The organism is Pedobacter psychrodurus, from assembly GCF_004331735.1.
Lineage (GTDB): Bacteria > Bacteroidota > Bacteroidia > Sphingobacteriales > Sphingobacteriaceae > Pedobacter > Pedobacter psychrodurus.
Window position 1 is genome coordinate 115,344 of the sequence record NZ_SJSO01000008.1, and the last position, 57,671, is coordinate 173,014.

Genomic DNA, 57,671 nt, shown 5'->3' on the forward strand with positions numbered 1-57,671 from the left:
AATGGAGTAATGTACTTTGGCAACGCCGAAGGATTATTAACTTTCGATGGCCGCTACTGGCAGAAATACCAGATGCCAAACCGGCAGATTGTGAGATCGGTAGCTACAGACAATAAGGGAAGAATTTACACCGGCAGCTTTGGCGAGTTTGGCTTTTGGTCGATTAAGAACAACAAACTAAGCTACAGTTCACTTACCAATCTATTACCAGAAGGCATCAAAATCAATGATGAAGTTTGGAAAATTTACGTAGACCAAAACCGGGTAATCTTCCAATCTTTTTCGAAGATCTTTATCTACAAAAACAACAAAATCGAGGTAGTAAAATCACCATCTTCATTTCTTTTCCTTCATAAGGCAAATAACAGATATTTTATCGAAGTGCTTGAAAAAGGCTTATTCGAGCTTGTTGGCGACAAATTAGTCTATATCCCAAACAGCGAAAAGCTAGGCAAAGAGGGGATATTATCTATTCTTGCTTATAAAACCAATGGCCTCATTATCGGTACAAGCAAAAATGGATTGTTTACCTATGACGGGAAAGATTTTACGCCTTTAAATACAACCGCTAACAGTTATCTTAAAACCTACCAGCTTAACAATGGAGTGAGTTTATTGGGTAAATATTTTGCTTACGGCACTATCCTTAATGGCTTGATTATTATTGATGAAAATGGAAAAGTTGTTCAACGCATCAATAAATCTAGTGGCTTACAAAATAATACCGTTTTAAGTTTATATGCCGATAATGAGCAAAATCTTTGGACGGGACTGGATAACGGAATCGACCGGATAGAACTCAATTCACCTTTATATTTCTATTTTGATAAAACAGGTCAATTTGGAACCGTTTATTCCAGTATCATCTTCAATAATAAAATTTATCTGGGCACCAATCAAGGGTTGTTTTATAGCCAATGGTCGCCGGATAACCTCCTACCTTTTAATTTTCAGTTAATCCCAAACTCACAAGGCCAGGTATGGGATCTTGCCATTATCGATAATGAGTTAATATGTGGTCATAACAGCGGTACCTTTAAGGTAAATGGTGATAAAATTGACTGGCTATCGAGATCTTCAGGTGGTTGGACCATCAAAAAACTAAATTCAAATCCAAATTACCTTATTCAGGGCACCTATACCGGGCTTTCTCTTTTTACAGAATCACCGTCTTCGGGATTAAAGTTTGCTATCAAAATTGCAGGCTTTGATGCCCCATCCAGATATGTAGAACAAGATAATAAGGGAGATATCTGGGTAGCACATGCCTATAAAGGTCTTTTTAAATTGAACTTAAGCGCTAATTACACTAGTGTGATCAGCACCAAGTATTTCGATGAGAAGAACGGGCTTCCGGGCAATTACAACATCAATATATTCAACTTAGAAAACAAAATTGTTTTTTCTTCTGATGCAGGTTTTTACACCTATGATGAATTGAGCAATAAATTTACCAAGTACGAAGCGCTTAATAAAGAACTCGGTTCTTTCGAGTCCTCCAATAAAATTATCAGTGCGGGTGACAAGAAATATTGGTTTATTAATCACGGTAAAACAGCCCTGGTTAACTTTAGCGAACCGGGTAAGGTAGAAATAGATTCGAATCAATTCAGCATTTTAGACGGCAGGATGGTGCAATATTATGAAAATATAAGCCGCATCAGCAATTCTATTTACCTGATTAGTGTGGATGATGGCTTTGTGATCTATAACCCAACGGCCAAGCTCAACTCGCAGAAGCAAAAACTTCCAGCAGTATTGATCAGACGAGTAGAGGATATTACTGATAAGTTTTCGCTCATCAGTGAAGCTGGTAATGGTGAGGATCCTACGGAGATCCAAAACAGCCGTAACAACATCCGCATTTCCTATGCACTGCCCTATTACCGGCAAGCTAAGGTTAAATACCAGTTTTATTTAGAAGGCTATTCAAGGGCATGGTCTGATTGGACTTATGCTACACAAAAAGATTTCACTAATTTAAGTGCAGGTAACTATGTTTTTAAAGTTAGGGCGAAAACTGATGACCGCTCTGTAAGTGAGGAAGCTGTTTACACATTTACCATTTTACGTCCTTGGTATTTAAGCAACTGGGCCATTTTGTGCTATACTATTTTATTTGTAGTGGTATTGATTCTGGGCAAGAAAATTTACGAAAGAAAACTCCGCAGGGATAGTCAAAAAATCAGCGACCGTTTACAGGCTGAGCAGGAAGAGATATTAAGACAGGAAACTGAGACCAACGAAAAGCACATCATCAAACTCCAAACTGAGAAATTACAAGCCGAATTAGCCTCGAAAAACAGGGAATTGGCCAATTCAGCCATGACCCTTGTTTATAAAAACGAACTACTCCAAAAACTGAGTGATGAGATTACCAAATTAAAAGACGAAAACGGGAAGAAGCTTTCTGATGATCAGACGCGCAAAATCCAGAAAGTAATCAATGACGGTATGAACGATGAACGTGACTGGCATTTATTTGAAAATAGTTTTAACGAGGCGCACGAAAGTTTCTTTAAAAAGTTAAAAGCGCAACATCCAGATCTTGTTCCGAATGATTTAAAACTCTGCGCTTACCTCAGAATGAACATGAGCAGTAAAGAAATGTCGTCACTGTTAAACATCAGTTTAAGGGGTGTAGAAATACGCCGATACCGCCTGCGCAAAAAACTCGAAGTACCTCACGATAAGAACTTAACTGAGTTTTTGATGGAGCTTTAATCTTACCGCTATAATCAAATTCCAGCGATCAAAAATTGCTGAAGCGAGCCTCGGGAACGTTTGCATAAAAATGGTTTTCGAGGTTTTTTCTGCTACCTTGCTAAATCGGCACTACATCATTACCTCTCATAGCTAGTTTCTAAACCCCACAAAACACTTAGTGTTATTAATACACTTGTGTGTATGTTAATATGATGTTAAAATCTAAAAAAAATGCGTTTTTAGGCTAAAATGGCATCTGGTTTATTTAGGTGAGACACCTCAAAGCGCAAGATGATGTATTAATGTAGAGGTAAAAACACTTGCACATCAGCAAAAACAACCTCACATTTAACTAACAATTAAACTAAATTTATAATAAAGCATGAAAAGAATCTTTACAAGAATTTCTGTTCTCGCTGCATTTTGTTTGCTAACAATTAACGTAGCACTAGCGCAAAACATTACTGTAAAAGGTAAGGTTATTGATGGAGGTGATAAAACTCCATTACCAGGCGTAACTATTTTAATTAAAGGCACACAAAATGGTGCACAAACAGATGTCAATGGAAATTACTCCATCAGCGTGCCTGCTAACGCTACATTAGTGTTCAACTTTGTAGGCTATACAGCTCAAGAACAAGCTGTAAACAATCAAACAACTATTAACGTATCAATGGCTTCATCAACACAACAACTAGAGCAGGTTGTGGTTGTGGGTTACGGTACACAAAGAAAAATTGATGTAACAGGATCAGTTGGAACGGTAAAAGGGGAAGACATATCTAAACAAGCATCTGTAAACCCGGTAAGTGCATTACAGGGAAAAGTTGCTGGTGTTTCTATTACAAATAACGGTACGCCAGGTTCCTCTCCTCAAATTACGATCCGTGGTACAAGTACTATCTATGGAAAAACTGGGCCACTGTATGTGGTGGATGGTGTTTGGTATGATGACATTAACTTTTTAAATCCGGCAGATATTGCGAACATCAGCATTTTAAAAGATGCGTCTTCACAATCAATTTATGGTATCCGTGCCGCTAATGGTGTTGTTCTGGTAACCACTGTAAAGGGTAAAAAAGGAACAGCAGTAATTAATTATAATGGGTCTGTTGGTATTCAAACAGTAACTAATCAGGTAGAAATGGCAAATGCAAGTGAATATGCAACTGCGGTAAATGAAGCTTACAGCCTTCAAATCCCACCTGCTGCACCTTTATTTGCTAATACTAATTTAGGTGCCGGAACAGATTGGTACAATCAGGTGCTAAGAAGTGCAGCTGTTACAAATCATCAGTTATCTATAAGCGGAGGAACAGAAAAATCAACCTACAATTTCTCTTTGGGCTATCTTGATCAGGATGGGATTGTTAAAAATAATAATTATAAGCGCTACACTGTAAGGTTGGCTAATGATTTCCAAATTTTTGAACCTTTAAAAATCGGTTATAATGTTGCCGGGACTTATAGTAAATCAAAAGATGCTCCTACAACTATTTTCAGGGCTATGTATGCGGCATCGCCAGTTGTACCTGTATTTAATACAGATGGCAGTTATGGTGATCCAAATGCCTTTAATTTAGGAAATGGAAGCAATATGAATCCTCAAGCTACACTCGATTTCTTTAATCAAAACACCACTAAATATAAAATTAATGGTAATGTGTATGCAGAATTAAAATTCCTTAAAAACTTCACTTTCAAAACCAGTATTGGCGGAGATTTCGGACAGGAAGAAGTAAGAGGTTATGTACCAAAATATAAAGCTACGAACACTCAATTGAGCACTATAAGTAAACTTGATATAGATCGGATAGAAAATAGAAACTGGCTTGTTGAGAATACCTTAACCTTTGATAAACGATGGAGCGATCATAGTTTAACAATCTTAGCAGGTCAAACCGCTCAGCGAAATAAAATGTATACCATCAATGCTGATGCACAAAATGTACCTTACACCTCTGAAGGAGATTTATATTTGGCTTTAGGTGATGCTGCAGCCAGGAGTATTATCGATAAAGGAGAACTCAGTACCTTCTCATCGTATTTTGCAAGGGTTAATTATGGCTATAAAAATAAATATTTATTAAATGCCTCAATAAGAAGGGATGGCGCATCTCAATTCTTTGGTTCTGATAACGTTTGGGGAAATTTCCCATCTATTGGAGCAGGCTGGGTAATCAGCAACGAAGAATTTATGAAAGACCAAAACATCTTTAGTAACTTAAAATTAAGGGGAAGTTGGGGTAAAGTAGGTAACGCGGGGGTTCCTTTTAATCCATCAACACAAACTGTAGATCAGTCTGCAGCCCTAATCGCAATTTTTGGAGGTATTCCTTACACAGGTGCTAGTATTAGAAGCATTGTTCCACCAACTTTATTTTGGGAAAGAAGTGCAGGAACCGACATCGGTTTGGAAATGGGCTTCTTTAAAAACAGATTAAATGTTGAGTTAGACTATTATAACAGAAAAACAGAGCAAGCGATATTTGATATCCCGGTTTTAGGAAGTTTAGGAACTGCAAACAGTTCTCTTATTGCGAATCAGGCAGATATCCAAAATCGTGGTTTTGAATTTTTAGCTACATGGGCAGATAAAACATCTGGTGGATTAACTTATTCAATCAGTGGAAACCTAGGAATAAACGTTAACAAAGTATTAAACGTTACATCAGGCGCCAACCCTATTTACAAAGGTGGTGGGGGGTTAACTAGTGGATATGTTTCTACAAGAACAGTTAACAATAGAGCTATTGGAGAATTCTATGGTTACCAGGTTGCCGGTATATTCCAAACCGACGCAGAGGCCGCGGCATGGCCTGGGTTTAAAAAGGGCGATTTTAAATACGCCGACATCAATGGCGATGGAACTATCGATTTAAGAGACAGAGTTGTTCTTGGGAATCCTAACCCTAAATTCACCTATGGATTAAATACAAACTTCGCTTACAAGAACTTCGATCTAACAGTAGATATACAAGGTGTTGCTGATGTAGATGTATTTAATGCAAACCTGAGCAGTAGATTTGGTAATGAAAACTTCACTAAAGATTTCTTTGATCACCGCTGGACTGGACCCGGAACTTCAAATACCTATCCTTCGGCAGATTTAGCGGGTGGGCTTAACAATGCACCAAATTCTTTCTACGTAGAAAAGGGCGATTATATCAGATTAAGAAATATTCAACTTGGTTACAGCTTGCCTATTGCAATTGTTAATAAATGGAAAATGCAAAGATTGAGAGTATTCTTAAACGCGCAAAATGCAGTTAACATTTTTGGATACAAAGGATTTAGTCCAGAGGTAGGTGGAACACCAACCAACGCAGGTATTGATACCAATGTGTATCCATTGTTTGCTACTTATAACTTTGGAGTTAACGTAACTTTCTAATCGACTTAAAATGAAAAAATATATAAATACACAATCATTTTTTGCTGCAGCTGCATTTAGTGCAGTACTTTTAACTGCATCATGCAAAAAAGATTTTCTAAATGTTCCGCCTCAGGCACAGCAGCCATCAGTAACCTTTTGGAAAACTCCTGAAGATGCTTTAAAAGGTGTAAATGCCATTTATGCCAACTTACGCAGCTGGAACAACGTTGCTTTTAATACAATTGTTATCGAAAGCACTGGTTCTGATGAGGCAGACAAAGGAAGTACACCTACCGATGCTACTTTCTTTAATCTTTACGATCAATTTACTGTAACTGCTACTCATGGGTCGTTGCAGGATTTTTGGACTGGCCAATACCAGAATATAAATCTTTGCAACCAGGTTCTTGATAATATTCCAAATATTACCATGGATGAGACGTTGAGAAACAGATATCTGGCAGAAGCTAAATTTATAAGAGCATATTCTTATTTCAGATTGGTTCGTGCCTATGGCAACGTGGTATTAAGGTTACATGTACCTAAAGACAATAGCGAATACAATCTGCCACAATCAGATAAAGCTGCAGTTTATGCCCAAATAGAAAAAGATCTAAATGAAGCCGCAGCAGCTTTACCTCAATCGTATGGTGCCGCAGATTTAGGCAGAGCAACTAAAGGTGCGGCAATTGGGCTGCATGCTAAAGTAGCTATGTATCAAAACAAATGGAGCGATGTACTTTCATTAACCAATCAGGTAATGACTATGGGATATGATTTATTCCCTGACTTCGAAAAAGGTTTTAGAACTCAGAATGAAAATAACATTGAATCGTTATTTGAGGTACAGGCAGAATTAGTTCCTGGAAATGGAGATGCTTCAAATTCGCAGTACAGCCAGGTTCAAGGTGTAGCTGGGATTATGGGCTGGGGTTTTAACACACCATCAGAGGCATTAGCTAATGCTTTTGAGACAGGAGACCCACGTAAGGATGCTACAATATTATTTAAAGGTGAAACCACTCCACAGGGCGATTTAATTCCTACTACTGTACCAAATGAAAGATACAATCAAAAATCTTATGTGCCTTTTGCATTGCGTGTATCAGGATTTAATGAGGGTGCACAACAAAATTTCAGGGTATTAAGATTTGCAGATGTTCTTTTAATGAATGCAGAAGCTGCTAATGAGCAGGGGAATGCTTCCCAGGCATTAACTTCGCTTAACAGAGTCCGTAAACGCGCAAGAGGTGGGAATAATGCCATTCTTCCGGATGTTACCATTACTGAAAAAACCGCTTTACGCACTGCAATCTGGAAAGAAAGACAAGTAGAACTTGCTATGGAAAACGACCGTTACTTTGATGTGATCCGTCAAGGAAGAGGCGCAGCAGTTTTTGGTGTTAAAGGCTGGAAAGCAAATAAAAATGAAGTTTGGCCAATTCCTCAGAACGAAATTGAACTAAGTGGCAACCTGTTAAAACAAAACCCTGGCTACTAAAATTATATCATTTTGATAAAGGTTGTCAGTTAACTCTGGCAGCCTTCTTTCCTTTATTCTATACTATGCTGAAAACAGACCCAAAGAAAATTACGTATTTACTGATAGCCATTCTCTGCTCCTTTTTGTTTGTTGGTGCTTGCACAAAAAATAAAAATACAGCTTATAGTCCTGATTTATCCATTAAAAAAAACTTATCAGACATAGAACTATTAGATCTGGTTCAAAAACAAACCTTCCAATATTTTTGGGATGGTGCCGAACCAACATCCGGTGCAGGCAGGGAGCGTTTCCATGTGGATAATGTATATCCTGAAAATGATAAGAACACTGTGGCTACAGGAGCTACAGGATTTGGATTAATGGCTATTTTAAGTGGGATTGATAGAGGTTATGTAACGAAAAATGACGGATTAGACAGATTAAATAAAATACTGGATTTTTTAACTAAAGCAGATCGCTTTCATGGGGCTTGGCCGCATTGGATAAATGGTGAAACAGCTAAAGTACGTCCGTTTGGGCAAAAAGATAATGGAGGTGATCTTGTAGAAACTTCTTTTGTTGCGCAGGCTTTAATCTGCATCAACGAATATTATAAAAATGGAACCGAACCAGAAAAAGCATTGGCAAAAAAAGCAGATGAACTTTGGAAGGGTATCGATTTTAATTGGTACCGTAACGGACAAAATGTATTGTACTGGCATTGGTCGCCAGAATACAAATGGGAAATGAACTTTCCTGTAAAAGGTTATAACGAATGTTTAATCATGTACGTAATGGCAGCTTCATCCCCTACACATGGTGTTCCTGCCGAGGTATACCACGAAGGTTGGGCCAGAAATGGTGAAATTAAAACCAATTTCAAATTTTACGGACATTCTTTTTCACTTGATTATCAGGGTCAGAAAAATTCAGTAGGGCCATTATTCTGGGCACACTATTCCTATTTAGGCTTAAACCCGAAAGGCTTAAAAGACCGCTATGCAGATTATTGGGAAAACAATGTAAATCAAACATTGGCCATACACGATTACTGTGTAGCCAACCCAAAGAAATTTAAAGGCTATGGCGAAAATAATTGGGGCTTAACGGCTAGTTATTCGGTAAAAGGTTATGCAGCACATAATCCTCAGGAAGATTTTGGTGTAATCTCTCCTACTGCTGCCATATCATCTATCCCATACACCCCAAAAGAATCGATGAAGGTAATCAGACACCTTTACGAAAACCTAGGCGATAAAGTGTGGGGCAAATATGGCTTTTATGATGCCTTTTCAGAGCAGGACAACTGGTATCCAAAAAGATATCTGGGGATCGACCAGGGACCAATAGTAGTAATGATCGAAAATTACCGTTCAGGGTTACTCTGGGAACTATTTATGAGGAATAAAGATGTTCAGAGCGGGTTAAACAAATTAGGCTTCGATTATCCAGCTTTAAAAAAATAAAATGAGAAGGCTAATTACAATAATATTTTTGGTCTGTACGGTTTCTGCATTGGCACAGAAACAAAAAACCTATTGCAACCCAATTAATGTTGATTATGGATATACACCCTTCGAATCTTTTACCGAATGGGGTAAACACCGCGCAACTGCCGATCCGGTGATTGTAAATTATAAGGGAGATTTCTATCTTTTTAGTACGAACCAGTGGGGTTATTGGCATAGTGCTGATATGCTGAACTGGAAATTCCACGAAAGAAAATTTCTTCGCCCATGGAACAAAACAAAAGATGAATTATGTGCACCAGGCGTAGGCATTGTTGGCGATACCATGGTGGTTTTTGGAAGTACCTATACTAAAAACTTTACGTTGTGGGGAAGTACCGACCCCAAAGGGAACAAATGGTTTCCACTGGTCGATTCCCTAGAAATTGGTGGCTGGGATCCGTCCTTTTTTACCGATGACGATGGCAAATTTTACATGTACAACGGAAGTAGCAATAACTACCCTATGTACGGCGTAGAATTAGATCGTAAAACTTTTCAGCCTAAAGGCACCCGCACACCAATGTATTTGCTTCAAAGCTGGCGATATGGCTGGCAGCGTTTTGGTGAATACATGGACGATACTTTTCTCGATCCTTTTTCCGAAGGCGCATGGATGACCAAACACAATGGCAAATATTACTTTCAATATGGAGCACCGGGAACCGAATTTAGCGGTTACTCTGATGGAGTGGTGGTTGGAACCAAACCTTTATTTTACGATAGTCCGTCTACCCCACAATCTGACCCTTTAAGCTATAAAGGCGGTGGATTTTCGCGGGGTGCAGGGCATGGCGCAACGTTTCAGGATAACAGTAAAAATTACTGGCACATTTCTACCAGCATTATTTGTGTAAAAAATACCTGGGAGCGCAGAATGGGTATCTGGCCAACTGGTTTTGATAAGAACGATGTGATGTGGACGAATACCGCCTTTGGCGATTACCCACTCTATTTACCTTCCGAAAGAAAAGAAGGTGCTCCGGCTGGCCCAGGCTGGATGCTCATCAACTATAAAAAACCAGTAACTGTTTCTTCTACATTAGGAAGCTTTAATGCAAACAATGCCGTTGATGAAAGTATTAAAACCTATTGGAGTGCCAAAACCGCAAATAATGGCGAATGGATCCAGACCGATCTGGGTAGCCTCGCAACAGTGAACGCCATCCAGATTAACTATGCCGATCAGGATGCCGAATTTATAGGTAAACAGACCGGGATTTATCATCAGTACAAAGTTCTATCCTCAACCGATGGAAAAAAGTGGACTAGCCTGGTTGATAAAAGCCAGAACAAAACCGATGTTCCGCATGACTACATCGAACTCCAAAAGCCAGTTAAAACAAGATTCATCAAAATGGTAAACATCCACATGCCTACAGGGAAATTCGCTATTAGCGGCTTACGTGTTTTCGGTAATGGAAACGGAGAAAAACCAACAAAAGTTAAAAACTTGATTGTACTGAGAACAGAAAAAGATAAACGCAGCGCTTACATCAAATGGGAACCCGTTGATAATGCATTTGCCTATAATCTTTACTATGGTACAGCGCCAGATAAGCTATACAACTGCATCATGATCCACGATTTTAACGAGTATTGGTTCAAAGCAATGGACAGCCAAAAAGCATACTATTTTGCTATTGAAGCGATAAATGAGAATGGGGTATCGGTAAAAACCGAAGTGAAGAAAGTTGAATAATAAAAAAAAATAAAACACATATAATGAAGAGAGCGAATATCCTGGTTGTTTTTTTAACCCTGCTTGTACTGAACGGATCAGCACAAACCAAAAAACCTGTTTCGGCAGAAGATGTGAAGATGAATACCTTCATCAGCAAGCTCATGGCGAAAATGACCGTTGATGAAAAAATTGGTCAACTGAATTTGCCAAGTTCTGGCGATATCACCACCGGACAGGCCAATAGCAGCGACATTTCTAAAAAAATTAAAGACGGACAGGTTGGTGGTTTATTTAACATTAAAGGAGTAGATAAGATAAAAGCGGTTCAAAAGATTGCAGTAGAAAACAGTAGAATGAAAATTCCTTTGCTTTTTGGAATGGATGTGATCCACGGATACAACACCGTTTTCCCCATTCCTTTAGGGATGAGTTGTGTATGGGACATGAATACTGTACAAAAATCGGCAAGGGTTGCTGCAATAGAAGCCAGTGCGAGTGGCATTAACTGGACTTTCTCTCCTATGGTTGATATTTCAAGAGATCCGCGTTGGGGCCGCATCTCTGAGGGAAGTGGAGAGGATGCTTATTTAGGTTCGCAGATCGCCGCAGCTATGGTAAAAGGCTATCAAGGTAAACTTCAGGCCAATAACGAAATTTTAGCCTGTGTAAAACACTATGCCCTTTATGGCGCTGCCGAAGCCGGTAGAGACTATAATACTACCGATATGAGCAAAGTGCGCATGTACAACGAATATTTCCCACCATACAAAGCCGCAGTTGATGCTGGTGCAGCCAGCATAATGGCTTCTTTTAACGAGGTTGATGGCATTCCCGCAACTGGAAGTAAATGGTTAATGACTGATGTTTTACGCAAACAGTGGGGCTTTAAAGGTTTTGTGGTAACCGATTACACAGGTATTCCTGAAATGATTGCACACGGTATGGGCGATCTACAAACTGTTTCTGCCCTGGCTTTAAATGCTGGTATCGATATGGATATGGTGGGCGAAGGCTTTTTAGGCACTTTAAAAAAATCATTGGCCGAGAAAAAAGTTGGCATAGCACAGATAGACAGGGCTTGCCGATTAGTACTTCAGGCCAAATACAAACTGGGTTTATTTACTGACCCCTATAAATTCTGTAACGCAGAAAGAGCAGAAAAAGAGGTTTTTAGTCCGGCTAACCGCCAGGTTGCACGCGAAATTGCTGCTGAAAGTTTTGTGCTATTGAAAAACAACAACAATGTACTTCCGTTAAAAAAATCAGGTACAATTGGTTTAATTGGTCCATTGGCCGATAATACGGCCAACATGTACGGCACCTGGAGTGTTGCTGCCCTATTTGATAAATCGGTAACCGTGCTTCAGGGTTTAAAAAATGTACTGGGTGATAAAGCGAAGATTTTAACCGCACGTGGTGCCAATTTTCTCGCTGATTCTACCATGGAACACCGTTATGTAAACATCCACAACCCGACATACAAACGCGACCCACGAACTGAGGCCGAAATGATTAAAGAAGCTTTAGAAGTTGCTAAAAAATCGGATGTTATTGTGGCTACCATCGGCGAGGGGTCTGAGTTTACAGGCGAAAGCAGCAGTGTAACCGATATCCAGATTCCCGAGACACAGAAAAACCTGTTAAAAGCTTTAGCTAAAACTGGCAAGCCAATAGTATTGGTGTTATTTACAGGCCGCCCGTTGGCATTGAATTGGGAACAGGAAAATATCCCCGCCATTTTAAATGTTTGGTTTCCCGGTAGTGAAGCAGGAAATGCAATTGCCGATGTGCTTTTTGGCGATGTTAATCCTTCGGGTAAATTGAGTGCAACTTTCCCACAAAACGTGGGTCAGGTACCATTGTATTATGCACATAAAAATACTGGCCGCCCCTTGGCAGAAGGTAAATGGTTCGAAAAATTCCGTTCCAACTATTTAGACGTAAGCAACGATCCATTATATCCATTTGGTTTTGGCTTAAGCTATACATCATTTAATTATAGTGATGTTAAACTGAGTTCAAATGCATTAACCAAAGGGAAATCGATCACAGCATCGGTTACTTTAAGCAATACAGGCAAATATGAGGGCAAAGAGGTTGTTCAATTATACATTCAAGATCTTGTTGGAAGCATTACCCGCCCGGTTAAAGAGCTAAAAGGCTTTCAAAAAGTGAATTTAAAAGCTGGAGAAAGTAAAACCGTCACTTTTAATATTTCTGAAAACGATCTTAAATTTTACAATGCTGATCTAAAATTCGTAGCAGAACCCGGCGATTTCAAAGTATTTATTGGTACAAATTCACGCGACGTAAAAGAAGCATCTTTTACGCTGAAATAAAGACAATTAGGTTTGGTTATGAACCCTGAGCTATTGTAAAATAGCCAGGGTTTTCTATTTTTGTTAAATGAAGAAGATTATTCTAACTATCTGCATTCTTTTTTCTGTACTCTTTTTAAACGCTCAAGACTTAAAAAAATACGACAGGGGAAGCTTTATAAAAGGAAAGGATTCTATTTACTATAGGATTTTATTTCCTGAGAATTTTAATCCCGACCAAAAATACCCGATCATCTTCTTCCTCCATGGAAGCGGCGAAAGAGGTAATGATAACGCTAGCCAACTGGTGCATGGTGGAAAATTGTTTTTAAAGAATGATTTACGCAAAAATTTCCCTGCTATTGTTGTTTTTCCACAATGCCCATCAAACGATTTTTGGGCGAATGCAAACTTTGAAAAAGATGCCAAAGGCAAAAGGAGAATAAGTTTTGTTGAGGGCGGTAAACCAACCAAAATTATGCACGCCTTGCAGGGAATGGTTAAAAACTTCCTTAATAAACCTTACGTTAATAAAGAACAGGTGTATGTAGGCGGTTTATCTATGGGTGCAATGGGCACTTACGAACTGCTAAGAAGAGAGCGCCGTAAATTTGCCGCAGCTATTGCCATCTGTGGTGGAGACAATACCAACAACATTAAAAAATATCAAAAAATACCCCTTTGGATTTTTCATGGTGCAAAAGATGATGTTGTTGATCCTGTATTTTCGATTGCCATTGCCGAACGTTTGAAAACTGTTGGCGATGAAGTAAAATTTACCCTGTATCCAAATGCAAACCACAATAGCTGGGATAGTGCATTTGCAGAACCAGAATTATTATCGTGGCTGTTTTCGCATAAGAAATAATAGAACGGTCCGTCATACTGAACTTTGTTTCAGTATCTATCTTGCAAGACCCTGAAATAAATCCGATAGCTATCGGATCAGGGTGACGATCAGAGATAAAAGAATTAGAAAAGCAGGATTCGGTATCCTATCCGCTCCGAAAGCCCTGCCGTCCACTTTATCCCGACTTTACGTCGGGATGCTCGCTTTTGTCAGGTTTAACTTACCCGGGTTAACCTATTTATTAACCTAGACCCGACAAAATGGAAAGCCCGCAGGTTGAGGAACGATGCCGAGGACTTGAAGTGATGGCGGGACTGCTGTAACAGAAACGCAGTGGTCTTGCTCTTCAAAAAAACAAAAATTACAAAAAAGGGCTTAAAGAAAAATCTTTAAGCCCTTGTAAATTATTCAATTGCTATTACTCAGCCATATTATGGTAAACCGCCTGCACATCATCATCTTCCTCTAATTTGTCGATCAATTTCAAAACATCAGCAGCCTGCTCTTCAGTAACCTCGTGGTGAGATAAAGCAATGCGCTCTAACTTCGAGCTTTTTAATTCAATGCCTTTTTCTTCCAGTGCTTTCTGTAAAGAACCAAAGTTTTCAAAAGCACCCTGTGCAACGGCTATATCATTTCCTTCTTCATCAGCCTCTACATAAAGTTCCTCTAAACCAGCATCGATTAATTCGAATTCCAATTCTTCAAGATCCAAGCCTTCGGTAGCTGCAAAACGAAAAATTGATTTACGGTTAAAAACAAAGTCTAACGATCCGGTTTTACCCAAAGAACCATCAGTTTTGTTAAAATAACTACGAACGTTTGCTACGGTACGGTTGGTATTATCAGTAGCTGTTTCAATTAAAACGGCAACACCGTGTGGCGCATAACCTTCGTATACAATTTCTTCGTAGTTGGCCATCGATTTATCAGAAGCACGTTTAATTGCTGCCTCTACCCTATCTTTTGGCATATTTACCGCTTTTGCATTTTGCATAGCCGTACGTAAACGCGAGTTAGTTTCTGGATGAGGTCCGGATTCCTTCACTGCCATTACAATATCTTTACCAATACGCGTGAACTGGACCGCCATTTTGGCCCAACGCTTAAATTTTCTCTCTTTTCTAAATTCGAATGCTCTTCCCATTTTTCGAGTATTGAGATATAAGATTTGAGATATGAGAGCTTATGCCTTCAACCTTCAAACCCTCTACCTTTATATTATTTTTTTAAATTATTTAACATATCTGCTGTCAGTTTCGATAAATCGAACTCTGGTTTCCATCCCCAATCTTTTGCAGCATAGTTATCGTCGATAGAACGTGGCCAGCTATTTGCAATTTGCTGACGAGGATCGTTAGCGGCGTAAGTTAATGTAAAATCTGGAATATGTTTTCTGATTTCGGCGGCTAAAACCTCTGGTGTAAAACTTACCCCGCCAAAATTATAACTGCTACGCACCGAAATCTGATCAGCTGGTGCATCCATTAGTTCAATGGTTCCACGGATAGCATCGTCCATATACATCATTGGCAACTCCGTTTCTGCATTTAAGAAACTCTGGTAACTGCCTTTTTTCAACGCATCGTGAAAAATGTGGATCGCATAATCTGTTGTACCACCACCCGGAGCAGCTTTCCAGCTGATTAATCCTGGATAACGGATACTCCGCACATCCAATCCGTATTTTTGGTTATAATATTCGCACCAGCGCTCACCTGCCAGTTTACTAATGCCGTAAACCGTATTCGGATCCATTACACAATATTGTGAGGTATTATCTTTTGGCGAATTTGGACCAAATACAGCGATAGAACTTGGCCAATATACTTTTGCTGTTTTATATTCTAAAGCTAAATCTAAAACATTCAATAAGCCGTTCATATTTAAATCCCAGGCCAATTTTGGATTTTGCTCTCCTGTAGCCGATAATAAAGCCGCTAAAAGGTAAACCTGTGTTGGTTTGTATTTATGGAATATGCCATTGATCATTTCTTTATCCAGCACATTCACAAATTCAAACGGTGCAGAGTTTTTGATATCATAATCTGGCCTGCGGATATCGCATGCAACAACATGATCATCGCCATATATTTTACGTAACATGGTTACCAACTCGGTACCAATTTGCCCGTTAGAGCCTAAAACAACAATTTTTTCTTGCATAATTTTTTTGAGATTGAGCAAAGGTAAAAAAATGAGATAAAAGGCAATAAAATATTTATACTTAGTGTATAACTTCAGTTGTTATTATCAACATAATTATTAAATCATGTTAACTCAAATCTATAATCCTAAAACTTTCAACCTTCAATTTCTCCAGATATAAGCCCTTAATTTTAGCCATTTAAATATGCTGAGTTAAACACTTTAAAAGTGTATAACCAAAAGCTATAATTACTTCAAAAAAAATCTGCTATAGGCCGATTTTCTCCTTAAAAAATGTGCGTTTCGGAATTTATTAGTAAATAATACACTCACCTACACTAAATGTACTTTTTACACCAAGTTAAATCGATACAAAAACCTAATCAGAACAGCAATAGAGCAATAAAAACATACTTATTTAGAATAATTATTCGGAGTAACAATCGCGTTGCGTATCAATAATTTAACTGTAAAAACTTAATCTTTCCGTTATATTTTTTCTAATATTACTAATTCAACACATATATAACCAATATATAAAATCATAAAGACGATGCACAGAAGAGAAGCACTCAAAAACGTTGCATTTTTGCTGGGAGGAGCAATCTCAGCAAGTACAATGGGCGTTTTATTTGAAAGTTTTACGCTCCCCGAAAACGAAAAAAACTTCGTCCTCTATTCGCTAGAAGACGAAAAGATTTTTGCTGAATTTGCTGATATTATTGTACCAACTACCAAATCATCTGCAGGAGCCAAAGCTGCAGGCTTAGGGAAGTTTATCCCGATGATGATGAAAGATTGTTACCCTGCCACCATGCAAACCTCATTTGCGCAGGGATTTAAAGATCTTCAGACTAAATCAATGAAAGATTTTGGAAAAAGTTATGTCACTTTAACACCAGCCGACCGTAAAAAATTAATGATCGATTTAAGGGCCATCGCGCTTGCACAAAAAGAAAGCAAATCGGAAGAAAACAAAGATTTAGCTTACTTTTTTATCACCGCAAGAGATTTAACCTTACTCGGTTATTATTCTTCAGAAATTGGTTGCACTAAAGCACGTGAATATGTGCTTATTCCGGGCCGATATGATGGCAATGCGCCATTAAAACCAGGTCAAAAATCTTGGGCAACCTAATTTCTAACCACAACTACAAAACATCATGAATTTAAATACAAATTTAAAAGCAGAAAATACTTACGATGCTATTGTTATAGGATCGGGGATTAGTGGCGGCTGGGCTGCAAAAGAACTTACCGAGAAGGGTTTACGCGTGTTGATGCTCGAAAGGGGAATGAACATTGAGCACATTACCGGTTACGAAACCGCAATGAAAAATCCTTGGGATTTTAAACATGCCGGAAAACTTACCGAAGAGCAAAAACGTACCCACCCCGTACAAAAAAGAGATTACCCATACCAGGAAGCAAACGAAAAATGGTGGGTAAACGATTTAGAATGTCCATATACCGAAGATAAACGTTTTGATTGGTACCGCGGTTTCCACGTTGGTGGTAAATCTTTAATGTGGGGTCGCCAAAGTTATCGTTTTAGCGATCATAACTTTGAGGATAACAAAAAGGATGGCCATGGAAATGATTGGCCAATTCGGTACGCCGAACTTTCTCCTTGGTATGATTATGCAGAACGATTTGCTGGAATTAGTGGTTCAAAAGAAAATTGGCCAACCTGTCCAGATGGTGAATTTCTACCCCCAATGGATTTAAACATTGTAGAAAAATCGGTAAAGGCCCGCGTTGAAGAGCATTATAAAAAAGAACGTATCATTATGATTGGCCGTGTTGCCAATCTTACTGTTCCACATAAAGGCCGTGGCAATTGCCAGTACAGGAACTTATGTAGCCGCGGTTGTCCTTTTGGCGCTTATTTCAGTACGCAGTCTTCTACCCTACCTGCGGCGATGGCAACAAAAAGATTAACGGTTAGACCATACTCAATCGTAAATCATATCATTTACGATAAAGACACCAAAAAAGCAAAAGGTGTAATGGTAATTGATGCTGAAACCAACAAAACGATGGAATTTTATGCTAAAATCGTTTTTGTAAACGGTTCAACTTTAGGCTCAACTTTCGTTTTATTAAACTCAACTTCTGAGGCTCATCCAAATGGATTGGGTAATGGAAGTGGTCAGCTAGGCCATAACCTAATGGATCATCATTTCCGTTGTGGAGCAAATGGAGAAGCAGAGGGCTTTGAAGATAAATATACTTATGGTCGTCGTGCAAACGGAATTTACGTACCAAGATATCAAAACATCGGCAACGATAAACGCGATTATTTGCGTGGTTTCGGTTATCAGGGCGGCGCAAGCAGAAGCAATTGGCAAAATGATGTTGCCGAGTTATCATTTGGTGCAGATCTGAAACAAAAAATGACTACCCCAGGAAAATGGACCATGGGATTAGGCGGTTTTGGAGAAATGTTACCTTATTATGAAAACAAGGTTTACATAGATAAAACCAAAAAAGATAAATGGGGACAGCCTGTATTGGCAATTGATTGCGAATACAAAGAAAATGAGAAAAAAATGCGTGTGGATATGATGAACGATGCTGCCGAAATGTTAGAAAAAGCAGGCTTGAAAAACATCAAAACATTTGACAATGGCTGTTATCCAGGCATGGCCATCCATGAACAAGGAACGGCAAGAATGGGTAACGATCCAAAAACTTCGGTACTGAACAAATGGAACCAGATGCACGAAGTAAATAACGTTTTCGTAACTGATGGATCTTGTATGCCATCAATTGCTTGCCAAAACCCATCGTTGACGTTTATGGCTTTAACTGCCCGTGCTTGCGATTACGCTGTAAAAGAATTAAAGAAAAAGAACATCTAGACAAGGTAAAAGGTGTAGGGTTTAAGGTATAAGGGAAATCGCCCTAAGCCTTACACCTTACACCTCACGCCTTTTACAAAAATGAAAAGAAAATTAAGAATGGGCATGATAGGCGGTGGAAAAGACGCTTTTATCGGTGCCGTACACCGTTTGGCTGCCAATATGGATGGCCTTATTGAATTATCTGCCGGAGCTTTAAGTGTAAATCCTGAAATTGGCTACGAATCTGGAAAACTCCTTTTTCTTCCAGATAACAGAATTTACACCAATTACGAAGAAATGCTGACCAAGGAAAGTGAATTGCCAGCAGATGAAAGAATCGACTTTGTAACTATCGTTACCCCAAACTTTGCCCACTTTGCTCCTGCAATGATGGCTCTTGATAAAGGTTTTAACGTGGTGATTGAAAAACCAATGACTTTAACTTTAGAAGAAGCAAAACAGCTTAAAGCGAAAGTAGAAGAAACGGGTTTAACACTGTGTTTAACGCACACATACTCTGGTTACCCAATGGTTAAACAGGCCAAGCAAATGGTTAGCGAAGGTGCTTTGGGTGCAATCAGAAAAATTATAGTTGAATATCCTCAAGGCTGGTTAAGCACCCTTTCAGAACGCGAAGGAAATGCACAAGCTGCTTGGCGCACTGACCCATCTAAAACTGGGAAAAGCGGAAGCATGGGTGATATTGGTACACATGCCGCACACTTAGCAGAATATATTTCTGGTTTAAAAATCACTAAAATCTGTGCCGACTTAAGCATTGTTGTTCCAGGTAGAGCTATTGATGATGATGGAAACGTATTGTTAAAATTCGATAATGGTGCCAACGGTGTTCTTGTAGCATCGCAAATTGCAGCCGGAGAAGAAAATGCATTGAAAATTAAAGTTTATGGCGAAAAAGGTGGCATGGAATGGCACCAAATGGAACCTAATACTTTAATTGTAAAATGGTTAAATGCACCTGCTCAGATTTACAGAACAGGCAATAGTTATATGGGTAGTTTCGCTCAGCACAATACCCGTACGCCAGGCGGCCACCCAGAAGGTTACTTAGAAGCATTTGCAAATATTTATAAAAACTTTGCATTAACAGTAGATGCGAAGTTGAATAACGAACAACCTACTGCTGCCATGTTAGACTTTCCAAGTACTGAAGATGGAATTAGAGGAATGGCGTTTATAGAAAACGTAGTGACCTCTAGCCAATCAGATCAAAAGTGGTTAGATTATAAATTATAACAATCAAGCATGACAACGATAAAAGGACCAGCAGTATTTTTAGCACAATTTATAAGCGATGAAGCCCCATTTAACTCTCTTGACAGCATTTGTAAATGGGCAGCGGGATTAGGTTTTAAAGGTATCCAGATGCCAACCTTGGATACAAGATTTATCGATCTTCAAAAGGCTGCTGAAAGCAAAACCTATGCTGATGAACTGAAAGGAAAAATCGCTTCTTATGGTTTAGAAATTACTGAACTTTCTACACACTTACAAGGTCAATTGGTTGCGGTACACCCTGCTTACGACGATCTCTTTGATGCCTTTGCACCAAAAGAAGTACACAAAAACCCAAAAGCAAGAACAGAATGGGCTGTGCAACAAATGAAATATGCTGCTAAAGCCTCTCAAAACTTAGGTTTAAATGCACATGCTACATTTAGTGGTTCATTATTGTGGCAATATTTCCACCCCTGGCCACAACGCCCAGCCGGATTGGTTGAAGAAGGTTTTGCAGAATTGGCAAAACGCTGGACCCCCATCTTAAACGAATTCGACCAATGTGGCGTTGATGTTTGCTACGAAATACACCCAGGCGAAGATTTATTTGATGGCGAAACATACGAAATGTTCCTCGCTGCAGTAAATAATCATCCTCGGGCATGCTTATTGTATGATCCATCACACTTTGTACTGCAACAATTGGATTACATTCAATACATCGATTTTTACCATGAACGCATTAAAGCATTCCACGTTAAAGATGCAGAATTTAACCCTACAGGCAAACAAGGTACTTTTGGTGGATACCAGAGTTGGGCAAACCGTGCTGGTCGTTACCGCTCACCAGGTGATGGACAGGTTGACTTTAAAACCATTTTTAGTAAATTGGCACAATATGATTTTAAAGGTTGGGCCGTTATGGAATGGGAATGCTGTATCAAAAACCAGCAAGATGGTGCCCGTGAAGGTGCAGAATTTATAAAAAAGAATATCATTAATGTAACCGATAAAGCATTCGACGATTTTGCAGCATCGGGTAGTGATAGCGCTTTCAATAAAAGAATATTAGGATTATAACAATAACAACACACACACAACAAATGAAAAAAACATTTTTAATTTTAGGCGCTGTAGTCATTTTTATGGCGTCGTTTTCAAAAGCAGATTTAACGAGAGAGAAAACGGTAGTTGCAACGGCAACAGTTGCCAATCACGCTGCCCTTCAATCAAATCCAGGAGAAAAACTGATCAACAAATCAGACTGCCTAGGTTGTCACAACAAGACCAACAAAATTATTGGCCCTGCATATGTGGAAATTGCAAAAAAATATCCGGCTACCGAGAAAAACATCAACATGTTAGCTGATAAGATTATTAAAGGTGGAACCGGAGTTTGGGGCAATATGCCGATGACCGCTCACGCTACACTTAAAAAAGATGATGCAAAATTAATGGTAAAGTATATATTATCTTTAAAGAAAAAATAATCGAACCCAGTTAGCAAATCGATTTACTATATGAAAACAGAGCAAGAAAATAAAAACACGAGTAACCGCCGTGATTTTATTAAGACCACAGCTATTGCCGCTGCTGCATTTATGATCGTGCCCCGCCACGTTTTAGGTGGACCTGGTTATTTAGCACCAAGCGATAGGTTATTGGTTGCCGGCATTGGTGTTGGCGGAAAAGGCCAAAGCGATTTAAGTATGTTTTACAAAAGCGGAAAAGCAGACATTGCTTTTTTATGCGATGTAGACGATCGCCGTGCAGCAAATAGTGTTAAAGCTTTCCCTAAAGCAAAATACTATAAAGATTGGCGCGAAATGTTAGATAAGGAACATAAAAATTTCGATGCAGTGTCTGTTTCTACTCCTGATCATAACCATGCCATCCAGGCTTTAGCAGCTATGCAATTGGGCAAACACGTTTATGTGCAAAAGCCTTTAACACATGATATTTATGAGGCGCGTATTCTAACCGCAGCAGCAAAAAAATATAAGGTGGTAACCCAAATGGGAAATCAAGGTGCATCTAACGATGGTCCCCGCCAAATGAAAGAATGGTATGAAGCTGGTTTAATTGGCGATGTACATACTGTTTACGCATGGACTGATAGACCAGTTTGGCCGCAAGGCATTCCTCGCCCTACAAAAAAAGCCGAAATCCCGGCAGAATTAGATTGGAACTTATGGTTAGGTACTGCACCTGAAAAAGATTTTATAGATAAATTGGTTCCTTTTAACTGGCGTGGCTGGTGGGATTATGGCACTGGTGCCTTGGGCGATATGGGCTGTCATTTAATCGAAGCTCCATTTAGCGTATTAAATTTAAAATATGCAAAAGAAGTAGAGGCAAGTGTAGGCTCTGTTTATGTAGATGAATTTAAACGCGGTTATTTCCCTGAAAGCTGTCCTCCATCAAGTCATGTTACCTTAAAATTCCCCAAAACAAATAAAACCAAAGGTGATGTTACCTTACACTGGATGGACGGTGGTATTCAACCAGAACGCCCTGAAGAATTAGAAGCAAACGAAACTTTTGGCGATGGTGGTAATGGTACCTTGTTTATAGGAACTAAAGGTAAAATGATGTCTGAAACTTATAGCGCAAACCCGAAATTATTGCCTTTAAGTAAAAACAAGGACATTAAGGTTGCACCAAAATACACTCGCGTACCAGATGGCGCAAATGGGCACTATAAACAATGGGTTGAAGCTGCAATTGCGGGTTATGGCAAGCAAGAAGTAAGTTCGCCTTTCGAAATTGCTGGTCCACTAACAGAAGCTTTACTGATGGCGAATTTGGCAATCAGAAGTTTCGATATCCAAAAAACGGTAAACGGTAAGATTACTTACCCAGGCAGGTACACTAAAATGCTTTGGGATAACGACAATATGAAAGTTACCAATTTTGACGAAGCAAACCAGTTTGTAAAACGCGAGTATCGTAAAGGCTGGAATAATTTAACGCTTTAATTAATAAGTATATTCGTCATTGCGAGGTACGAAGCAATCCTAAAACGGGCAAAAGGTTTAATCTATCTTTTATCTAACATTCAGACTGCTTCGTACCTCGCAGTGACGACAATTAAAAAAACATGAAAAAAATCTTTCTTTCAGCTTGCATCTTGTTAAGCTTAACACAAATATCTAAAGCTCAAAAGGGCTTTAAACCACTCTTTGATGGTAAAACAACAACGGGTTGGCATACTTATAATAAAACTACAGTGGGTAGTGCCTGGCAGGTTCAGGATGGCGCGCTGCATTTAGATTTAGCTACCAAAGGTAAAGATGGTGGCGGCGATTTAGTTACCGATAAAGAATACGGCAATTTCCATTTAAAATATGAGTGGAAAGTGGCTCCTAAAGCAAATAGTGGTTTAATTTTTTATGTTCACGAAGAACCTAAATTCCATGCTACCTATTCTACAGGTTTAGAAATGCAGGTTATTGATAATGATGGCCACCCAGACGGAAAAATCACTAAACACCGTGCCGGCGATTTGTACGATCTGGTAAAAAGTTCATCAGAACCTGTTAAAGCTGTTGGCGAATGGAATAAAGCAGAAATCATTAGCAAAAAGGGCAAATTAACATTAATTTTAAACGGTGCTGAAGTGGTAAAAACTACCCTTTGGGATGATAACTGGAAAAAGATTGTTGCAGGTAGCAAATTTGCAACATGGGAAAACTGGGGATCTTTTAAAACCGGCAAAATTGCCTTACAAGATCACGGAGATGAAGTTTGGTACAAAAACATCTCTATTAAAGAACTATAACTGAGGTTGAAGGCGTAAGGTAGGAGGCTGAAGGTTTCCTTCCTTTCGCTTAACCAGACATTTAAGTTAAAAAGCGGGAAAGCATAAAGTTTATCCGCTTTCGCATTAACCTTACACCCTATACCTCTAACCTTAAACCTTATATAAACCAAATGAATAGCACTACTCGCTTTAAACTCTCTGCCATGATGTTCCTGGAATTTTTTATCTGGGGCGCCTGGTTTGTAACCATGGGTACTTACCTAGGTAAAAATCTATTAGCAAACGATGTACAAATCGGCTCAGCCTATAGTACACAATCATTGGGCGCCATAATTGCGCCATTTATCATCGGATTAATTGCAGATAAATTTTTCTCTGCACAAAAAGTATTAGGTGTATTACATTTAGTTGGAGGGGCACTTTTATGGGTTGCAGGAACGTCTTTAAATTTTGACAGTTTTTTCCCATTCATTTTAGGATATATGATTGCTTACATGCCAACTTTAGCATTAGTGAACTCAATTTCGTTCAAACAAATGAAAGATCCAGGGAAAGAATTTCCTTCAATCAGGGTATTCGGAACAATTGGATGGATTATTGCCGGATTGGTAATTGGATGGTTAAACTGGGAACAGAGCGGCAATTTAATATTTACGTTTAAAATGGCATCCGTTGCTTCAATCATTCTAGGATTGTTAAGTTTCTTTTTACCGGACACTCCTCCAGTTAAAAAAGGTGAAAAAACAACTTTTGGCGAGATCATTGGCTTAGATGCAATAGGCTTGTTAAAAAACAAATCATATCTATTATTCTTCTTAGCATCTGTTGCTATCTGTATTCCACTAGCATTCTATTACAATTTTACCAATCCATTTCTTAATGAAGTTGGAATGAAGGGTGCAGCAGGAGTTCAATCATTAGGGCAAGTCTCTGAAACCCTGTTTATGTTATTAATGCCTTTATTCTTTGCTCGGCTTGGTGTGAAAAAAATGCTTGCAATTGGTATGATTGCATGGGTAGTTCGTTACCTTTTCTTTGCATTTGGAAATGCAGATTCAAACTACTGGATGCTGATTGGTGGAATTGTTCTACATGGCATTTGCTATGACTTTTTCTTTGTTACCGGACAAATTTACACAGACAGATTAGCTGGAGAAAAATTCAAAAGTGCTGCTCAAGGTTTTATTACTTTGGCAACCTACGGTGTTGGTATGTTAATCGGCTCTATCATCTCAGGTATGGTAGTTAATAAATATGTTGTAGAAGGCGGCCATATTTGGCAAAGCATATGGATTATCCCAGCAGGTATAGCAGCATTAGTTGCGCTACTATTCTTATTATTCTTCAGTGATAAAAATAAACCAGTTACTGAAACTAACACTATATAATTATGTCTTCAAAACTGGATAGAAGAAATGCTTTAAAGAACATCATCGCAGGAACTGCTGCGATTGGTGTTTCTTCAGGATTTTCAGCATTAGCAATGGATAAATCAGAATCAGATCAGCCCCTAAGGCTGAAAGGAAATATTAATCATGCCGTTTGCCGTTGGTGCTTTAGCAGCCTCGATGTAGAAACACTTTGTATTGAAGCTAAAAAAATTGGTATTAAAGGCATTGATTTAGTTGGACCAAAAGATTGGCCGACTTTAAAAAAACACGGCTTAGAATCTACCATGTGCAATGGCGCTGAGCTTAATTTAGTGGACGGTTTTAACGACGAAAAATTCCACGATAAGTTAATTCAAAACTACACGGCAATGATTCCGCTTGTTGCAGAAGCTGGATATAAATACTTAATCTGTTTTAGCGGAAACCGTCGCGGTAAAGATGACGAAACCGGTTGGAACAATTGCGTTAAAGGATTGAAACAATTAATGCCATTGGCCGAAAAACACAATGTGGTTCTGGTAATGGAGTTGTTAAACAGTAAGCTCAACCATAAAGATTATCAATGTGACAGAACCTCGTGGGGGGCTGAACTTTGTAAACGTTTAGGATCTGAAAACTTTAAGTTGTTATACGATATCTATCACATGCAGATTGATGAAGGTGATGTGATCAGGAACATTAGGGATTACCACCAGTATATTGCGCATTACCATACAGCGGGTGTTCCAGGTAGAAATGAGATAGACGATACTCAGGAACTATATTACCCTGCAATAATGAAAGCCATTGCCGAAACCGGCTTTAAAGGTTTCGTAGCACAAGAATTTATACCTAAAAACGCAGATAAAATAGCCTCTTTAAAAAAGGCAGTTTCTATTTGCGACATCTAAAAACACACCTATGTTATCAAGAAGAAATTTTATATTAAATACGAGTATGGCTGCAGCGGCAGCACTTTTGGTTCCATCCTTCGCTTGTGTGGCTACCGATAAAAAATTAGTGGGTCTGCAATTATACTCTTTAAGGGATGAACTTCCGAAAGATGTAAAAGGAACATTAGCCAAAATAGCCAAAGCTGGCTTTAAAGAAGTTGAAACTTATGGTTTTTCTATAAAAGATCAATTTTGGGGCTTAACTCCTGTCGAATTTAAAAAATTGCTTGATGACAACGGATTAACTGCACCAAGCGGTCACTACGGCTTAGGTAGCTATTTAACCGATGGGAACACCGAAGAATTAAAAGCCGCAATTGCGGCAGCTAAGGTACTTGGAAGCGAATATGTAACCATTCCCTGGTTAGATGAAAGCATCAGAAAAAGTGCTGAGGACTACAAAAAAATTGCGGTTAAAATTAACGAGGCCGGAAAATTAACGAAAGAAGCTGGAATCAGGTTAGCTTACCACAATCACAATTTCGAATTCGAGAAACAAGGTGATACCACTGGTTACGAAATCCTGTTAAAAGAAACAGATAAAAATCTTGTTGATTTTGAACTTGATTTATATTGGGTTGTACGCTCAGGAAACGATCCGATCAAACTATTTAAAGAAAATCCAGGCCGTTTTACCATGTGGCATGTTAAAGATATGGATAAAGCAGATCCTGCGTTAAACGCAGAAGTAGGAACAGGCTCGATTAATTTCAAACCTATTTTTGCTGATGCAAAACTTTCGGGTATGAAACACTTCTTTGTAGAGCACGAAACCAATTACAAACCAAACCCAATGGAATCTGTTGCAGCAAGCTGTGCATATATTAAAAAAGAAATTATTTAAATTTAAGAGATGAATTCAAGAAGAACATTCTTAAAACAGGCAGGATTAGCTGCCGGAGCCGCATTGTTAATCCCATCATTTGCTTTTGATAAAGTAACAAAAAATGTTGGCTTGCAACTCTATACCTTACGCAATGAATTGCCAAAAGATGTAAAAGGCATCATCGAAAAAGTGGCACAGGCTGGTTATAAAGAGGTAGAAACCTATGGATTTTCTAACGGAAAATTTTGGGGCTTAACACCTAAAGAATTTAAAGCATTATTAAATGCAAACGGTTTAAAAGCGCCAAGTGGCCATTACCATATGGACGACTTTGTAAAAACCGGAAAAACAGATAGATTAAAAGCTGATATCGAATCTTCAGCAGCAATTGGTGGTAAATACTTTACCATTGCTGGTGCACACGTAGATATGAGCAAAGGTGTAGATGGCTTTAAGAAAACCGCTGATGATTTTAATAAGGTTGCCGAAATTGCAAAAGCATCTGGTTTAAAATTCGCCTACCACAACCACGATTTCGAATTTAAGAAATTAGGCGATACCACCGGTTACGATGTTTACTTAAGCGAAACCGATAAAAATCTGGTAAATTTCGAATTGGATTTATACTGGGTGGTACGCTCGGGTAACGATCCGTTAGCTTTGTTTAAAAAATACCCAGGCCGTTTCCCAATGTGGCACGTTAAAGATATGGACAAGGCCAAACCTGAATGGAATACCGAAGTTGGTAAAGGTTCTATTGATTTCAAAACCATTTTTGCTCAGGCAAAGTTATCTGGTATGCAGCATTTCTTTGTAGAGCACGAAACCAATTATCAACCTGATCCGGTTGGTTCGATCAAAACAAGCTGTGATTATATCAAAGCCAATTTGATATAAAACTTATCCAGACCTCGCAGTTTTTAAAACGGCGCAGCCCTCAATGAGGCCGTTAAAAACAACATTAACACCGAATTAAATCTGCGAGGTTTAAAAAAAGAATTTCTAATTGCAAACTGCAAACTGATATGGGCGTTACCCAAGCTACGCAAGGGTCGGGCTTTTCAGGGCTCCGCTTCGCTCCGGTACCAATGAAAAATTGGCACTGAACCCTTACAATCCCTAACGCAGACCTATTGCACTAAAAAGGATTTTTATGTTACAACGGCTGACTTAGGTTACTTAAACCTGCTTTCCAAAACAAAGAACAACAATTTTTAGTGTGTTTTTTTACTGCCCAAAACTTTATACTCCGAGCCGTATTATCTATCGAAAAATTAAGATTTAAAATATTAAAAGCAAATTTAATTGGTAACAATGGGGATATAAGCTTAATTTTTAGCATATTTGGGCTTATATCAAATGTTTAATAATATAATTAAAATTTAAAATGAAAGTAGCAGTAGTAGGTGCCACCGGATTGGTAGGCACTGTCATGTTAAAAGTATTGGAGGAAAGAAATTTCCCTTTAACAGAGTTGATTCCCGTAGCATCAGAAAAGAGTGTTGGTAAGGAAATTACTTTTAAGGGTAAGAAGTTCCCAATTGTTAGCATGGATACTGCAATCAGCATGAAACCAGATATCGCTTTGTTTTCTGCAGGTGGAAACACTTCATTGGAGCATGCTCCACGTTTTAAAGAAGCCGGAACAACCGTTATCGATAACTCTTCTGCATGGAGAATGGATCCTGCAATTAAATTAATTGTACCAGAAGTTAATGCACACGAACTTTCTATCGATAACAAAATCATCGCTAATCCAAACTGTTCTACCATTCAGATGGTGGTGGTTTTAAAACCTTTACACGATAAATATAAAATTAAACGTGTTGTGGTTTCTACTTACCAATCGGTTACCGGTACAGGCGTAAAAGCGGTTGAACAGTTAATGAATGAACGTAAAGGTATTGATGGCCCGAAAGCTTATCCATACGAAATTGACTTGAATGTTCTTCCTCATATTGATGTTTTCATGGAAAACGGATATACCAAAGAAGAAATGAAAATGGTTAAGGAAACGAACAAAATCATGAGCGACGATAGCATTAAAGTTACCGCTACAACTGTTCGTATCCCGGTTATGGGTGGTCACTCAGAATCAGTGAACATCGAGTTCGAAAATGATTTCGATTTAGCTGAAGTGCGCAGTATTTTAGAAAAATCACCTGGCATTATCGTTGTTGATGATGTGGCCAATTTAAAATACCCAATGCCGAAAGATGCACATGAAAAAGATGAGGTTTTTGTAGGCCGTATCCGTAGGGATGAATCGGCTCCTAAAGCTTTAAACCTTTGGATTGTTGCCGATAACTTACGCAAAGGCGCTGCAACCAATGCAGTTCAGATTGCCGAATATCTAATTCAGAAAGAATTAGTTTAATCAATAAATTCAAGAAAGTTCCCCGATGTAAAATCGGGGAACTTTTTTTTATACCCGCTCTCCAGCATGAAACATATTCCAATCGCCTTAATCTATTCCAGGTTACTGATTGGTTTTGGAATAATCCTATTAAGCGTTTTCCACGTCAATCACTATTCTTTTCTTGCAATCACGTTATTATCGATCGGTTTATTAACTGATATTTTCGATGGAATAATCGCCAGAAAACTCAATATCTCTTCTGAAAAACTACGCCGTTTAGATTCCGGCATAGATCAAGTGTTTTTCATTTCAGTCGCTGTTGCCACTTATATTCAATGCCCCGATTTTTTCAAAGCTAACCTGATAAAATTAATTGTTCTTGGCGCTTTTGAGATTTCAACTTATGTACTGAGTTATATAAAATTTAAAAAAGAAATTGCTACGCATTCTATTGGCGCTAAAATCTGGACGTTAATTTTATTCTCAACCTTAGTCGAAATTATGGTTCATTGCGAGTCGGTTGTACTATTTGAGCTTTGTTTTTGGATCGGGCTTGCAACCAGATTAGAAATACTAGCCATTGTTTTCACCCTAAAAAAATGGACGAATGATGTACCAACTATCTATCATGCTGTAAAGCTGAGGCAAGGGAAAGAAATTAAGCGCAATAAATTGTTTAATGGATAAATTCGATTTAAAAGAAAGCATATAAAAAAGAGATTGTAATCACTAAATTATATATAAAAAAGAGATCGTAATCACTAAATTATATATAAAAAAGAGATTACGACTTAAATTTCATTATATTTGTAGTTAGATATACTATAGTAAAATGATTATAAGGAGTTTACAAAACCATATCGAATCGAAGTTTTTTAAACAAAAAGCAATTATAGTTACAGGCGCGAGGCAGGTAGGTAAAACCACTATGTTAAAGCAATTGGTAAAAAAAACAGAATTGCCCTTTGTTTTTCTGAATTGCGACGAAGCTAACATACGCACCACATTAACAGATATTAGCATTGAGCGGTTAAAATCAATTATTGGTTCGAATAAAATCGTTTTTATTGACGAAGCCCAACGCGTTACGAATATCGGTTTAACATTAAAATTGATAGTAGATAATTTTACCGATGTGCAACTTTTAGTTACAGGCTCTTCATCATTAGATCTGGCTGTTGGCATAAAAGAATCGTTAACCGGAAGAAAATTTGAATATCATCTCTTTCCATTTTCAGCAGCAGAACTTGCTGAAGATACCAATGTACTGATTGAGGAACAGGCATTAGAAAAAAGATTAATTTATGGCAGTTATCCCGATGCCATTAATTACCCCGGAGAAGAAAAAGAGTTATTGCTAAACTTAACCAATAGCTATCTTTTTAAAGATATTTTATCACTTACAGGTATCAGAAAACCTTTGCAGCTCGAAAAATTAGTGCAGGCCTTAGCGCTGCAGATTGGCAACGAAGTATCGTATACAGAACTTGGCCAGATGATTGAAGCAGATAAATTAACTGTTGAGCGTTATATCGATTTATTGGAACAGTGCTTTGTGGTATTTAGGTTAGGCGCATACAGCAGTAACCTCCGTAATGAAATAAAAAAGAGCAAAAAAATATACTTCTACGATACAGGGATCCGCAATGCCGTAATCGAAAATTTTAGTACGCTCGGATTGCGACAGGATGCCGGACAGCTTTTCGAAAATTATATTGTATCAGAATATATTAAGGCCAGTAATAACAAAAGAAAGCATGCTAAGTATTATTTCTGGCGTAGTTTTCAACAGCAGGAAATTGATTTAATAGAAGAAATTGATGGTAAAATAAATGCAATAGAGATAAAATGGAACGAAAATAAAAAAGTAAAGTTTCCGTCAACCTTTTTAGATGCATATAACACCAATGAAACATACGTTATAAATAAGTCTAACTATACCAGCTTTCTAATATAAAATTTGTCAATAAAAAATGAATTTTTTCAAATTACTAATCTTATTCGTTTTCTCAGCAACAGCTACAATTGCTCAAAACAGAATCCAAAATCTAGAAAGAGCTTTCAATAGTTTATTAAATGATGAACAGGCAAAACATGCCATTGCTTCACTTTGTGTTTTAGATGCCAATACGGGTAAGACACTATTTGCCAAAAATGAGCAAATTGGTTTGGCTACCGCTTCAACATTAAAAACCATTACTGCAGCTACGGCTTTCAGCATTTTAGGGAAAGATTTTCAATTCCAAACCACATTAGCCTATACCGGAACGATTACTACAGATGGAACATTAAAAGGAAATCTGATCATTATCGGCAGTGGCGATCCAACTTTGGGTTCTTGGCGCTATCAAAACAAAGAGAACGCTGTTTTAACACAATGGGTTGCTGCGGTAAAATCTGCTGGAATTAAAAGCATTGAGGGCACAGTAATAGGTGATGATCGCATTTTCGGTACGCAAACAACACCTGAAGGTTGGGTTTGGCAAGATATCGGCAATTACTATGGTGCTGGAACTTCTGGATTAGCCTGGCGAGAAAATCAATTCGATATTCATTTGAAACCTGGAAGTAGTACGGTAGATGGAGTTAAGGTATTAAAAACAGTTCCCGCTACACCCTATGTACAAATTGTAAATGAACTAAAAACTGGTGATTCAGGATCTGGAGATCGGGCCTATGCTTTTTTGCCTCCATATAGCAATACAGCTTACATCCGCGGCAGCTGGGGCATGGGCATTAGCAAATCGGGCATTTCAGTCGCAACCCCCGACCCTGCTTTTGATTGTGCTTACCGTTTGCAGGATACTTTAAAAAGACTTGGGATTTCTACAAACCAACAAGCCACTACAGCCCGGTTAATGGTGTTAAACAACCAGGTAATTCCTTCGGTTACACAGAAAATAAGCACGATAAGTTCGCCCAACTTAAGTGAAATCACTTATTGGTTTTTAAAGAAAAGCATTAACCTGTATGGTGAAACACTTTTAAAAACCATTGCGATAAAATCGGGCAAAGCAGGCACAACAAGTAAAGGAGCTGAAACAGAGATCAATTTCTGGGCGGATAAGGGCATCGATAAAACAGCATTAAACATTATCGACGGCAGTGGGCTTTCTCCAGGCGATAGAATAACAACTTCGGCAATGGCAGGTGTACTTTTCCAGATCCAAAAGGAGAATTGGTTTCCTGATTATTACAAAGCGCTGCCAGAGTACAATGGCATGAAAATTAAAAGTGGGACAATAAATGATGTTTCAGCATTTGCCGGTTACCATACCGATGCAGCTGGGAATAAATACGTGGTGGTAATCAACATTAATAATTATAGTGGAAACGGAATTAACAAAAAATTGTTTAAAGTATTGGATGAACTGAAATAAAACCAACTGATAAAGAATATGGCACATTTTATAAGAAACCTGCAAACTGTTGATGGATTGATTTCGAATTTATACAAAGAAGTTTCTATTGAAGAAATGACTAAAAAAATTACTGATCTCATGGCAAAACAAGGTTATAATGTCTTCGACCATCAATATGGAAATTTAATTTTAGAGAAAGGTAGCCGAACAAAACGACTTTTATTAGGCGCATTTGCAACGTATTATAAATTTAGTGTAACCATGTTACCAAATACTGAAAACGAACTTACTGTAAATGTTTTTCAGCAGTCGAGTGGCATGTCGGGCGGTTTAATTGGTATGAATCAGATAAAAACAGAGCTTATAAGATTAAACTTTTTATTCGCGAATATTTAAATAGACCAGAAAATAATGTCTGTATCAACAATGATAAAGTAAACTGAAGTAAAGCTACTTAGACTTGATTTAAGTTTAAAATTGTGTATTTTTGATATATGGAAATAACAATCGACATAGGCTATGAACAATTGTTAGCTGCAATAAAAAAACTTCCTGCTGCAAAAATCAAGCAACTAAAATCGGTTTTAAATGAAGAGTTTATTGAACAAAAAGCTTCAAAAGACTTATCCGATTTTCAAGATTTTTTACTCAAAGCGCCGAGTATGAGTGAAGAACAATATAAGCAACATCAACAAAACAGAAAAAATTTCAACTCATGGAGAATGAAATAATTTGTCTAGACACTTCTATTTTGATTGATTTTTATCGAAAGCGGCTAAAGGAAAAAACCACATTTTATAAATTAACCAAAGTTTATAATCTTTTTGCCATATCAATTATCACCGAATATGAGATTATGATTGGTGCGAAAGCTGAGGAGATTGAATTTTGGAAAGATTTTTTCGGTCGGGTAACGATACTCCCTTTTGATAAACAGGCAAATGATATTGCTATAGAAATTACAAAACAACTAAAGAAAAAAAGTAGTTTAATTGAAATTCCAGATATTTTTATTGGAGCAACTGCTCTATCCAGAAAAATAAAAATTGCTACACTCAATAAAAAACATTTCGAAAGAATTACAGATTTAGAATTGGTTGCGGTATAATCCAAACTATCGCCAAAAGTTATAACGGAATCCGAAAGCTATTCTCTCCGTTAAATAAATTAAAATAACACTAAAACAAAACACTGTTATTCAAATAATTACGCTTAAAAATGCCCAGGCAACAATAACATTCAATGGAATAAGGATTAAGCCGAAGCCAAACATGATGAACACATAAAAAAGGAAAAACAGGCTAAAAACCCGTATCAAAAATCCTTTGATCTGTATCGCATTTAACAAGAGCAGATTTCTAAATAACAAAATTGTAGAAAAGGCAAATGCGATTAAACCAAACGATGTTAAAATACCGAAGTTGGTCAATATCCAACAGATTTCGGGCAGTAATAAGACGAGATAGTTTAAACAAAAGCTAAAAAAAATCTTCTCTTTGTTAAAAGGAAAATTCGGCAGGAAGGATAAGTATCGATCATTAAAAATCTTCTCCTGATAAATAAGTACCACATGTGCCACAACAATACAGGAGGTAATAAGCATCAACAACCTAAAATTATCTTCAAGACCAGTAAAAACTACAAACACACTCGACATCAATACCCACGAAAGTAATTTTGTGAGCACGTAAGCCAATTTCGATTGATTGAAAACCTGAAAACTATACAACAAGAAAACAGGTTTGTTCCATTTTCGACCGATCCTGATCAACCAATTTGGCTTATTAGCCTCAATTAAACGATTACTTTCTTTAAGGTAGATATAAGCGCCAGCTAAAATCAGAAGCAGTTGAAACAGCAATATCCCGATAGAAATAAGATAATACCCAAATACAATTCCAATGGTTATGGCGTATAGCGTATAACACAATACAGGGATAAATATGTAGGTCTGCAAGGTACACCAAACCATAAACTGCCGCTTTTTGGTTGAAGAAGTGAAACTATAATATAGAAACTCCTGCTGGGGCAAAGCAAGCTGACTTAAAATATATTTCAAACTTTTATAAGCATATAACGAACTGCCTATAAGATAGAAAGTCATCATTAGTGGATTACTCACTAAACTAATGGTAAAGAAAAACTGCCAGAAATCAATCTGGTCTGGCCGAACAGTCCCTAAAGTATTAATAAACAAACAGTAACTGATCAACATCACGAAGATGAATACCAACATAGCTGCATGGGTACGGTAAAACCCATCAACAAATATTTTCTTTAAGGCAGTGTTTGAAAGCAAAGACATTAAAAATTCAGCGTTATTTTTTTATCTTCAATATTAATCTGTTTTAATCCAGGCAGTTTTAACTCATCCAACTGCTGATGTGAGGATAATAGAAAACTGACTTTTTCATTTTGGTACTTTTCATCGATCCATCGGTATAATATTTCTAAAGATTCTACATCAATTGTATTTAAGGGTTCATCTAATAAGATCAGCTTAGGTTGCCCCAAAAAAGCGAGTACCAACGAGAGCTTTTTAAGCATACCGCTAGAGTAAGAACCCAATGGATTATTAATATAAGATTTCATGCCCATATCGGTAATTAATGTTTCTGCCTGACCTGAAATTGCACCTTTGGCTTCGGCAAAAAGCGTAATCATCTCTGATCCGGTTAAAAATTCTGGAAATAACGGCTCAGCTTCAGCGAAATTTACAAGCTTGCGATAGGAAACACCATGGTTTTTTAAATAAATATTGCCTAAGGAAATATCTCCTTCAAAAGACAGTATCCCTGCAATTGCTTTAAGCAGGGTACTTTTTCCAGATCCGTTGCTTCCTTTTATCCAGAAAATGCCTTCAGGAATCTTAATATTATCTATCTTTAAAACAAGATGATTGAAATAAGATTTTTCAAATTGACTGAAGTGTAACATAAAATCATTTTATTTCTGACTTTAGTTTTAATAAAAAGTTACATACCATATTCATCTTAATAAAATCTTACACGATGCAATTCACCTTACGCCCTTATCAAGCCAGCGACCTCGAAAGTTTGGTTAAACATGCTAATAACGCAAAGATTTCGAAATTTTTAACCAATAAGTTCCCTTTTCCTTACGAAAAAAAAGATGGTGAAGCATTTATTCGATTAGCTTTAAGCCACGAACCTTTACAAATCAAGGCTATTGTGGTTAACAATGAAGTAATTGGATCAATAGGTGTGCATCAACTGGCTGATATTTATAGCAAAAGCGCAGAAATAGGTTATTGGATTGCCGAAGATTTTTGGGGTAAGGGCATTGTTCCACTTGCGGTAAAAGAAATGTTGAAATATGGTTTCGAAACATTTGATATCGAAAGGATTTTTGCGCGGACTTCTCATACCAACCTGGCCTCGCAAAAGGTTTTAAAAAAAGCTGGCTTTGTTTTCGAAGCGGAATTAAAAGGCACCATTTTTAAAAATGGCGAATACTTTGACGAATTAATTTTTGGGTTTAGGAAGCACCAGCTGATCTGAGAACAGAATTAAATCATTTTGTTAAACTCGAAGCTTATTGCGTAAATTCGTGCAAACCAAAAACAACAAAGCAATGAAATTATCGATCAAATCAGTAGTGCTGTTTATTGCGCTTTTAGGCGCAGCAGATCTCGCAAATGCCCAGGGAGCCAAATTCCCACAAGCCAGTAGTGGACAAACCATTATCCAGGATTTTGGATTAGGCAAAATAACTTTAACCTACTCTCGCCCAAATGTTAAAGGCCGAAAAATTTTTGGTGGTATGGAACCCATGGGAGTAGTTTGGCGCACAGGAGCAAACGGAGCTACACGTATTAAATTTACCGATAATGTTAAAATTGAGGGTAAAGATTTGCCTGCTGGCGAATATGGCCTATTCAGTATCCCCGGCAAAAATGAGTGGACGGTTATTTTTAATAAAATTGCCGATCAATGGGGTGCATACGAATATAAAGAAAGCGATGACGTGTTACGTGTAAAAGTAAAAACGACAACGCTAAAAGATAAAGTAGAAACCCTTAGCATGCAATTTTCTGCTGTTAGCGAAACTTCTGCAACGTTAAATATGATCTGGGAGAACAATGCCTTTGCCATCAATATTACTACATCTATAGATGAGAAAGTGATGGCTAATATTGCAGAGGCGATGAAAGGCGAAAAAAAACCTTATTTTAATGCTGCATTGTACTATTATCAAAATGGAAAAGATTTAAAAACCGCATTAGAATGGATGACAGAGGCGGAAAAGTCGGATATGAAAGCGCCTTGGTTTAAATTGTGGAAAGGCCGTATCCAATTAAAAATGGGCGATAAAGCTGGCGCAGCAGCTACGGCGCAACAAGGCATTGATGCTGCAAAAGCACAAAAGGTTGATGAATATGTACGCTTAAACTCAGAACTTTTGGCCGAAGCTAAAAAATAAGAAGGTAATGTTTCGGTCGGTGAGACACCGACCGATAGTATATTACAATCAGGCCTGGCTTAACCCCTAAAAATTACAGAACCTAAGTAATTTAAACCCGATTGCAATGGAAAGCCCCGAATGAAGAACTAGTGAGGACTTGTAATGGAAAGCAGGACCAGCCTAAACCGATGTATTACTGAAATTGCTTTTCAAAAAAGTAATATGTAACTAAGCTTCTAAAGATCTCATGCAACACACGGGTTTACCAACCAATATTAAGTTAAAATTAACGATCAGTTAACTCAAACAACTATCGTAACATTAAGCCCTTAATCTCTTTATTTATTTAAAAAATATACTAACTTTGATGTTGCGCTTAGTAATTGTACTTTATACACTAAGCAGGTTAAAAAATCAATAAAAAATCAAATAAAAATGAGCATAATCGTTAATGTCCATGCCAGACAAATTCTCGATTCGAGAGGCAATCCAACAGTAGAAGTAGAAGTAGTAACAGAGGCAGGCGCTTTTGGCCGTGCTGCTGTACCAAGCGGTGCATCTACTGGACAATATGAGGCTGTTGAATTACGTGATGGTGATAAATCTACATATTTAGGTAAAGGTGTTTTAAAAGCTGTAGAAAATGTAAATACTAAAATTGCTGATGCATTAAGAGGTATTGATGTTTTTGAGCAAAATGCAATTGATAAATTAATGATCGACCTAGATGGTACCGAAAACAAAGGTAACTTAGGCGCTAATGCCATTTTAGGTGTTTCTTTAGCTGTTGCTAAAGCTGCTGCTGATGAAATTGGTCAACCATTATACCGTTACATTGGTGGTGTTAATGCGAATACTTTACCTATTCCGATGATGAACATCATCAACGGTGGTTCTCACTCTGACGCGCCTATCGCTTTCCAGGAGTTTATGATTATGCCAGTTGGCGCGCCTTCTTTCTCTGAGGCTTTACGTTGGGGAACTGAAGTTTTCCATAGCTTGAAAAAAATTCTTCACGATAGGGGTTTATCTACTGCAGTAGGTGACGAAGGTGGTTTTGCACCAACTTTTGATGGCACTGAAGATGCAATTGAAACGGTATTAAAAGCAATTGAAACTGCTGGTTACAAACCAGGTTCTCAAATCTGTTTAGCTTTAGATTGTGCATCATCTGAGTTTTACAAAGATGGCAAATACGATTATACTAAATTTGAAGGTGCTACTGGTGTAATTCGTTCTAGCGAAGAGCAGGCACAATATTTAGCTGATCTTTCTGCAAAATATCCAATTATCTCTATAGAAGATGGTATGGACGAAAACGACTGGACTGGCTGGAAAAGCTTAACTGATAAAGTTGGCGACCGTGTTCAATTGGTTGGTGATGATTTATTTGTAACCAACGTTACACGTTTACAACGTGGTATCGACGAAAATACTGCTAACTCAATCCTGGTAAAAGTGAACCAGATCGGTTCTTTAACTGAAACCATCAACGCAGTAACTTTAGCACAAAACAGTGGTTATACTTCGGTAATGAGTCACCGTTCTGGCGAAACTGAAGATGTTACGATTGCAGATTTAGCTGTTGCATTAAACTGCGGACAGATCAAAACTGGTTCTGCATCTCGTTCAGACAGAATTGCAAAATACAATCAATTATTACGTATTGAAGAAGAATTAGGTGAAAACGCACGTTTCATCGGTTCAAAATTCAAATACGCTAAAAAATAAACCCCTAAATCCCCTTAAGGGGACTTCTTTTCTCTTCTTTAGGAGAGATGCCGCAAGGCAGAGAGGAGTGTTAACAAGTTGAAAAACTTATTTGCAAAACATCTGGAGATTTTAAATCTTCGGATGTTTTTATTTTAATACTATATTTGTTTGTTGGATTTGATCTTCTCAAATCTCACATCTAAAATCTCATATCAAAATATATGAAACGTTTAATAGATCTTTTCCGCAATAAATATTTCCTTGCTACTGTCGCTTTTGCGATGTGGATGCTATTTTTCGACAAAAATGATATGATGTCGCAATACGAATACCGCAGTCAGGCCAATAAATTGCAGGAAGAAAAAGAATATTTTGAGAAAGAAACTGAACAGGTTAAAAAAGATTTAAACGAGCTGAATACCAACCTCAATACCGCTGAAAAATTTGCACGTGAAAAATACTTCATGAAAAAAGATAATGAAGATGTTTTTGTGATTATTCGGGAAGAGAAAAAAGACTAGCTGGGAGTTGGGAGTTTGGAGTCGCCCAACAATTCAACAATAAAGCTATAGAACAATTCCCACCAATTTGCCAATCCAACTTTACAACTCTTCCGCATGCTCCACATCCTCTACATTATCGCCATAACAGCTGAAGCGATGACCGCTGCACTTTCTGCAGGCAGGCGTGATATGGACTGGGTTGGTGTTTGTATTATTGCCTGGGTTACTGCTTTGGGCGGTGGTACGGTTAGAAATGTATTATTTGGCCATTATCCGATGAGCTGGGTAGAACATCCAGAATATTTGGTGATTACCGCGGCAGCAGCCTTACTTGCTGCCTTTATTGCATCAATCATGACCAAGCTCAAAAAGCTTTTTCTTTATCTCGATGCATTAGGCTTAGTGGTTTTTACTATTATTGGCTGTCAGGTTGCACAAGAAATTCATTTGCCTTATTTAATTGTACTCTTCAGTGGAATGATTACAGGCTGTGCAGGTGGTGTGCTTCGCGATGTACTTTGTAATGAAGTTCCATTCCTTTTTAGAAAAGAGATTTATGCCAGTGCAGCAATAGTAACTGGTGCTGTGTATATCGGCATAGAACATTTTCACGGAAGCGAGATGCTGGCTACCATTACAGCTGCTATTATCGGATTAGCGCTGCGGTTACTTTCTATCCGATTCGAATGGCACATGCCCAAATTTGTTTATAGGGATGAATGGCACTAATTCAGTTGGGAGTTTTCAGTTTAGAGTTTTGAGTCTCCAAACACCACACCCAACTCAAAACTTAGAGTTCCCCATTCCTCTTTCTCAAAAACCACTCTACTCCTAGCAAAATCAAAATTAAGCCGAACAGCCATTTTATGCTAATTAATTCGTCGTATTTACGGTCTTCGTAACTGATGGTTTTAATATTTTCATTTTTAGCAATCTCATCGGCTATTTTGAGCAGGTTTTCAGGCATAAACAGTTTGCCATTACTTTGTTTAGACATCGAATTTAAAAGCTGATGATTGGCTGTTGTTTGCTGAAATTCCGCAATCAGTGCATTTACATAGAAGCTACCTGTAGCGATGAATTTCTTCCCTCCCAGTTCGGTATTGGCTAAATAAGAATAATTACCTGCAGGCATGGTTCCTGCATCTAGTTGATAACCATTTTCGGTTTTAGAAAAAACATAGTTAAATACTTTGCCCGCTTCATTTTTAACCTGAAGATTAACTTCTGGCTCGTTTACAGGCTGATAGCTATCGTTATAAAGTGTGCCGTTAAACTGGATCGCTTCATTTTCATCATAAGCAGATTTCGATGTAAAAACCTTAAATCTCCGTTTATCATCCTTAACAGATAAATATTGAACTGTTTTTGAAATCAGGTCGTTTAAAACCGGTTGATTACTTTCATTTTCAGCCTCCGAAAGTTTCCAGCGCCAAAGCCCCTCTCCCGTTAAATAACCAGCTTTTAAGCCATTTTCATTCGCAAAGAAGAGTAATGGTTGCTGTGTGCTTACTTTGCCGATACGCTGGTTAAAAACGGGTGTTGCGCCTGCATTTACTGTTAATCTTCCAAACGGACTTAACAAAGGGTCGAAAGTTGAAAACTGTTTTTTATCTTCTTCAGAGAGATTGAAACTGGTAAAGCCATTAGCAAAATCGGCATATACTTCTTGAATGGAACCATTAGCAGCGCCTAAGTTGACCTGATTTTGGATCTGATTGAAAGCATTTACATTACTTTGCGCACCCAAAATGTACCAGATCGGTTTCTTTAAACCAGTTAATTTCTTTAAAAAAGCAGCTGAAACATTCTGCACATCCGGTAGTTGATATAATATGATTAAATCGAATTTAGACGGATCTGTTGTATTTAAGTCATCAGCAAGGGCTAGTTTAGCTTCATAGTGCTTATTAATCGAAATAGCCTCCTTTAAAACCCCTAAATCGGGATGTGGTGCAACGGCTGCAAGCAATACTTTCTGCCTGCCATCAATAACTTCGACATAAAAGGTCTGAACATTATTTCTGGTCGTAATTTCATTTGGTAAGGATCCCAACTGCACAGTATATTTCTGAACGCCGATTTTACCCGCATGAATCTTAACAGGAACCGTTTTAACGAAAGAACTTCCATTAATGACTATATTCTGTTGCTCAACCTTTGCGCCATTTTGGCTCACCGTTAAAGAAGTACTTTCGCCATTACTTTGAAAAGCCTGAACCTGAACTTCGATGGTAAAATCGTCATCCAGGTACACAATGTTGTTATAATTTACATTCGAAATTAATACATCACGTTTTGGAATACTATCGCCTAAAGCAATGGTATAAACCGGGGCATTAATCTGATTTACACTATACAGTGGATTTCCTCCATGATTAAAAATGCCGTCGGTTGCCAAAATAATTGCCCCAACATTTCGGTTGGTATATTCATCTCTAACTTTCTGAAAAAAGGCCGAGGCATCCGTTGATTTTCCTAGATTTTTAAAATCGAAACCATCTGCAACCTGATCTCCAAAGTGAAGCGTTTTCACCTCGTACTTATCTGATAGTTTATCTTGTAATGTTTTAAGGTTTTGCTCGTATAATTTTTGGTCGAAACCAGCTGCTTTAACCTGACCTACAGAGAGAGAATTATCCTGTCCGATAATAATTACAGGTTTATCTAAGGTATAATTTAATGTTTTGATGAGGGGTGCAAATATTAACCACGCAATAGTTGTAACCACAATAATTCGTAATGCAGTTAAGCCATACTGAAGTTTTTTATCTAAATTTTTGTTGCCACGATAAAGCAACCAAGCATACAACACGCCCAACGCCAAGCAACCCAGAAAAAATAAAATAGAAGTACCCGAAAAAAAACTATTCATACTTTTATAAAGATGGTAATTTTGGGGAAATTTTCAAGAATTTAACCACAAAGGGCACGAAGAAATTACACCGAGTTTCACAGAGCCATTACCATAGCCTTATTATTTTCTGTTCTCTGTGTTAAACAACAAAAAAACGCTATGGCCTATGTGGTTAATTACTTATTTTTAACCAAACCAAAATTTATGAAATTAATCTATTTAACCTTTTTGCTAGCGCTAAGCTTTATGGTGAATGCCCAAAATAATTTTAAAGCCACACAAATTAAATTTGAAAGAGTAGAAAAGGCTTACAACGAAAAGTGGGAAACACTGAAAAAATTTGTTCAAGCTGGTGGTTATGGAGATAGATTTTCCATGGTAATCAATGCTTATAAAACAGAAGGAAAGCTTGAAGTATGGTTAAAGAATAATTCGGCTAAAACCTATTCTTTATTTAGAACTTACGATTTCTGTGCGCATTCTGGCACCATTGGCCCAAAAGTAATTGAAGGTGATGGGCAAACACCCGAGGGTTTTTATTATATTAATGTTTTTAACCCGATGAGCAATTTTCACTTATCACTAGGTGTAAACTATCCAAATACCGTAGATTATGCGAGAACCGGAAAAGATAGAAAACCAGGAAGTGACATCTACATTCATGGTAATTGTGTAACGATTGGTTGTATCCCTTTAACAGACGAAAAGATTAAAGAGGTTTATATTTTAGGGATTGAGGCCAGAAATGCTGGACAGGAAAAGATTCCTGTTAACATTTACCCTTTCAAAATGACCGATGGAAATATGAAGAAATACATTGCTCAATTCCCTGCACAAGCCAACTTTTGGAAATCCTTGCAACCAGGATATTTAGCTTTCGAGAAGAATAAAATGCCAGCGAAGATTACTGAGTTTAAAGGAAAATATGTTGTAAAATAGTTGGAATGTTCTAACGTTGAAATGTTAAAAGTTGGAATGTTGAAAGGTTCTGATCTTAAATAAGGTAAAAGCTAAAAGGCGTAAGGTTTAGGGTTATTACCCACCTTACGCCTTTATTATTTTAGTATTTAGGTAAAGAAACCCTCCACCCTAAACCCTCCACCCTAAACCTTCTAACCCTCTACCTTTCTTACAGCATTCCGCCGCAAACAGATAGGGTTTGACCAGTTACATAAGCGCTCATATCTGATGCTAAGAACACACAAACATTCGCAATATCTTCAGTTTCGCCAGCACGTTTTAAAGGAATATCCTTTTCCCAACCGGCAACAACTGCTGGATCTAAAATATCTGTCATTTCGGTACGGATAAATCCTGGAGCAACAACGTTGGCACGGATATTTCTCGAACCCAATTCTTTAGCGATTGATTTAGTAAAACCGATGATCCCAGCTTTAGATGCAGCATAATTTGCTTGTCCGGCATTGCCTGTAGTACCAACAATAGAACCCATGTTGATAAAAACACCTTTACGGGCTTTCATCATTACTTTAGAAGCTGCCTTGGTTACGTTGAAGATCGATTTTAAGTTAATATTGATCACATCATCCCAGTTTTCTTCGCTCATACGCATCAATAAGCCATCTTTAGTAATACCTGCGTTATTTACCACGATATCTATGGTACCGAACTCAGCTACAACATCGTTGATTAACTGCTCTGCTTCAGCAAATTTAGACGCATCAGAACGATAACCTTTAACCTTTGTTCCAAAGCTCTGTAATTCCTGTTCTAAAGCTTCACCCTTTTCTACTGATGATAAATATGTAAAAGCCACATTAGCGCCCTGCTCGGCAAATTTTTCAGCTATTTTACGGCCAATTCCTTTAGATGCGCCTGTAATTAATGCTGTTTTTCCTTCTAATAATTTCATTTGTTATTTTATTGTCTGTCAGTCTGAGCTTGTCGAAGACCGAACTTGTTATTAATTTTTATAGTTTGATAATCTTAAAATTTCATCCCAATCTTCTTTGAATAAAGCTTCTTTTTTCTTTCTACTCCATCCTTTTACCTGCTTCTCAAAATCTATTGCGTCTTCTATTTGATCAAATCTTTGGTAATACATTAATACTACCGGCTTCCTTGAAAAAGTATAAGCGAAAACATTTTCTCCATTATTGTGTTCTGAAAGTCTGGTTTCTAAATCATTTGTTACTCCAACATAATAACTCTTATCCGAACATTCCAGAATGTAGACAAAATAGTTATGTATTCTAGTCATAATGATCTTTAGGAACATAAAGTTACTAAAAATATTTCTTGCTAAAACTGTCATGTTGAGCTTGTCGAAACACCACAAATAAGTCCTTCGACAGGCTCAGGATGACAACCGGGCAAAATTGACTAATGACTTTTGACTAAACCGCTGGTTCCTGCTGACTCAAACAATGAAAACTTCCCAAGCCCCAGATAATATCTACTGAATTGATACCGATCACCTTCCTATCGGGAAAACAGCCTTGAATAATCTCTAATGCTTTTTCATCGTTCACATCATCAAAAACCGGAACAATTACGGCCGCATTAGCAATGTAAAAGTTGGCATAGGATGCAGGTAAACGGGTATCCTCGTAAATCACTGGTGATGGCATAGGCAGTTCAACAATGTTCAATGATCTGCCATCTTTTAGTTTAAGTGTTTTTAAAGTCTCCAGATTCTCTTGTAACAGGAGATAGTTTTCATCCAGCGGATTACTTTCTACAACAGTTAAAACCGTATCCTCGTTTACAAAACGCGTGATATCATCAATGTGGCCATCAGTGTCATCACCAACAATTCCATCGCCTAGCCATAACACTTGTTCCTGTCCGTAATATTCAAGCAAATATTGTTCTATCTGTTCTTTGGTTAAATGTGGATTACGATTTTCGTTCAACAAACAAGCAGTGGTGGTTAAAACCGTTCCAGCGCCATTAAATTCTACCGAACCACCTTCCATCACAATATCAGGCGTAAATAAGGGGAGTTTAAAATGATTGGCAATTTTTGTTGGCACCACATCATCCAAATCAAAGGGAGGGTATTTACCGCCCCAGGCATTATAGCCCCAATCAACCACTGCCTTTTCATTTCCTTTTAGCACAAATGCAGGTCCGTGGTCGCGGCACCAGGCATCGTTGGTTTCATTGAAATAAAATTCAATCTGGCTTAAATCCGCATCTACTTTCGTTAATTCAGAAATAGCAAAAGCTTTCATTTCTTCATCTTTAACATTGATGCGTACTTTCTCGCCTTCCGCAACAGCTTTGATAAACTTGCAGTAGGGTTCGTAAATGGTTTCGATTTTACCAGGCCAGCTTTCTTCTTTATGTGGCCAGCTTAACCATGTTGCTTCATGTTTTGCCCATTCGGCAGGAAAAGCATAACCTTGTTGTTTCGGTGAATAATCGAATTGATTAATATTTAAATCTTTTCTTGGAGGAAATTGTGACATTCGTTTAAGTCTTATAATTTAAAGGTGTCACATTGAGCTTGTCGAAATGTTTTAGTCCTTCGACATGCTCAGGATGACACCTGTATTTACTTTTCGCTTTAAGCTTTGGTCTTTAATCTTTCAGCTTAGTCCCCGTCAATATATCTTTTAGTAATCGGCTGGTAAGAATCAATTCTTCTATCCCTTAAGAAAGGCCAATGTTTGCGGAAGAAATCAGATTCAGACAGATCCAGTTCAACTACTTCAGTTTCTTCTAAATCATGTGAAGCTAAATAAAGTAGTTTGCCTTGTCCGTTTGTAGCGAAACTTCCGCCCCAGAATTTCATAGCGCCATCTTGTTCAAAACCTACACGATTTACACTTACTACAGGAACACCGTTTGCGACTGCATGTGAACGTTGGATGGTCTGCCAAGCATTGTATTGATCTTGATTGGTTTCTTCATCCTGATCGGTAGCCCAGCCAATTGCAGTTGGATAAAACATGATATCTGCCCCCATTAACGCTGTAATACGCGAAGCTTCAGGATACCATTGATCCCAACAGATCAGGATACCGATTTTAGCAAACTTGGTTTCAAAAACCTTATAACCCAAATCGCCCGGTGTGAAGTAAAATTTTTCATAGAAAGCTGGATCATCAGGAATATGCATTTTGCGGTATTTACCTAAATATGAACCATCAGCATCTAAAACAGCCGTTGTATTGTGGTATAAACCTTCAGCGCGTTTCTCAAACAATGAAGCAATAATTACCACGCCCAATTCTTTGGCCACCACTTGTAAAGCATCAGTAGATGGTCCTGGAATAGCCTCAGCTAAATCGAAATTGTCGTAGTCTTCAACATCGCAGAAATACAGCGAAGTAAAAAGCTCTTGTAAACACACAATCTGCGCACCTTTTGCAGCTGCTTCTCTTACTTTCGCAATCGCTTTATCTAAATTTTCCTGCTTATCTTTAGTACAACTCATTTGCACTAAGCCAACTTTTACTTTCTTCATGTTTTTTGAAATGAGAGAATGATTAAATGATTAAATGATTGAATGCTTAACGTGTAGCCTTTCACTCATTCAAAACTCAGTCATTCAAAATTAGGCTGCAAAGTTACTATTTTGTTTAAAAGTAGAACTGCATAATTATGTAATTGTTTTTAGAAAAGTGTATGTAGATAAGGAGTTTTAGAATGTGAGCGATTGATAGTGCAATAAATGAAACCTATAAACATAATGAACCTAAAATCACTTATACTACCAAGCACATAAATTGATTGATCACTAATATTATAATGATAATTTTTGTATCATTATAAAAAAATTAACCTCAAAATGAATCTCATCAGACCCAACGAAAAAAGGGCAAAAATTGCCATTATAATGATTTGGATTGTTCTAACATTAGAAATTATCTCATTTTTTTCGAGTTATCTCCAATATGATCTTTTAAAAACCGTTTCGTCTGGAAGTAGCATTTCAAATAGCGAAATTAATGCTAACGATATAAGAGAGCGCATTATTGCGATATTATATTTTGGTGTATACCTAACCTCCTGTATCACTTTTATCAGATGGTTTAGAAGGGCGTACTTTAATCTTCAGCTAAAAACGGATTATCTTTCCAGTTCTGATAATTGGGCTGCACTAAGTTGGTTTATACCTTTTATCTGTCTATACAAACCGTATCAGATAATGAAAGAAATGTATACAAAAACCAATGAAATCTTATTTGAAGAAACAAACCAGACAAAAGCGATTACAACTTCATATTTAGGCTGGTGGTGGGGCCTATGGATTATCAGTAATATTATTGGCCAAGTCGTTTTCCGTACAACATTGAATAGCGACAATATCGATTCGCTAACAAATGGAACTATTGCCAGCATGGTAGGAAATCTTATTGGCTTACCCCTCTCGTTAATTACCGTAAAAGTGATTAAAGATTATTCAGATATTGAAAATTTGTTGATAGAGGTAAAAGGTGACAAAATTATAATATCAACTGAAAATACTTACTTAAATCCTGAATTTTAGAAATATGGCCTCTTGACAAAATCAAGAAGCCATATTTTGATTAAAACCAATTATGGATTAATATTATCCTTTTTAGGCTTTGTTTTTGTTTCTACAATTTCTGCAACCGCTACCACTTCTTTACGTGCTTGAGGATCCATTAATTCCATCAGTTTCAGTCCCAATAGGCCATCCATTGCCGAACCACCATGATTCCCACCATTGCCACCAATTAATACATCAGGAATTAGTTTCACATTACCTTTTGATAACTCTTCGGTAATTTTGTAACGGGTAAAGTTTTCGCCTCCCAAAGCTTTCACAGCAAGTTCGTAAGCTTCGGCGGTTGATTTACCTACGGCTAAGATTTTACCTGCTTCGGCACTACCTGTTAACGAAATCTGCTCAGCCTCTGCCGAAGCCCTTAACTTAATGGCTTCCGAATCGGCCTGTGCCCTTGCTTTGGTGGCTTCTGCTTCGGCATGTGCCCTCATTTTAGTGGCCTCAGCTTCTGCACCCACAGCTAGTTTTACACCAGCGGCATCACCTTCAGATTTTTTAACGGTTGCACTTGCGGTACGTTCGGCTATCTCTACACTTTGTTGTGCTTTCACAATATCTTTCTGCATATCGGCAATCGCAGTTTCTTTCTCCATCCCCTGGCGCGTTTCCTGTGCCTGTTTCTGGGTTTCGTAAGTAACCTTCTGCTCTTCTGCAATTTTACGGTCGGTTAAGGTTTTCATTAACGATTCTGGCGGAACAATGTCACCGATCAACGTATCAACCGCATTTACGTTATATTCGTCAAGCACCTTGCGGATATGCTCTTTTGCCGATTCCTGACGCTCTTTACGTGTACTTAAAAAAGCAATTACATCACTTCCTTGTGCCGAGTTACGGAAATAGTTACCAATTGTAGGCTCTAAAACCTGCGAAACCAGGTTAACCATGTTACCAAAACGTGCAATTACTTTAGGGGCTTCTGTAGTTGGTACATGGATAATCTGCGCCACATCCAAATTGAAGGGGAAACCATCTTTTGAACGTACTGTAATGGTCGACAGGTTTTTATCCAAATTGTGCGCTTCGCTACGTGCCGATGCCCAGTTTAACACCAGATTAGTTGTTGGCACCAATTCTACCTTCATAATGTATTTGTTAATCGGATATTTACCCGGGCCAAGCGGTTCGAGCCAAACACCTTTAGAACCTTTACCAACGATATTACCGTGTTTAAAATCGGCACCAGTTAAGTCATTTCCATCTGTACCAATAAACGAGATCACAACGCCTACATAACCGATTGCGATTTCAGTCATCGGGATTTCCTCTAATTGAATTGCCCATGGGTTAAGGTTGTAAGATCCTGCTAAAATTACCTGAGGTTGTAAACCACGATTACCACCTTGTTTGATAAAGGCATCGAAATCCTGAAAATTGTTGTGTCCATCAACCAGTTTACCAGCAATCTGGTTGGCCTCAATCGGCAGACCATCTAACGTGGTTACAATACCCACCATACTTTCCTGGATCCTGATCATATCGGTAACGGAAACCTGAAACAACATCGTATTGATACGATAAGAACCCGAAGTGATATAAGAGGTTTGCCGGCCTCGCTGACCGCCGTTATCAAGAAACTTCACCGCATCCTGAAAATTATCAGATTCTACCCGCTGTCCGAGGATATTTCCCGTCGGGATTTCCGAACCATCTTTAGCCATAATGAGCCCAATTTTACCTTCAGGAATGATGGTAAATTGTTCCATGGTTACGCTGTACTGCCAGAACCACATTCCGAAATACAATCCCGGCGCCAGTGTTTTTCCCTGGAAACCAGCTTCGCCTTTAACGGCGATAATGCGGCCATCGGGCAGCTCTCGGTCGGAACCGAAGAGCACAAATTTTTTGGTAATCAATCCGATCCTATCTTCGGGAACAATAACCATCCCGAATAAGAAACGTAAAATATATTTGTATAAAACTACGCACAACAGTGCCACTAAAACCCACCAATAGTTAGAAATGAGCGATTCCATAATTTATATTATTTTCTGTTTTTTTTACCCTAATAAACCATTTATTAAGCATGATATTGATAGCAAACGATGTGCTTTGTTACCATTTTCAACACTTATTTTTAAACTATTTTTTATTGATTTTAAGCCCTTAAAGATGGCTCAAGATTGATTTTAACCGAAATACCAAGTACAGATGACATTTTTGCAAATAGCCAAACTGAACGCTTATAAAGCACAAAAACTAACCTTTTAGGTTTTAGCGAATAGCTCCGGAAATTTTAAATGTATAATTAACAATTAATAAGGAAAAAGCTGTCCTTTTTTAGACCTATACAATTGACCAAATTGGAGTACAGTATTTCATCAAAATTTGGAACCAAATAGAGGTGAGCAGAAATAAAGAATTTTCAGAAAAGAGCAGGACCCAGGTTAACTAAACCCGATTGTACGAATGCCGATTCCTTCCAATCGGCAGAAGGAAAAGCGGGACAGGAACCGCCCCAAAAGCATGGAACCTTGCTTTTCAAATTATTTTAACCACAAAAACACGGAGATCACAAAGTTTTATGCGCCTATTTCTACACGATATTCCTGTTGCAGTTCGAATAAGCACTTGGCACACAGGCAGCCATCGTATAGCTCTGAGATATACTGTACCTCGTTAATACTTAACTGCACTACGCTGCACTGACATTTGGTATAAGAGTTTGCTTTGCATTCAATAGCACCATTACATCGCTCGCAAGGAATGATTTCGTGTTTGGCGCTATGGATGTGTGAAGACATATACAAAAGTATAAACAAAAAATAAGGTTTTGAGCGTTTGCCCAAAACCTTACGATATTATTAGATTCGTCATCCTGAACTTGTTTCAGGATCTTATTTGATAGATGCTGAAATAAATTCAGCATGACGGCCACTCTTAAAAGTCCCCTTTAGGGGATTTAGGAGTTTATCCAGAGCAGCTAATGCATCCTTCTTCCATTGAACAAACTGGTCCGTCAACGATTTCTTCTGCAACCTGATCTTGTGTCATCTCAGCAGGAATAACCGCTTCGATGGCTTTACCACCCTGGTTTTCTACTGTAAATTTAACCGCCTGAGAAGCTGCCTGAGTACGTAAGTAGTACATACCCGTTTTCAAACCTTTCTCCCATGCGTAGAAGTGCATTGAAGTTAATTTTGAAGTATTTGGTGCATTGATAAACAAGTTTAATGATTGCGATTGGCAGATATAAGCACCGCGATCGGCAGCCATATCGATGATGTTACGCATCTTGATCTCCCAAACCGTTTTGTACAATTCTTTGATGTAATCTGGAATCGAATCAATTGCCTGAACTGAACCGTTAGCCAATATGATCTGGTTTTTCATATCGTTGTTCCACAATCCTAATGCTACTAAATCTTTCAATAAGTGTTTGTTTACCACTACAAACTCCCCGCTTAATACACGACGGGTGTAAATGTTAGAAGTATATGGTTCGAAACATTCATTGTTACCTAAAATTTGAGAAGTAGAAGCAGTTGGCATTGGTGCAACCAATAATGAGTTGTACACACCATCTTTAACTACTTTTTTGCGCAATGCATTCCAATCCCAACGGCCACTATCTGGTGTAACATTCCATAAATCGAACTGGAATTTTCCTTTTGATAATGGAGAACCTTTAAAAGTTTGGTAAGGACCATTTTTCACAGCCAAATCGTGCGAAGCAGTCATTGAAGCGAAATAAATCGTTTCGAAAATATCTTTATTTAAACGTTTAGCCTCATCACTTTCGAAAGGTAAACGCAATAAGATAAAGGCATCAGCCAAACCTTGTACACCTAAACCAACCGGACGGTGACGCATGTTTGAATTTTCGGCTTCTGGTACCGGGTAATAATTATGATCGATGATCTTGTTCAGGTTTAAAGTAGCCTGATAAGTTACATCATATAATTTTTGGTGATCGAAAGCACCATTGATTACGAAACGAGGCAATGCTAACGATGCTAAGTTACAAACCGCAACTTCATCTTTAGAAGTATACTCAATAATTTCGGTACACAGGTTAGAACTCTTAATGGTACCTAAATTTTGTTGGTTAGATTTGCTGTTCGCAGCATCTTTAAATAACATGTATGGTGTACCAGTTTCAATTTGAGAATCTAAGATAGCAAACCAAAGTTCTTGTGCTTTAATGGTTTTACGGCCACGGCCTTCTGCTTCGTATTTAGTATACAAGACTTCGAACTCAGCACCGAAACAATCTGCTAAACCTGGTGCTTCGTGCGGACAGAATAATGTCCATTCGCCATTATCTTTAACGCGTTGCATAAACAAATCGTTAATCCAAAGGGCATAGAACAAATCACGCGCACGCATTTCTTCTTTACCATGGTTTTTACGCAAGTCTAAGAATTCGAAAACATCGGCATGCCAAGGCTCCAAATAAATCGCAAACGCTCCTTTACGTTTACCTCCGCCTTGATCTACGTAACGGGCAGTATCGTTAAATACACGTAACATTGGAATAATACCATTACTTGTACCGTTTGTACCACCAATGTACGATCCTGTAGCACGGATGTTGTGGATACTTAACCCAATACCACCAGCACTTTGCGAAATTTTAGCCGTTTGCTTTAAAGTATCATAAATACCTTCAATACTGTCATCTTGCATGGTTAACAAGAAACATGACGACATTTGAGGTTTTGGGGTAGCTGCATTGAACAATGTTGGTGTAGCATGTGTAAACCAACGCTCGCTCATTAAGTTATAGGTTTTGATTGCGCTATCGATATCTTCTTTGTGGATACCAACAGAAACACGCATAAACAAATGCTGAGGGCGTTCTACAATCTGACCGTTAACTTTTAAAAGGTAAGATTTTTCTAAAGTTTTGAAACCGAAATAATCGAAACCAAAATCGCGGTCGTAAATGATAGAACTATCTAAAATATCCTTGTTTTTTTCTATAATCTCATAAACATCATCAGCGATAAGCGGTGCTGCCTTCTGCGCTTTCGGGTCGAAATATTCGTACAACATTTTCATCGTACCCGAGAATGATTTAGTGGTGTTTTTATGCAGGTTGGAAACCGCAATACGCGATGCTAGCAAAGCATAATCAGGGTGCTTCGTTGTTAACGATGCAGCAGTTTCTGCAGCAAGATTATCCAACTCAGATGTGGTTACACCATCATATAAACCTTCAATAACCTTTTTGGCAACATCAATTGGATCTACTAGATCTGAATTTAAACTATAGCACAACTTTTGAATACGAGCTGTGATTTTGTCAAATTGCACCGCTTCTTTGCGGCCATCTCTTTTTAGTACGAACATATTTTATGAGATTTAAGTTTTATTATTAAGTCGTGATTATCAAGCATCAAGACTTAATCATCACTTTTGTATTTTTTGTTATTTTATTTGATTGGTATCAAGTAATGAGTATCGGGTATTGATATTTAAACCTTATGCCTTACACCCTCTACCTTTTACCCTAAAAGTCCTCGTCTAAAGAAAACGCCTGTTTGTTATTATCAGCAGAGGTTAATACACCGCTTTTTTGATAATCGCCAACACGTTTCTCGAAGAAATTGGTTTTACCCTGCAATGAAATCATTTCCATAAAATCGAATGGATTTGTGGCGTTGTAGATTTTTTTGTAACCCAGCTCTTGTAACCACCTGTCGGCTACAAACTCAATGTATTGGCTCATTAACTTGGCATTCATACCAATTAAGGCAACAGGCAATGCTTCGGTAATAAACTCTTTTTCAATTTCTACAGCATCGCTGATAATGCCATGAACTTGTTCTTCGCTCAATTTATTACTCAACATGCTATACAACAAACAAGCAAATTCACAGTGCGAACCTTCATCTCTCGAAATTAATTCGTTACTGAAAGTTAATCCTGGCATTAAGCCACGTTTCTTTAACCAGAAAATAGAGCAGAAACTTCCGCTAAAGAAAATACCTTCAACCGCAGCAAATGCCACTAAACGTTCGGCAAAGGTACCGTTGTCGATCCAGCGTAAAGCCCACTCCGCTTTTCTTTTTACTGCAGGAACAGTATCAATAGCGTGGAACAAACGGTCTTTTTCTTCGGGATCTTTAATATAAGTATCGATTAACAGGGCGTAGGTTTCGGCATGAATGTTTTCCATCATAATCTGGAAACCATAAAAACAACGTGCTTCTGGCAATTGAACCTCACTCATGAAATTTACTGCAAGGTTTTCGTTCACGATACCATCACTAGCAGAAAAGAAAGCAAGGATATGAGAAATGAAATGTCTTTCGCCATCATTTAAATTATCCCAGTGTTTCTGGTCGTCAGAAAGATCAATCTCTTCTGCAGTCCAAAAACTAGCTTCGGTCTTTTTATACATTTCCCAAATTGCCGGATACTTAATCGGCAAAAGCACAAATCTATCTTTGTTTTCTTGTAGTAGTAATTCCTGTTCCATACGCTGATATTTTTAATTCTATTTTTTTAACAGAGCCGACAAAGGCACGCATCCATCAATTTTATATGATGATTGTAATGTCTTTTATCAAAACGCTGTTGTGAAAGTGCTAACCCTATTGCCCGACAAACAACTGAATTTTTAGTTAGGGAAATTTAAAATAGTAATCAGGATGATATACGTGTAAATTACTAAAAACTAAGCTTTTATATTTGTTTTCAAGCGCAAGAAGTTAAAGAACTTTGTTATAACAAATATATATACGGTGGCCCTTTTTTGTGAACCAAAGTTGTTAACACCTCACCCAATTGCTGGGGAAAAACGATCAGTCGAATATCATTTTCAAGCGAAAAAAAAGCTAATCGTTTCTTTTCAAGGGTTTAGCAAACAAAAATGAGTGTTAATAACTTAAATTTGAGGGGTATAATAAGCCCTAAATAGAGCTAAAAAGAGTGTTACTCAAGCGTATAACTAAGGCTTACTTTAGCTATGCCTTTACTATAAATACCAATCTGTTTTGCTGCACGTTCAGACAGATCTATAGCTAATCTTTTAGAGAAAGGACCACGGTCATTTATTTTCACTACTACTGATTTTCCGTTATCAGGATTGGTTACTGTAACCAAGGTGCCAAATGGCAAAGTAAGGTGGGCGGCCGTTAATTTTTTTGCCCTATATTTGGCGCCGCTGGTGGTTCGGCGGCCTTCGAATTTTCTGTGATAATAAGTGGCGAGAACTGTTTTTTTAATGCTATCTGGTTCGTTTGATGAATCAGAGTCTTGTGCTTTACCTTGTAAAAACAGGAAACAAAAACTTAATAACAGCAGATACTTCATAGGCTAAATTTTCTTTATCGAGCCTGCAAATATAAGCATTTAGTTTATAATCAATAATTTGGGGAAAAACAGCCTTATTTTGTGCATTAAAAAAGGCGTACAACTTATTGCTGTACGCCTCTACCTAACCCTACTATACCCACCTTATTTTTTATCCGGCACGAAATTCATTGAGATAGAATTTACACAATGACGGGTGTCTTTATTGGTAAATCCTTCGCCTACAAATACGTGACCAAGATGCGCGCCACAATTGGCACAAACTATTTCTGTACGTGAACCATCTGCATCAGGAATACGCTTTACAGCGCCTTTAATTTCGTCGTCGAAAGCAGGCCAGCCACAACGTGCATCGAACTTGCTCTCAGAACGGTATAGGGCTGCATTACAACGTTTGCAGGTATACGTTCCTTTATCTGTTGTATGCTCGTATTTACCTGTACCAGGGTATTCTGTACCTTTATTTACAATTACTCTTTCTTCTTCGGGTGTTAATGGATTCCAGTTCATTTTCTTCTTTGGTATGATTTGTTCTGTTTCCTTCGATTGTTTTACGGCTTTCTTATCTTGCTTTTGTGCACAAGCTGAAAGACCTGTTATTAAAACAACAGCAGAAAGCAAAAATAGTTTATTTAACATCGTTTTCATACCTCAATATACGCTATAGATTTTGTTTTGGTTTGCTGGTTTTGAATTATGGCGTACAGTTTACAGAGCGATGATAAATGTGTGTTTTTAGTTGGGAGTTTTGGGTGCAGAACCTCACCCTAACAAAGTTTGGGTGGTATGTTCTTTTTCTACACGTCCCTCTCCTGGAGGAGAGGAAACGAGGGTTAGTGGTTTTAACCCATAGCCTAACCACTCCTATAGCCTCTTCCACACATGGTTATGGGGAAATTGGGTTCAATGGATTCAACCTCGTAGTTAAGCTTAGTCAAAAGCTTTAAGATTAGCTTACCTAAGCACTTGCGTGGTTCACACCTGCGCGAGAACGACGGAATGAAAACGAAAAAAGACAGGAATGAAAGCCCAGCTTTGTGTGCTTTGTGCCTTAGTGGTTAACAAACCTTAGCGCTCTCTGCGGTTAAACGATGTGAGATCAAAAACCAATTCTTTTCCGTGCCTTCAGTGCTTCCGTGGCAAAATCACAAACAAAAAGCGTCCCGAAATTAATCGAAACGCTTCTTTTTATAATGAGACTTTTAAACCTTATTTTGCTAATTCTTCTGCCATTGCAGCACCAATTTCAGCAGGGCTTTCTACTACACGAATACCACACTCACGCATGATTTTCATTTTAGCAGCTGCAGTATCATCGGCACCGCCAACAATAGCACCAGCATGGCCCATTCTACGTCCCGCAGGCGCAGTTTGACCAGCGATGAAACCAACAACAGGCTTAGTACCGTGTTCTTTGATCCAACGGGCAGCTTCAGCTTCCATTCCACCACCAATCTCACCAATCATGATGATACCGTGTGTTTCAGGATCGTTCATTAATAATTTAACTGCTTCTACAGTTGGTGTTCCGATAATTGGGTCACCACCAATACCGATAGCCGTTGTAATACCTAAACCAGCTTTAACCACTTGGTCTACCGCTTCGTAGGTTAAAGTTCCTGATTTAGAAACCACGCCTACATGACCTTTTTTGAAGATAAACCCTGGCATGATACCAATTTTAGCTTCATCGGCAGTAATTACACCTGGGCAGTTAGGGCCTATAAGGGTAACATCGCGATCAGCAATATATTCTTTAACCTGAATCATATCCTTAGTTGGGATACCCTCAGTAATACAAACAATAACTTTAATACCGCCTTCGGCAGCTTCCATAATTGCATCAGCAGCAAAAGCTGGTGGTACAAAAATGATAGATACATTTGCACCCGTTTTATCAACGGCATCTTTAACAGTATTAAAAACAGGCTTTTCTAAATGCAATTGCCCACCTTTGCCAGGCGTTACACCACCAACTACGTTTGTACCATAGGCCAGCATCTGCTCAGCATGGTAAGTTCCTTCGTTTCCGGTAAAACCCTGAACGATAACCTTAGAATCTTTATTTACTAAAACGCTCATGTATCAATATTTTTTTGTGCAAAGCTAATATTATTGTAATGGAATTCAAATCTAAAACCATATTATTTAGTCCGTTTTTTCAGGAAAATGTAAGGAAATGCTTTATGGCGGCTATAGCCCGTCATACGCTTTATCCAGAAGTAAAGTTGAGAGTGCCTTTATAGCGCTTAGATACAAAAAAGAAATCCTTTTTGCACCATATCAGGAGCAAGCCTTTCGGTTATAAACAGGAGTGTAGTAACATAAAGCGGATTGAAGAGCTTCAAACAGCAAAAACGGTAAACTGTTCGTTCTCAAATAAAAAATGTTAATGTTTAGGAAATGAACAGTTCAGTTCTTTTGGCGGCTTTCAGTCCCGCTCCCGCTTCTGCCGATGAAACCTGTGAAAAAGCAAGCACACCATAAAACAAGAAAAACAAGTGCTTAAATCGGCATCACGCTTTGATCGGGTTTAGTTACAGCGGTTAAATGATTTTGGCCACATGCTAGCAGCAAACCATTCGGTTATAAACCTGACAGGAACGGCAGCCTCCG

At 38.1% G+C, this 57,671-nt stretch carries 49 protein-coding genes (1 of these 49 only partly in view); 33 read left to right on the forward strand and 16 right to left on the reverse strand.

What is annotated here, in order from left to right; translation table 11 throughout:
- The 7 genes from EZ456_RS12170 to EZ456_RS12200 form a co-directional block, all read left to right on the forward strand.
- On the forward strand, positions 1 to 2,724 hold the 3' portion of the coding sequence (locus EZ456_RS12170; protein WP_131530501.1) for a triple tyrosine motif-containing protein. Its footprint begins 156 nt before the window's first position; the window shows 2,724 of its 2,880 coding nt (coding positions 157-2,880); its start codon lies off the left edge, out of view; its stop codon occupies positions 2,722 to 2,724.
- Between the two features lie 364 nt (positions 2,725 to 3,088).
- Entirely contained in the window at positions 3,089 to 6,100 is a 3,012-nt protein-coding gene (locus tag EZ456_RS12175) for a SusC/RagA family TonB-linked outer membrane protein (protein ID WP_131530503.1), read from the forward strand.
- 10 nt (positions 6,101 to 6,110) lie between these two features.
- Positions 6,111 to 7,583, forward strand: a complete 1,473-nt coding sequence (locus EZ456_RS12180; protein ID WP_131530504.1) for a RagB/SusD family nutrient uptake outer membrane protein — start codon at positions 6,111 to 6,113, stop codon at positions 7,581 to 7,583.
- 65 nt (positions 7,584 to 7,648) lie between these two features.
- A complete protein-coding gene (locus tag EZ456_RS12185; protein WP_131530506.1) occupies positions 7,649 to 9,031 on the forward strand; it encodes a glucoamylase family protein in 1,383 nt (460 codons plus the stop codon).
- A 1-nt stretch (position 9,032) separates the two neighbouring features.
- Positions 9,033 to 10,775, forward strand: coding sequence for a discoidin domain-containing protein (locus EZ456_RS12190; RefSeq protein WP_131530508.1), 1,743 nt, complete (start codon positions 9,033 to 9,035; stop codon positions 10,773 to 10,775).
- A gap of 23 nt (positions 10,776 to 10,798) precedes the next feature.
- Positions 10,799 to 13,096: a beta-glucosidase BglX gene (gene bglX / locus EZ456_RS12195; RefSeq protein ID WP_131530510.1), complete on the forward strand. Its 2,298-nt coding sequence runs from the start codon at positions 10,799 to 10,801 to the stop codon at positions 13,094 to 13,096.
- A 67-nt stretch (positions 13,097 to 13,163) separates the two neighbouring features.
- On the forward strand, positions 13,164 to 13,943 hold the full coding sequence (locus EZ456_RS12200; RefSeq protein WP_131530512.1) for a carboxylesterase family protein: 780 nt from the start codon (positions 13,164 to 13,166) through the stop codon (positions 13,941 to 13,943).
- Between the two features lie 400 nt (positions 13,944 to 14,343).
- Here EZ456_RS12200 and EZ456_RS12205 read toward each other — a convergent pair whose 3' ends face one another.
- Together EZ456_RS12205 and EZ456_RS12210 are read right to left on the reverse strand one after the other, a co-directional pair.
- Positions 14,344 to 15,072, reverse strand: coding sequence for a YebC/PmpR family DNA-binding transcriptional regulator (locus EZ456_RS12205; protein WP_131530514.1), 729 nt, complete (start codon positions 15,070 to 15,072; stop codon positions 14,344 to 14,346).
- 74 nt (positions 15,073 to 15,146) lie between these two features.
- Complete coding sequence (locus EZ456_RS12210) at positions 15,147 to 16,091, reverse strand: NAD-dependent epimerase/dehydratase family protein (RefSeq protein ID WP_131530516.1); 945 nt, start codon at positions 16,089 to 16,091, stop codon at positions 15,147 to 15,149.
- Positions 16,092 to 16,626: 535 nt separating this feature from the next.
- Here EZ456_RS12210 and EZ456_RS12215 point away from each other — a divergent pair.
- The 18 genes from EZ456_RS12215 (at position 16,627) to EZ456_RS12300 (ending at position 33,899) form a co-directional block, all read left to right on the forward strand.
- Positions 16,627 to 17,211, forward strand: coding sequence for a gluconate 2-dehydrogenase subunit 3 family protein (locus EZ456_RS12215; protein ID WP_131530518.1), 585 nt, complete (start codon positions 16,627 to 16,629; stop codon positions 17,209 to 17,211).
- 25 nt (positions 17,212 to 17,236) lie between these two features.
- A complete protein-coding gene (locus EZ456_RS12220; RefSeq protein WP_205945078.1) occupies positions 17,237 to 18,937 on the forward strand; it encodes a GMC oxidoreductase in 1,701 nt (566 codons plus the stop codon).
- 81 nt (positions 18,938 to 19,018) lie between these two features.
- Positions 19,019 to 20,176, forward strand: coding sequence for a Gfo/Idh/MocA family protein (locus EZ456_RS12225; RefSeq protein ID WP_131530522.1), 1,158 nt, complete (start codon positions 19,019 to 19,021; stop codon positions 20,174 to 20,176).
- A 9-nt stretch (positions 20,177 to 20,185) separates the two neighbouring features.
- The gene (locus tag EZ456_RS12230; protein ID WP_131530524.1) at positions 20,186 to 21,238 is read left to right on the forward strand and encodes a sugar phosphate isomerase/epimerase family protein; all 1,053 of its coding nucleotides are present in this window, start codon (positions 20,186 to 20,188) and stop codon (positions 21,236 to 21,238) included.
- Between the two features lie 23 nt (positions 21,239 to 21,261).
- Positions 21,262 to 21,648 (forward strand): c-type cytochrome, encoded by a 387-nt coding sequence (locus tag EZ456_RS12235; protein ID WP_131530525.1) that lies wholly within the window; start codon positions 21,262 to 21,264, stop codon positions 21,646 to 21,648.
- Between the two features lie 30 nt (positions 21,649 to 21,678).
- The gene (locus EZ456_RS12240) at positions 21,679 to 23,136 is read left to right on the forward strand and encodes a Gfo/Idh/MocA family protein (RefSeq protein ID WP_131530526.1); all 1,458 of its coding nucleotides are present in this window, start codon (positions 21,679 to 21,681) and stop codon (positions 23,134 to 23,136) included.
- A 122-nt stretch (positions 23,137 to 23,258) separates the two neighbouring features.
- Positions 23,259 to 23,939: a 3-keto-disaccharide hydrolase gene (locus EZ456_RS12245; RefSeq protein ID WP_131530527.1), complete on the forward strand. Its 681-nt coding sequence runs from the start codon at positions 23,259 to 23,261 to the stop codon at positions 23,937 to 23,939.
- Positions 23,940 to 24,091: 152 nt separating this feature from the next.
- Positions 24,092 to 25,309 carry a nucleoside permease gene (locus EZ456_RS12250; protein WP_131530528.1) on the forward strand — a complete coding sequence of 406 codons (1,218 nt, stop codon included), beginning with the start codon at positions 24,092 to 24,094 and terminating at the stop codon, positions 25,307 to 25,309.
- 2 nt (positions 25,310 to 25,311) lie between these two features.
- Positions 25,312 to 26,202 (forward strand): hydroxypyruvate isomerase family protein, encoded by an 891-nt coding sequence (locus tag EZ456_RS12255; RefSeq protein ID WP_131530529.1) that lies wholly within the window; start codon positions 25,312 to 25,314, stop codon positions 26,200 to 26,202.
- A 10-nt stretch (positions 26,203 to 26,212) separates the two neighbouring features.
- Positions 26,213 to 27,088 carry a sugar phosphate isomerase/epimerase family protein gene (locus tag EZ456_RS12260; protein ID WP_131530530.1) on the forward strand — a complete coding sequence of 292 codons (876 nt, stop codon included), beginning with the start codon at positions 26,213 to 26,215 and terminating at the stop codon, positions 27,086 to 27,088.
- Between the two features lie 9 nt (positions 27,089 to 27,097).
- Positions 27,098 to 27,967 (forward strand): sugar phosphate isomerase/epimerase family protein, encoded by an 870-nt coding sequence (locus EZ456_RS12265; protein ID WP_131530531.1) that lies wholly within the window; start codon positions 27,098 to 27,100, stop codon positions 27,965 to 27,967.
- 490 nt (positions 27,968 to 28,457) lie between these two features.
- Positions 28,458 to 29,447 (forward strand): aspartate-semialdehyde dehydrogenase, encoded by a 990-nt coding sequence (locus EZ456_RS12270; RefSeq protein ID WP_131530532.1) that lies wholly within the window; start codon positions 28,458 to 28,460, stop codon positions 29,445 to 29,447.
- A gap of 66 nt (positions 29,448 to 29,513) precedes the next feature.
- Complete coding sequence (locus EZ456_RS12275) at positions 29,514 to 30,116, forward strand: CDP-alcohol phosphatidyltransferase family protein (RefSeq protein ID WP_131530533.1); 603 nt, start codon at positions 29,514 to 29,516, stop codon at positions 30,114 to 30,116.
- A gap of 145 nt (positions 30,117 to 30,261) precedes the next feature.
- Complete coding sequence (locus tag EZ456_RS12280) at positions 30,262 to 31,386, forward strand: ATP-binding protein (protein WP_131530534.1); 1,125 nt, start codon at positions 30,262 to 30,264, stop codon at positions 31,384 to 31,386.
- Between the two features lie 16 nt (positions 31,387 to 31,402).
- Positions 31,403 to 32,809, forward strand: coding sequence for a D-alanyl-D-alanine carboxypeptidase/D-alanyl-D-alanine endopeptidase (dacB, locus tag EZ456_RS12285; protein ID WP_131530535.1), 1,407 nt, complete (start codon positions 31,403 to 31,405; stop codon positions 32,807 to 32,809).
- 18 nt (positions 32,810 to 32,827) lie between these two features.
- Positions 32,828 to 33,187 (forward strand): hypothetical protein, encoded by a 360-nt coding sequence (locus EZ456_RS12290; protein ID WP_131530536.1) that lies wholly within the window; start codon positions 32,828 to 32,830, stop codon positions 33,185 to 33,187.
- Between the two features lie 98 nt (positions 33,188 to 33,285).
- A complete protein-coding gene (locus tag EZ456_RS12295; RefSeq protein ID WP_131530537.1) occupies positions 33,286 to 33,522 on the forward strand; it encodes a hypothetical protein in 237 nt (78 codons plus the stop codon).
- Positions 33,507 to 33,899: a type II toxin-antitoxin system VapC family toxin gene (locus tag EZ456_RS12300; protein ID WP_205945079.1), complete on the forward strand. Its 393-nt coding sequence runs from the start codon at positions 33,507 to 33,509 to the stop codon at positions 33,897 to 33,899. The genes EZ456_RS12295 and EZ456_RS12300 overlap by 16 nt, the downstream gene beginning before the upstream one ends.
- Positions 33,900 to 33,989: 90 nt before the next feature.
- Here EZ456_RS12300 and EZ456_RS12305 read toward each other — a convergent pair whose 3' ends face one another.
- Positions 33,990 to 35,096, reverse strand: a complete 1,107-nt coding sequence (locus tag EZ456_RS12305; protein ID WP_131530538.1) for a hypothetical protein — start codon at positions 35,094 to 35,096, stop codon at positions 33,990 to 33,992.
- On the reverse strand, positions 35,096 to 35,728 hold the full coding sequence (locus EZ456_RS12310; protein ID WP_131530539.1) for an ABC transporter ATP-binding protein: 633 nt from the start codon (positions 35,726 to 35,728) through the stop codon (positions 35,096 to 35,098). Before EZ456_RS12310 ends, EZ456_RS12305 begins: the two co-directional genes overlap by 1 nt.
- Positions 35,729 to 35,802: 74 nt before the next feature.
- Between EZ456_RS12310 and EZ456_RS12315 the strand changes: the two genes are divergently transcribed.
- The 5 genes from EZ456_RS12315 to EZ456_RS12335 all read left to right on the forward strand — a co-directional run bounded on the left by EZ456_RS12315 (position 35,803) and on the right by EZ456_RS12335 (position 40,161).
- A complete protein-coding gene (locus EZ456_RS12315; protein ID WP_131530540.1) occupies positions 35,803 to 36,312 on the forward strand; it encodes a GNAT family N-acetyltransferase in 510 nt (169 codons plus the stop codon).
- Positions 36,313 to 36,385: 73 nt separating this feature from the next.
- Positions 36,386 to 37,234: a DUF2911 domain-containing protein gene (locus tag EZ456_RS12320; protein ID WP_131530541.1), complete on the forward strand. Its 849-nt coding sequence runs from the start codon at positions 36,386 to 36,388 to the stop codon at positions 37,232 to 37,234.
- Between the two features lie 417 nt (positions 37,235 to 37,651).
- The gene (eno, locus tag EZ456_RS12325) at positions 37,652 to 38,947 is read left to right on the forward strand and encodes a phosphopyruvate hydratase (RefSeq protein ID WP_131530542.1); all 1,296 of its coding nucleotides are present in this window, start codon (positions 37,652 to 37,654) and stop codon (positions 38,945 to 38,947) included.
- Positions 38,948 to 39,150: 203 nt separating this feature from the next.
- Entirely contained in the window at positions 39,151 to 39,450 is a 300-nt protein-coding gene (locus tag EZ456_RS12330) for an FtsB family cell division protein (RefSeq protein ID WP_131530543.1), read from the forward strand.
- A gap of 96 nt (positions 39,451 to 39,546) precedes the next feature.
- The gene (locus EZ456_RS12335; RefSeq protein WP_131530545.1) at positions 39,547 to 40,161 is read left to right on the forward strand and encodes a trimeric intracellular cation channel family protein; all 615 of its coding nucleotides are present in this window, start codon (positions 39,547 to 39,549) and stop codon (positions 40,159 to 40,161) included.
- A gap of 61 nt (positions 40,162 to 40,222) precedes the next feature.
- On the opposite strand, the gene EZ456_RS12340 is transcribed toward EZ456_RS12335, so the two are convergent.
- Positions 40,223 to 42,307 carry a hypothetical protein gene (locus EZ456_RS12340; RefSeq protein ID WP_131530547.1) on the reverse strand — a complete coding sequence of 695 codons (2,085 nt, stop codon included), beginning with the start codon at positions 42,305 to 42,307 and terminating at the stop codon, positions 40,223 to 40,225.
- A 186-nt stretch (positions 42,308 to 42,493) separates the two neighbouring features.
- On the opposite strand from EZ456_RS12340, the gene EZ456_RS12345 reads away from it, so the two are divergent.
- The gene (locus tag EZ456_RS12345) at positions 42,494 to 43,228 is read left to right on the forward strand and encodes a L,D-transpeptidase family protein (RefSeq protein WP_131530549.1); all 735 of its coding nucleotides are present in this window, start codon (positions 42,494 to 42,496) and stop codon (positions 43,226 to 43,228) included.
- 190 nt (positions 43,229 to 43,418) lie between these two features.
- Here the strand turns inward: EZ456_RS12345 and fabG are convergent, their stop codons facing one another.
- The 4 genes from fabG to EZ456_RS12365 form a co-directional block, all read right to left on the reverse strand.
- Positions 43,419 to 44,162 carry a 3-oxoacyl-[acyl-carrier-protein] reductase gene (fabG, locus tag EZ456_RS12350; protein WP_131530551.1) on the reverse strand — a complete coding sequence of 248 codons (744 nt, stop codon included), beginning with the start codon at positions 44,160 to 44,162 and terminating at the stop codon, positions 43,419 to 43,421.
- 51 nt (positions 44,163 to 44,213) lie between these two features.
- Positions 44,214 to 44,510, reverse strand: coding sequence for a GIY-YIG nuclease family protein (locus EZ456_RS12355; protein ID WP_225876529.1), 297 nt, complete (start codon positions 44,508 to 44,510; stop codon positions 44,214 to 44,216).
- 136 nt (positions 44,511 to 44,646) lie between these two features.
- A complete protein-coding gene (locus tag EZ456_RS12360; protein WP_131530553.1) occupies positions 44,647 to 45,723 on the reverse strand; it encodes an agmatine deiminase family protein in 1,077 nt (358 codons plus the stop codon).
- Between the two features lie 125 nt (positions 45,724 to 45,848).
- The gene (locus EZ456_RS12365) at positions 45,849 to 46,724 is read right to left on the reverse strand and encodes a carbon-nitrogen hydrolase (protein ID WP_108198352.1); all 876 of its coding nucleotides are present in this window, start codon (positions 46,722 to 46,724) and stop codon (positions 45,849 to 45,851) included.
- Positions 46,725 to 47,048: 324 nt separating this feature from the next.
- On the opposite strand from EZ456_RS12365, the gene EZ456_RS12370 reads away from it, so the two are divergent.
- Positions 47,049 to 47,750, forward strand: a complete 702-nt coding sequence (locus EZ456_RS12370; protein WP_131530555.1) for a DUF4328 domain-containing protein — start codon at positions 47,049 to 47,051, stop codon at positions 47,748 to 47,750.
- Positions 47,751 to 47,800: 50 nt separating this feature from the next.
- Here EZ456_RS12370 and EZ456_RS12375 read toward each other — a convergent pair whose 3' ends face one another.
- From EZ456_RS12375 to sucD, 7 genes are all read right to left on the reverse strand, one after another.
- Positions 47,801 to 49,768, reverse strand: coding sequence for an SPFH domain-containing protein (locus EZ456_RS12375; RefSeq protein WP_131530557.1), 1,968 nt, complete (start codon positions 49,766 to 49,768; stop codon positions 47,801 to 47,803).
- A 546-nt stretch (positions 49,769 to 50,314) separates the two neighbouring features.
- Positions 50,315 to 50,536, reverse strand: coding sequence for a cysteine-rich CWC family protein (locus EZ456_RS12380; RefSeq protein ID WP_131530559.1), 222 nt, complete (start codon positions 50,534 to 50,536; stop codon positions 50,315 to 50,317).
- A gap of 166 nt (positions 50,537 to 50,702) precedes the next feature.
- Positions 50,703 to 53,087, reverse strand: a complete 2,385-nt coding sequence (locus EZ456_RS12385) for a ribonucleoside-diphosphate reductase subunit alpha (RefSeq protein WP_131530561.1) — start codon at positions 53,085 to 53,087, stop codon at positions 50,703 to 50,705.
- Between the two features lie 160 nt (positions 53,088 to 53,247).
- Positions 53,248 to 54,219: a ribonucleoside-diphosphate reductase small subunit gene (locus EZ456_RS12390; protein ID WP_131530563.1), complete on the reverse strand. Its 972-nt coding sequence runs from the start codon at positions 54,217 to 54,219 to the stop codon at positions 53,248 to 53,250.
- Positions 54,220 to 54,674: 455 nt separating this feature from the next.
- On the reverse strand, positions 54,675 to 55,055 hold the full coding sequence (locus tag EZ456_RS12395) for a septal ring lytic transglycosylase RlpA family protein (RefSeq protein ID WP_131530565.1): 381 nt from the start codon (positions 55,053 to 55,055) through the stop codon (positions 54,675 to 54,677).
- 144 nt (positions 55,056 to 55,199) lie between these two features.
- Positions 55,200 to 55,703 carry a methionine-R-sulfoxide reductase gene (locus EZ456_RS12400; protein WP_131530567.1) on the reverse strand — a complete coding sequence of 168 codons (504 nt, stop codon included), beginning with the start codon at positions 55,701 to 55,703 and terminating at the stop codon, positions 55,200 to 55,202.
- Between the two features lie 561 nt (positions 55,704 to 56,264).
- Entirely contained in the window at positions 56,265 to 57,137 is an 873-nt protein-coding gene (gene sucD / locus EZ456_RS12405) for a succinate--CoA ligase subunit alpha (RefSeq protein ID WP_116251676.1), read from the reverse strand.
- Positions 57,138 to 57,175: 38 nt separating this feature from the next.
- Between sucD and EZ456_RS25665 the strand changes: the two genes are divergently transcribed.
- Positions 57,176 to 57,301, forward strand: a complete 126-nt coding sequence (locus tag EZ456_RS25665) for a hypothetical protein (protein WP_262711989.1) — start codon at positions 57,176 to 57,178, stop codon at positions 57,299 to 57,301.
- The last annotated feature ends 370 nt before the right edge of the window (positions 57,302 to 57,671 follow it).

Bases quoted from the DNA above. Each gene is read 5' to 3' on its own strand.
- EZ456_RS12355 (WP_225876529.1), bottom strand. From the start codon at position 44,510: ATGACTAGAATACATAACTATTTTGTCTACATTCTGGAATGTTCGGAT.
- EZ456_RS12245 (WP_131530527.1), top strand. From the start codon at position 23,259: ATGAAAAAAATCTTTCTTTCAGCTTGCATCTTGTTAAGCTTAACACAA.
- EZ456_RS12345 (WP_131530549.1), top strand. From the start codon at position 42,494: ATGAAATTAATCTATTTAACCTTTTTGCTAGCGCTAAGCTTTATGGTG.
- EZ456_RS12335 (WP_131530545.1), top strand. From the start codon at position 39,547: ATGCTCCACATCCTCTACATTATCGCCATAACAGCTGAAGCGATGACC.
- dacB (WP_131530535.1), top strand. From the start codon at position 31,403: ATGAATTTTTTCAAATTACTAATCTTATTCGTTTTCTCAGCAACAGCT.
- EZ456_RS12370 (WP_131530555.1), top strand. From the start codon at position 47,049: ATGAATCTCATCAGACCCAACGAAAAAAGGGCAAAAATTGCCATTATA.
- EZ456_RS12260 (WP_131530530.1), top strand. From the start codon at position 26,213: ATGTTATCAAGAAGAAATTTTATATTAAATACGAGTATGGCTGCAGCG.
- EZ456_RS12380 (WP_131530559.1), bottom strand. From the start codon at position 50,536: ATGTCTTCACACATCCATAGCGCCAAACACGAAATCATTCCTTGCGAG.
- EZ456_RS25665 (WP_262711989.1), top strand. From the start codon at position 57,176: ATGGAATTCAAATCTAAAACCATATTATTTAGTCCGTTTTTTCAGGAA.
- EZ456_RS12305 (WP_131530538.1), bottom strand. From the start codon at position 35,096: ATGTCTTTGCTTTCAAACACTGCCTTAAAGAAAATATTTGTTGATGGG.
- EZ456_RS12400 (WP_131530567.1), bottom strand. From the start codon at position 55,703: ATGAAAACGATGTTAAATAAACTATTTTTGCTTTCTGCTGTTGTTTTA.
- EZ456_RS12365 (WP_108198352.1), bottom strand. From the start codon at position 46,724: ATGAAGAAAGTAAAAGTTGGCTTAGTGCAAATGAGTTGTACTAAAGAT.
- EZ456_RS12220 (WP_205945078.1), top strand. From the start codon at position 17,237: ATGAATTTAAATACAAATTTAAAAGCAGAAAATACTTACGATGCTATT.
- EZ456_RS12230 (WP_131530524.1), top strand. From the start codon at position 20,186: ATGACAACGATAAAAGGACCAGCAGTATTTTTAGCACAATTTATAAGC.
- EZ456_RS12375 (WP_131530557.1), bottom strand. From the start codon at position 49,768: ATGGAATCGCTCATTTCTAACTATTGGTGGGTTTTAGTGGCACTGTTG.
- EZ456_RS12215 (WP_131530518.1), top strand. From the start codon at position 16,627: ATGCACAGAAGAGAAGCACTCAAAAACGTTGCATTTTTGCTGGGAGGA.
- EZ456_RS12180 (WP_131530504.1), top strand. From the start codon at position 6,111: ATGAAAAAATATATAAATACACAATCATTTTTTGCTGCAGCTGCATTT.
- EZ456_RS12255 (WP_131530529.1), top strand. From the start codon at position 25,312: ATGTCTTCAAAACTGGATAGAAGAAATGCTTTAAAGAACATCATCGCA.
- EZ456_RS12360 (WP_131530553.1), bottom strand. From the start codon at position 45,723: ATGTCACAATTTCCTCCAAGAAAAGATTTAAATATTAATCAATTCGAT.
- EZ456_RS12310 (WP_131530539.1), bottom strand. From the start codon at position 35,728: ATGTTACACTTCAGTCAATTTGAAAAATCTTATTTCAATCATCTTGTT.
- EZ456_RS12175 (WP_131530503.1), top strand. From the start codon at position 3,089: ATGAAAAGAATCTTTACAAGAATTTCTGTTCTCGCTGCATTTTGTTTG.
- EZ456_RS12235 (WP_131530525.1), top strand. From the start codon at position 21,262: ATGAAAAAAACATTTTTAATTTTAGGCGCTGTAGTCATTTTTATGGCG.
- EZ456_RS12395 (WP_131530565.1), bottom strand. From the start codon at position 55,055: ATGAAGTATCTGCTGTTATTAAGTTTTTGTTTCCTGTTTTTACAAGGT.
- bglX (WP_131530510.1), top strand. From the start codon at position 10,799: ATGAAGAGAGCGAATATCCTGGTTGTTTTTTTAACCCTGCTTGTACTG.
- EZ456_RS12225 (WP_131530522.1), top strand. From the start codon at position 19,019: ATGAAAAGAAAATTAAGAATGGGCATGATAGGCGGTGGAAAAGACGCT.
- eno (WP_131530542.1), top strand. From the start codon at position 37,652: ATGAGCATAATCGTTAATGTCCATGCCAGACAAATTCTCGATTCGAGA.
- EZ456_RS12205 (WP_131530514.1), bottom strand. From the start codon at position 15,072: ATGGGAAGAGCATTCGAATTTAGAAAAGAGAGAAAATTTAAGCGTTGG.
- EZ456_RS12340 (WP_131530547.1), bottom strand. From the start codon at position 42,307: ATGAATAGTTTTTTTTCGGGTACTTCTATTTTATTTTTTCTGGGTTGC.
- EZ456_RS12295 (WP_131530537.1), top strand. From the start codon at position 33,286: ATGGAAATAACAATCGACATAGGCTATGAACAATTGTTAGCTGCAATA.
- EZ456_RS12270 (WP_131530532.1), top strand. From the start codon at position 28,458: ATGAAAGTAGCAGTAGTAGGTGCCACCGGATTGGTAGGCACTGTCATG.
- EZ456_RS12185 (WP_131530506.1), top strand. From the start codon at position 7,649: ATGCTGAAAACAGACCCAAAGAAAATTACGTATTTACTGATAGCCATT.
- EZ456_RS12200 (WP_131530512.1), top strand. From the start codon at position 13,164: ATGAAGAAGATTATTCTAACTATCTGCATTCTTTTTTCTGTACTCTTT.
- EZ456_RS12265 (WP_131530531.1), top strand. From the start codon at position 27,098: ATGAATTCAAGAAGAACATTCTTAAAACAGGCAGGATTAGCTGCCGGA.
- EZ456_RS12390 (WP_131530563.1), bottom strand. From the start codon at position 54,219: ATGGAACAGGAATTACTACTACAAGAAAACAAAGATAGATTTGTGCTT.
- EZ456_RS12190 (WP_131530508.1), top strand. From the start codon at position 9,033: ATGAGAAGGCTAATTACAATAATATTTTTGGTCTGTACGGTTTCTGCA.
- EZ456_RS12315 (WP_131530540.1), top strand. From the start codon at position 35,803: ATGCAATTCACCTTACGCCCTTATCAAGCCAGCGACCTCGAAAGTTTG.
- EZ456_RS12240 (WP_131530526.1), top strand. From the start codon at position 21,679: ATGAAAACAGAGCAAGAAAATAAAAACACGAGTAACCGCCGTGATTTT.
- sucD (WP_116251676.1), bottom strand. From the start codon at position 57,137: ATGAGCGTTTTAGTAAATAAAGATTCTAAGGTTATCGTTCAGGGTTTT.
- EZ456_RS12290 (WP_131530536.1), top strand. From the start codon at position 32,828: ATGGCACATTTTATAAGAAACCTGCAAACTGTTGATGGATTGATTTCG.
- EZ456_RS12210 (WP_131530516.1), bottom strand. From the start codon at position 16,091: ATGCAAGAAAAAATTGTTGTTTTAGGCTCTAACGGGCAAATTGGTACC.
- EZ456_RS12385 (WP_131530561.1), bottom strand. From the start codon at position 53,087: ATGTTCGTACTAAAAAGAGATGGCCGCAAAGAAGCGGTGCAATTTGAC.
- EZ456_RS12280 (WP_131530534.1), top strand. From the start codon at position 30,262: ATGATTATAAGGAGTTTACAAAACCATATCGAATCGAAGTTTTTTAAA.
- EZ456_RS12330 (WP_131530543.1), top strand. From the start codon at position 39,151: ATGAAACGTTTAATAGATCTTTTCCGCAATAAATATTTCCTTGCTACT.
- EZ456_RS12300 (WP_205945079.1), top strand. From the start codon at position 33,507: ATGGAGAATGAAATAATTTGTCTAGACACTTCTATTTTGATTGATTTT.
- fabG (WP_131530551.1), bottom strand. From the start codon at position 44,162: ATGAAATTATTAGAAGGAAAAACAGCATTAATTACAGGCGCATCTAAA.
- EZ456_RS12320 (WP_131530541.1), top strand. From the start codon at position 36,386: ATGAAATTATCGATCAAATCAGTAGTGCTGTTTATTGCGCTTTTAGGC.
- EZ456_RS12275 (WP_131530533.1), top strand. From the start codon at position 29,514: ATGAAACATATTCCAATCGCCTTAATCTATTCCAGGTTACTGATTGGT.
- EZ456_RS12250 (WP_131530528.1), top strand. From the start codon at position 24,092: ATGAATAGCACTACTCGCTTTAAACTCTCTGCCATGATGTTCCTGGAA.